The organism is Gilliamella sp. B3817, assembly GCF_026536705.1.
GTDB classification, from domain to species: domain Bacteria; phylum Pseudomonadota; class Gammaproteobacteria; order Enterobacterales; family Orbaceae; genus Gilliamella; species Gilliamella apicola_I.
Genome location: NZ_JAFNNV010000011.1, coordinates 1 through 57,671 on the forward strand (window position 1 = coordinate 1; position 57,671 = coordinate 57,671).

Annotated in this window: 55 protein-coding genes, 1 tRNA gene and 2 other RNA genes (1 of these 58 running past the window's edge); 29 read left to right on the forward strand and 29 right to left on the reverse strand. The window is 34.8% G+C overall.

Annotated elements, in window-relative coordinates; translation table 11 throughout:
- Positions 1 to 1,192 precede the first annotated feature (1,192 nt).
- Positions 1,193 to 1,945, reverse strand: coding sequence for a M48 family metallopeptidase (locus tag J3U36_RS10395; RefSeq protein ID WP_267379968.1), 753 nt, complete (start codon positions 1,943 to 1,945; stop codon positions 1,193 to 1,195).
- Between the two features lie 156 nt (positions 1,946 to 2,101).
- Here J3U36_RS10395 and queA point away from each other — a divergent pair, with 156 nt between their 5' ends.
- Complete coding sequence (gene queA / locus J3U36_RS10400) at positions 2,102 to 3,136, forward strand: tRNA preQ1(34) S-adenosylmethionine ribosyltransferase-isomerase QueA (protein ID WP_267379971.1); 1,035 nt, start codon at positions 2,102 to 2,104, stop codon at positions 3,134 to 3,136.
- Positions 3,137 to 3,210: 74 nt separating this feature from the next.
- Here the strand turns inward: queA and J3U36_RS10405 are convergent, their stop codons facing one another.
- Positions 3,211 to 3,852, reverse strand: coding sequence for a M48 family metalloprotease (locus J3U36_RS10405; RefSeq protein WP_267379974.1), 642 nt, complete (start codon positions 3,850 to 3,852; stop codon positions 3,211 to 3,213).
- Between the two features lie 180 nt (positions 3,853 to 4,032).
- On the opposite strand from J3U36_RS10405, the gene tgt reads away from it, so the two are divergent.
- The 4 genes from tgt (at position 4,033) to J3U36_RS10425 (ending at position 5,648) form a co-directional block, all read left to right on the forward strand.
- Entirely contained in the window at positions 4,033 to 5,169 is a 1,137-nt protein-coding gene (gene tgt / locus J3U36_RS10410; RefSeq protein ID WP_220215899.1) for a tRNA guanosine(34) transglycosylase Tgt, read from the forward strand.
- A 72-nt stretch (positions 5,170 to 5,241) separates the two neighbouring features.
- Positions 5,242 to 5,318: transfer RNA gene (locus tag J3U36_RS10415), tRNA-Pro, on the forward strand.
- A gap of 39 nt (positions 5,319 to 5,357) precedes the next feature.
- A non-coding RNA gene (locus J3U36_RS10420) (RtT sRNA) lies at positions 5,358 to 5,482 on the forward strand.
- A gap of 41 nt (positions 5,483 to 5,523) precedes the next feature.
- Positions 5,524 to 5,648, forward strand: a non-coding RNA gene (locus tag J3U36_RS10425) — RtT sRNA.
- Positions 5,649 to 6,680: 1,032 nt separating this feature from the next.
- Here J3U36_RS10425 and J3U36_RS10430 read toward each other — a convergent pair.
- Both J3U36_RS10430 and J3U36_RS10435 read right to left on the reverse strand, forming a co-directional pair.
- A complete protein-coding gene (locus J3U36_RS10430; protein ID WP_267385904.1) occupies positions 6,681 to 7,007 on the reverse strand; it encodes a hypothetical protein in 327 nt (108 codons plus the stop codon).
- A 14-nt stretch (positions 7,008 to 7,021) separates the two neighbouring features.
- Positions 7,022 to 8,323, reverse strand: coding sequence for a PAAR domain-containing protein (locus J3U36_RS10435; protein ID WP_267380205.1), 1,302 nt, complete (start codon positions 8,321 to 8,323; stop codon positions 7,022 to 7,024).
- Between the two features lie 561 nt (positions 8,324 to 8,884).
- Between J3U36_RS10435 and J3U36_RS10440 the strand changes: the two genes are divergently transcribed.
- The 4 genes from J3U36_RS10440 (at position 8,885) to rimL (ending at position 11,683) form a co-directional block, all read left to right on the forward strand.
- Positions 8,885 to 9,328, forward strand: coding sequence for a PTS sugar transporter subunit IIA (locus J3U36_RS10440; RefSeq protein WP_267380207.1), 444 nt, complete (start codon positions 8,885 to 8,887; stop codon positions 9,326 to 9,328).
- 32 nt (positions 9,329 to 9,360) lie between these two features.
- Positions 9,361 to 9,633, forward strand: a complete 273-nt coding sequence (locus J3U36_RS10445; RefSeq protein WP_267380208.1) for a PTS sugar transporter subunit IIB — start codon at positions 9,361 to 9,363, stop codon at positions 9,631 to 9,633.
- Positions 9,634 to 9,654: 21 nt separating this feature from the next.
- Positions 9,655 to 11,019: a PTS ascorbate transporter subunit IIC gene (locus J3U36_RS10450; protein ID WP_267360875.1), complete on the forward strand. Its 1,365-nt coding sequence runs from the start codon at positions 9,655 to 9,657 to the stop codon at positions 11,017 to 11,019.
- A 112-nt stretch (positions 11,020 to 11,131) separates the two neighbouring features.
- Entirely contained in the window at positions 11,132 to 11,683 is a 552-nt protein-coding gene (gene rimL, locus J3U36_RS10455) for a 50S ribosomal protein L7/L12-serine acetyltransferase (RefSeq protein WP_267380211.1), read from the forward strand.
- Positions 11,684 to 11,719: 36 nt separating this feature from the next.
- Here the strand turns inward: rimL and J3U36_RS10460 are convergent, their stop codons facing one another.
- Together J3U36_RS10460 and adhP are read right to left on the reverse strand one after the other, a co-directional pair.
- Positions 11,720 to 13,213, reverse strand: coding sequence for an APC family permease (locus J3U36_RS10460; protein WP_267380213.1), 1,494 nt, complete (start codon positions 13,211 to 13,213; stop codon positions 11,720 to 11,722).
- Between the two features lie 203 nt (positions 13,214 to 13,416).
- Positions 13,417 to 14,451 carry an alcohol dehydrogenase AdhP gene (gene adhP, locus J3U36_RS10465; protein ID WP_267380215.1) on the reverse strand — a complete coding sequence of 345 codons (1,035 nt, stop codon included), beginning with the start codon at positions 14,449 to 14,451 and terminating at the stop codon, positions 13,417 to 13,419.
- Between the two features lie 496 nt (positions 14,452 to 14,947).
- On the opposite strand from adhP, the gene J3U36_RS10470 reads away from it, so the two are divergent.
- The gene (locus tag J3U36_RS10470) at positions 14,948 to 15,988 is read left to right on the forward strand and encodes a tagatose 1,6-diphosphate aldolase (protein WP_267360879.1); all 1,041 of its coding nucleotides are present in this window, start codon (positions 14,948 to 14,950) and stop codon (positions 15,986 to 15,988) included.
- A gap of 133 nt (positions 15,989 to 16,121) precedes the next feature.
- Here the strand turns inward: J3U36_RS10470 and grxB are convergent, their stop codons facing one another.
- Together grxB and J3U36_RS10480 are read right to left on the reverse strand one after the other, a co-directional pair.
- A complete protein-coding gene (gene grxB / locus J3U36_RS10475) occupies positions 16,122 to 16,772 on the reverse strand; it encodes a glutaredoxin 2 (RefSeq protein WP_267380230.1) in 651 nt (216 codons plus the stop codon).
- Positions 16,773 to 16,774: 2 nt separating this feature from the next.
- Positions 16,775 to 17,395, reverse strand: a complete 621-nt coding sequence (locus tag J3U36_RS10480) for a Pr6Pr family membrane protein (RefSeq protein ID WP_267380231.1) — start codon at positions 17,393 to 17,395, stop codon at positions 16,775 to 16,777.
- Between the two features lie 235 nt (positions 17,396 to 17,630).
- Here J3U36_RS10480 and xerD point away from each other — a divergent pair, with 235 nt between their 5' ends.
- The 4 genes from xerD to mpl all read left to right on the forward strand — a co-directional run bounded on the left by xerD (position 17,631) and on the right by mpl (position 22,573).
- Positions 17,631 to 18,530: a site-specific tyrosine recombinase XerD gene (gene xerD / locus J3U36_RS10485; protein ID WP_324101240.1), complete on the forward strand. Its 900-nt coding sequence runs from the start codon at positions 17,631 to 17,633 to the stop codon at positions 18,528 to 18,530.
- A 24-nt stretch (positions 18,531 to 18,554) separates the two neighbouring features.
- On the forward strand, positions 18,555 to 19,250 hold the full coding sequence (dsbC, locus tag J3U36_RS10490; protein ID WP_267350088.1) for a bifunctional protein-disulfide isomerase/oxidoreductase DsbC: 696 nt from the start codon (positions 18,555 to 18,557) through the stop codon (positions 19,248 to 19,250).
- A gap of 77 nt (positions 19,251 to 19,327) precedes the next feature.
- Positions 19,328 to 21,064, forward strand: a complete 1,737-nt coding sequence (recJ, locus tag J3U36_RS10495) for a single-stranded-DNA-specific exonuclease RecJ (RefSeq protein WP_267380233.1) — start codon at positions 19,328 to 19,330, stop codon at positions 21,062 to 21,064.
- 117 nt (positions 21,065 to 21,181) lie between these two features.
- Entirely contained in the window at positions 21,182 to 22,573 is a 1,392-nt protein-coding gene (mpl, locus tag J3U36_RS10500) for a UDP-N-acetylmuramate:L-alanyl-gamma-D-glutamyl-meso-diaminopimelate ligase (RefSeq protein ID WP_065558390.1), read from the forward strand.
- Positions 22,574 to 22,769: 196 nt separating this feature from the next.
- Here the strand turns inward: mpl and J3U36_RS10505 are convergent, their stop codons facing one another.
- Positions 22,770 to 24,128: an L-serine ammonia-lyase gene (locus J3U36_RS10505; RefSeq protein ID WP_267380234.1), complete on the reverse strand. Its 1,359-nt coding sequence runs from the start codon at positions 24,126 to 24,128 to the stop codon at positions 22,770 to 22,772.
- A gap of 329 nt (positions 24,129 to 24,457) precedes the next feature.
- Here J3U36_RS10505 and proS point away from each other — a divergent pair, with 329 nt between their 5' ends.
- The 3 genes from proS (at position 24,458) to J3U36_RS10520 (ending at position 28,405) form a co-directional block, all read left to right on the forward strand.
- Complete coding sequence (gene proS / locus J3U36_RS10510) at positions 24,458 to 26,179, forward strand: proline--tRNA ligase (protein WP_267380237.1); 1,722 nt, start codon at positions 24,458 to 24,460, stop codon at positions 26,177 to 26,179.
- Between the two features lie 105 nt (positions 26,180 to 26,284).
- The gene (locus J3U36_RS10515) at positions 26,285 to 26,788 is read left to right on the forward strand and encodes a tyrosine-protein phosphatase (protein WP_267380239.1); all 504 of its coding nucleotides are present in this window, start codon (positions 26,285 to 26,287) and stop codon (positions 26,786 to 26,788) included.
- A 165-nt stretch (positions 26,789 to 26,953) separates the two neighbouring features.
- Positions 26,954 to 28,405 (forward strand): M48 family metalloprotease, encoded by a 1,452-nt coding sequence (locus tag J3U36_RS10520; RefSeq protein WP_267380241.1) that lies wholly within the window; start codon positions 26,954 to 26,956, stop codon positions 28,403 to 28,405.
- Between the two features lie 61 nt (positions 28,406 to 28,466).
- On the opposite strand, the gene J3U36_RS10525 is transcribed toward J3U36_RS10520, so the two are convergent.
- Both J3U36_RS10525 and rluC read right to left on the reverse strand, forming a co-directional pair.
- Positions 28,467 to 29,129, reverse strand: a complete 663-nt coding sequence (locus J3U36_RS10525; RefSeq protein ID WP_267350095.1) for a histidine phosphatase family protein — start codon at positions 29,127 to 29,129, stop codon at positions 28,467 to 28,469.
- Positions 29,130 to 29,159: 30 nt separating this feature from the next.
- A complete protein-coding gene (gene rluC / locus J3U36_RS10530; protein WP_065558396.1) occupies positions 29,160 to 30,137 on the reverse strand; it encodes a 23S rRNA pseudouridine(955/2504/2580) synthase RluC in 978 nt (325 codons plus the stop codon).
- A 146-nt stretch (positions 30,138 to 30,283) separates the two neighbouring features.
- On the opposite strand from rluC, the gene dsbB reads away from it, so the two are divergent.
- The 4 genes from dsbB to rapZ all read left to right on the forward strand — a co-directional run bounded on the left by dsbB (position 30,284) and on the right by rapZ (position 33,170).
- On the forward strand, positions 30,284 to 30,814 hold the full coding sequence (gene dsbB, locus J3U36_RS10535) for a disulfide bond formation protein DsbB (protein WP_065558397.1): 531 nt from the start codon (positions 30,284 to 30,286) through the stop codon (positions 30,812 to 30,814).
- A gap of 78 nt (positions 30,815 to 30,892) precedes the next feature.
- Positions 30,893 to 31,549: a bifunctional tRNA pseudouridine(32) synthase/23S rRNA pseudouridine(746) synthase RluA gene (gene rluA / locus J3U36_RS10540; RefSeq protein ID WP_267360896.1), complete on the forward strand. Its 657-nt coding sequence runs from the start codon at positions 30,893 to 30,895 to the stop codon at positions 31,547 to 31,549.
- 76 nt (positions 31,550 to 31,625) lie between these two features.
- Positions 31,626 to 32,222, forward strand: coding sequence for an XTP/dITP diphosphatase (locus J3U36_RS10545; protein WP_267380244.1), 597 nt, complete (start codon positions 31,626 to 31,628; stop codon positions 32,220 to 32,222).
- A gap of 99 nt (positions 32,223 to 32,321) precedes the next feature.
- Positions 32,322 to 33,170 carry an RNase adapter RapZ gene (rapZ, locus tag J3U36_RS10550; protein ID WP_267380246.1) on the forward strand — a complete coding sequence of 283 codons (849 nt, stop codon included), beginning with the start codon at positions 32,322 to 32,324 and terminating at the stop codon, positions 33,168 to 33,170.
- Here rapZ and J3U36_RS10555 read toward each other — a convergent pair whose 3' ends face one another.
- On the reverse strand, positions 33,171 to 33,992 hold the full coding sequence (locus tag J3U36_RS10555) for a divergent polysaccharide deacetylase family protein (RefSeq protein ID WP_267380247.1): 822 nt from the start codon (positions 33,990 to 33,992) through the stop codon (positions 33,171 to 33,173).
- On the reverse strand, positions 33,989 to 35,197 hold the full coding sequence (gene envC / locus J3U36_RS10560) for a murein hydrolase activator EnvC (protein ID WP_267380249.1): 1,209 nt from the start codon (positions 35,195 to 35,197) through the stop codon (positions 33,989 to 33,991). The genes J3U36_RS10555 and envC overlap by 4 nt, the downstream gene beginning before the upstream one ends.
- A 212-nt stretch (positions 35,198 to 35,409) precedes the next feature.
- Here envC and glyQ point away from each other — a divergent pair, with 212 nt between their 5' ends.
- From glyQ to ybaK, 3 genes are all read left to right on the forward strand, one after another.
- A complete protein-coding gene (gene glyQ / locus J3U36_RS10565) occupies positions 35,410 to 36,345 on the forward strand; it encodes a glycine--tRNA ligase subunit alpha (protein ID WP_065558403.1) in 936 nt (311 codons plus the stop codon).
- 8 nt (positions 36,346 to 36,353) lie between these two features.
- Positions 36,354 to 38,426, forward strand: coding sequence for a glycine--tRNA ligase subunit beta (gene glyS, locus J3U36_RS10570; RefSeq protein WP_416379846.1), 2,073 nt, complete (start codon positions 36,354 to 36,356; stop codon positions 38,424 to 38,426).
- A 965-nt stretch (positions 38,427 to 39,391) separates the two neighbouring features.
- Positions 39,392 to 39,877, forward strand: coding sequence for a Cys-tRNA(Pro) deacylase (gene ybaK, locus J3U36_RS10575; RefSeq protein ID WP_267350111.1), 486 nt, complete (start codon positions 39,392 to 39,394; stop codon positions 39,875 to 39,877).
- 172 nt (positions 39,878 to 40,049) lie between these two features.
- Here ybaK and J3U36_RS10580 read toward each other — a convergent pair whose 3' ends face one another.
- The 4 genes from J3U36_RS10580 to J3U36_RS10595 form a co-directional block, all read right to left on the reverse strand.
- Positions 40,050 to 40,322 carry an HU family DNA-binding protein gene (locus J3U36_RS10580; protein WP_065558407.1) on the reverse strand — a complete coding sequence of 91 codons (273 nt, stop codon included), beginning with the start codon at positions 40,320 to 40,322 and terminating at the stop codon, positions 40,050 to 40,052.
- Positions 40,323 to 40,498: 176 nt separating this feature from the next.
- Entirely contained in the window at positions 40,499 to 41,092 is a 594-nt protein-coding gene (locus J3U36_RS10585) for a YjaG family protein (RefSeq protein ID WP_267380253.1), read from the reverse strand.
- Positions 41,085 to 42,158: a uroporphyrinogen decarboxylase gene (hemE, locus tag J3U36_RS10590; protein WP_267380254.1), complete on the reverse strand. Its 1,074-nt coding sequence runs from the start codon at positions 42,156 to 42,158 to the stop codon at positions 41,085 to 41,087. The genes J3U36_RS10585 and hemE overlap by 8 nt, the downstream gene beginning before the upstream one ends.
- Positions 42,159 to 42,247: 89 nt before the next feature.
- On the reverse strand, positions 42,248 to 43,147 hold the full coding sequence (locus J3U36_RS10595) for a LysR family transcriptional regulator ArgP (protein ID WP_065558410.1): 900 nt from the start codon (positions 43,145 to 43,147) through the stop codon (positions 42,248 to 42,250).
- A gap of 208 nt (positions 43,148 to 43,355) precedes the next feature.
- Between J3U36_RS10595 and rpiA the strand changes: the two genes are divergently transcribed.
- Together rpiA and serA are read left to right on the forward strand one after the other, a co-directional pair.
- On the forward strand, positions 43,356 to 44,030 hold the full coding sequence (gene rpiA, locus J3U36_RS10600; protein WP_267380256.1) for a ribose-5-phosphate isomerase RpiA: 675 nt from the start codon (positions 43,356 to 43,358) through the stop codon (positions 44,028 to 44,030).
- A gap of 59 nt (positions 44,031 to 44,089) precedes the next feature.
- On the forward strand, positions 44,090 to 45,331 hold the full coding sequence (gene serA / locus J3U36_RS10605; protein ID WP_267380257.1) for a phosphoglycerate dehydrogenase: 1,242 nt from the start codon (positions 44,090 to 44,092) through the stop codon (positions 45,329 to 45,331).
- Positions 45,332 to 45,468: 137 nt separating this feature from the next.
- Here the strand turns inward: serA and srlR are convergent, their stop codons facing one another.
- From srlR to srlA, 6 genes are all read right to left on the reverse strand, one after another.
- The gene (srlR, locus tag J3U36_RS10610; RefSeq protein ID WP_267350121.1) at positions 45,469 to 46,248 is read right to left on the reverse strand and encodes a glucitol operon DNA-binding transcriptional repressor SrlR; all 780 of its coding nucleotides are present in this window, start codon (positions 46,246 to 46,248) and stop codon (positions 45,469 to 45,471) included.
- Positions 46,249 to 46,350: 102 nt separating this feature from the next.
- Positions 46,351 to 46,716, reverse strand: coding sequence for a transcriptional regulator GutM (locus J3U36_RS10615; protein ID WP_267380258.1), 366 nt, complete (start codon positions 46,714 to 46,716; stop codon positions 46,351 to 46,353).
- Between the two features lie 72 nt (positions 46,717 to 46,788).
- Complete coding sequence (gene srlD, locus J3U36_RS10620; protein ID WP_267380260.1) at positions 46,789 to 47,568, reverse strand: sorbitol-6-phosphate dehydrogenase; 780 nt, start codon at positions 47,566 to 47,568, stop codon at positions 46,789 to 46,791.
- Positions 47,569 to 47,578: 10 nt separating this feature from the next.
- Positions 47,579 to 47,947 (reverse strand): PTS glucitol/sorbitol transporter subunit IIA, encoded by a 369-nt coding sequence (gene srlB, locus J3U36_RS10625; protein WP_267380262.1) that lies wholly within the window; start codon positions 47,945 to 47,947, stop codon positions 47,579 to 47,581.
- Positions 47,948 to 47,971: 24 nt separating this feature from the next.
- A complete protein-coding gene (locus tag J3U36_RS10630) occupies positions 47,972 to 48,979 on the reverse strand; it encodes a PTS glucitol/sorbitol transporter subunit IIB (RefSeq protein WP_324101231.1) in 1,008 nt (335 codons plus the stop codon).
- Between the two features lie 27 nt (positions 48,980 to 49,006).
- Positions 49,007 to 49,555, reverse strand: a complete 549-nt coding sequence (gene srlA, locus J3U36_RS10635) for a glucitol/sorbitol-specific PTS transporter subunit IIC (RefSeq protein WP_267380263.1) — start codon at positions 49,553 to 49,555, stop codon at positions 49,007 to 49,009.
- 274 nt (positions 49,556 to 49,829) lie between these two features.
- Here srlA and J3U36_RS10640 point away from each other — a divergent pair, with 274 nt between their 5' ends.
- From J3U36_RS10640 to mutH, 3 genes are all read left to right on the forward strand, one after another.
- Positions 49,830 to 50,414 (forward strand): Dps family protein, encoded by a 585-nt coding sequence (locus J3U36_RS10640; RefSeq protein ID WP_065558418.1) that lies wholly within the window; start codon positions 49,830 to 49,832, stop codon positions 50,412 to 50,414.
- A gap of 79 nt (positions 50,415 to 50,493) precedes the next feature.
- Positions 50,494 to 51,042 (forward strand): NADPH-dependent FMN reductase, encoded by a 549-nt coding sequence (locus J3U36_RS10645; RefSeq protein WP_267380265.1) that lies wholly within the window; start codon positions 50,494 to 50,496, stop codon positions 51,040 to 51,042.
- 49 nt (positions 51,043 to 51,091) lie between these two features.
- Entirely contained in the window at positions 51,092 to 51,760 is a 669-nt protein-coding gene (gene mutH, locus J3U36_RS10650; protein ID WP_267380267.1) for a DNA mismatch repair endonuclease MutH, read from the forward strand.
- A 29-nt stretch (positions 51,761 to 51,789) separates the two neighbouring features.
- Here mutH and argA read toward each other — a convergent pair whose 3' ends face one another.
- The 6 genes from argA to aroE form a co-directional block, all read right to left on the reverse strand.
- A complete protein-coding gene (argA, locus tag J3U36_RS10655) occupies positions 51,790 to 53,118 on the reverse strand; it encodes an amino-acid N-acetyltransferase (RefSeq protein WP_267380269.1) in 1,329 nt (442 codons plus the stop codon).
- 334 nt (positions 53,119 to 53,452) lie between these two features.
- A complete protein-coding gene (locus J3U36_RS10660; RefSeq protein ID WP_267380270.1) occupies positions 53,453 to 54,733 on the reverse strand; it encodes an MFS transporter in 1,281 nt (426 codons plus the stop codon).
- Positions 54,734 to 54,807: 74 nt separating this feature from the next.
- Complete coding sequence (locus J3U36_RS10665; RefSeq protein ID WP_267380272.1) at positions 54,808 to 56,007, reverse strand: MFS transporter; 1,200 nt, start codon at positions 56,005 to 56,007, stop codon at positions 54,808 to 54,810.
- Positions 56,008 to 56,297: 290 nt separating this feature from the next.
- Positions 56,298 to 56,810 carry a shikimate kinase AroL gene (gene aroL / locus J3U36_RS10670; RefSeq protein WP_267350141.1) on the reverse strand — a complete coding sequence of 171 codons (513 nt, stop codon included), beginning with the start codon at positions 56,808 to 56,810 and terminating at the stop codon, positions 56,298 to 56,300.
- 213 nt (positions 56,811 to 57,023) lie between these two features.
- A complete protein-coding gene (locus J3U36_RS10675) occupies positions 57,024 to 57,377 on the reverse strand; it encodes a DUF1870 family protein (protein ID WP_267350143.1) in 354 nt (117 codons plus the stop codon).
- Positions 57,378 to 57,530: 153 nt separating this feature from the next.
- On the reverse strand, positions 57,531 to 57,671 hold the 3' end of the coding sequence (gene aroE / locus J3U36_RS10680; protein ID WP_267350145.1) for a shikimate dehydrogenase. Its footprint extends 690 nt past the window's final position; only the last 141 of its 831 coding nucleotides appear in the window; its start codon lies off the right edge, out of view — the gene reads right to left on this strand; its stop codon occupies positions 57,531 to 57,533.

Below are 57,671 nucleotides of genomic sequence, written 5' to 3' on the forward strand. Positions count from 1 at the left end.
AACACCATTTGAGCCGAGTAAAAAAGCAGCACTTATCCCCAGACAAGGTAAATGCCGGGTCCAGTTATGTTTTTTCATCTACTTTATTTCCTTTCTTTTTAAGGTCAATTGCTTTATTTTTTTATAATTAAATTTATTTATTAGGTTTTATTGACTAAATTGTTATTCTGCTGACCAATCAAAACAATAATTCATAATCAATTGTTTTTTTAAAAGAAAAACACCTAATTAATGAAACAATAGTTCAACTCATTACTCAATTTTTGGGCTAGCAAAAATGATAAATTTTGAACATAAACTTCTTATCCCTTGATTCAAAACGATTTTTTGAGAAGCGGGCAATTTAACAAAACAAAAATTTTTTTACATATTTTTTTCAAATATTTTCGCAATTATATATTGATCACAAAAAACGATCAATACATAACAACATGATCGCAAAAAACTATCATTACCACATATAACTATTTTTATTAAGATTAATTACGTATAAAAACATGTACTCATTACTTTTAAAATTAAAAAAACAGATGCTAATTAATAACAATATCAATATTTAATTACATAATTTTGCTTATTGATCTTGATTAGACACTATTGGATATTTAACTTTGTAAATTAATCAGCAAAATTTTAAAAAAATCAAAAAAATTTGTTTTCAATTAATGCATTACTGATACAAATCCATTTAATAAATTAAGATAAAGAATTCAATTACAACCAAACTTTCGGATGAGTAAAAATTTTTAAATGTTGCAAATTCATTTCATCTCTATTCGTTTTTAATGATCAGAAAAATTAACAAAACAAGCGTTTTTTTAAAGATAATTTTCAAATATTTTCATAATTATACATTGATCGTAAAAAACGATCAATTTAAACAATTAAAATCAATAAAACCTATTAATTTAAGTATAACTATTTTTAATTTTGCTTAGTGAAGTATGAAAAGAAGCATTAAATTATTTTAACAATCTGATAAATAGATAGTTATTTACAATAATCCTGTAATGACATGACTAAATAGTAAAAATAAGTAGTTTGTAAATGCGAGATGATAGGTAAAGAAATGAAGTATATCTTCTGGATGTCTATTGATTAATATTATTGAATCCGTCTTGAAATTTCAATTTACATAAAAACAAAAAGCACCAACAAATTAGGTGCTTTTGACTCAATTATTGACTCGATATTATTTTTTCAATCTGGCAATCTTTTTACGGATATTAGCCGCACGATCTGATGAAGAAGGATGACTACTTAATAAGTCAGCATTACCACCACCAAGTTTTTCAAAACTCGTTGCAAGCCCTACTGGATTAATGTTTTTCTTAATTAAGAAGTCAAAAGAGTAGTTATCAGCGTCTTTTTCTTGTTTTTGTGAAAATTGAGAGTTAACCACAGCGGTGGCTAAAGTGCCTAATTTAGATTTTGATAACGCAGTTACCGCCGCGTTTCCTGATGAAGCAGCAGCATCACGCGCTATCTCGGTAGCATAAGCAACTTGCATTGCTTTTTTAGTGTGCCCTAAAGCAACATGGCCTAATTCATGCCCTAAAACACCCTGAATTTCATTGTCATTCATGTTATCCATTAAACCACTATAAACACGGACACAACCGTTAGCCATTGCCCACGCATTGATATCTTTATTTAGATATACTTTATATGTAATAGGTGTTCCATTTAAGTTATAGCCGAGTGTTTTGGCAATTTTATTCAATCGTTTAGTATAAGCACTGTTGGCAGACGCAATTTTTGCTTTTGAATCCATTTGAGCACATGCATTAGCGCTGAGTGTTTTTATTTCATCGTCACTAAGTGTTGCTGCTTGAATGCCACGCATACCTAGATCAGTCATATTATCTATACTGTTACAACCGACTAATGACATTGCTGCAACCAAAGGAAGCGCAATGGATAATGTATTTTTGAGATTTTTCATTTTGTTTTCCTTATTTTAAATATAATTACTTTATTCCTAACCTTAGCTAGGCAGCGAAAATTTTAAACTAACTTTAATAATAAGCAATAAATAATTACTTGCTTACTGGTATTATGAGATTTAGACTAATGCCTATTTTTTTCAGACATAGCTATTATGAAACTATCCGACTTTAATTTTTTACTTCCCAAAGAACTTATTGCAAAGCACCCTTCTCAAACAAGAAGTGACTGTCGACTTTTATCTTTAAATGGTCATACAGGAAAGATTGAACACGGAGTTTTCACCGATATTATCAATAAAATTAATCCCGGTGATTTACTTGTTTTTAATAATACTAAAGTTATTCCTGCCCGTTTATTTGGTAAAAAAGTTTCGGGAGGAAAAATTGAAATTTTAGTTGAACGAATTTTGAATGATAATCGTGCCCTTGCCCATATAAAAGCATCAAAATCACCTAAAGAAGGTACCGAACTTTTATTAGGAGATGATGATTCAATTAAGGTGATTATGGTGGCAAGACTTGATACTTTATTTGAACTTCAATTTCCTGATGATGTATTGACTATTTTAAATAAAATTGGTCATATTCCTTTACCTCCTTATATTGATCGCCCTGATGATGAACAAGACCGTGAAGTTTATCAAACTGTTTACAGTAAAGTGCCTGGTGCAGTTGCTGCACCTACTGCGGGGCTCCATTTTGATGAACCTCTATTAAAAAAATTGAAAGATAAAGGCGTTGAAATGGCTTTTGTTACTTTGCATGTTGGTGCAGGTACATTTCAGCCCGTAAGAGTTGAAAATATTGAATCGCATATAATGCATGCCGAGTATGCAGAAGTCCCCGAAACAGTTGTTGAGGCAGTGTTAGCTTGTAAAGCTCGTGGTAATAAAGTTATCGCCGTGGGCACAACATCGGTTAGAGCACTTGAAAGTGCCGCCCAAAAAACAGGCACTATTGCGCCTTTTTTTGCCGACACTCAGATTTTTATTTATCCCGGCTACCAGTTTAATGTGATCGATGCATTAATCACAAATTTTCATTTACCCGAATCAACTTTAATTATGTTAGTTTCAGCCTTTGCTGGTTATGAAAATACAATGAATGCTTATCAACAAGCCGTTAACGAAAAATATCGTTTTTTTAGCTATGGTGATGCGATGTTTATTACTGGCAAACAAATTTAATTGGTGAGTTTTTAAAATTTGCCAATCGAAGTAGTAACCATTTACCCATTGATTGGCAAACGAAGAAAACATTATTACTTAATATTCTTCAGTTTTTGTGAAATATGATTAATTCGTGTTGATATTGCAGGATACGATGTTAAATCAACATCATTATGTACCGGCATTTTCATCAGCATGCTAATCAGTGCGGCAGGGTTTAATTTTTGTTTACGTAACATCTCGATCGCATAATTATCCGCATCAATTTCATTTTGCTGAGCGGTCTCGTTTCTTACCATTACAACTGTTTTATTCGCTTTATCATAAATTTCAATATAAGGGGCATGTTGGAATGAGTGTATCGCATGTTTTAGCGCAATGTGTCCTTGTTCATGAGCAATTACAGCCAATAGCTCATCATCGGTTAACAGTTTAATCAATCCGCTGTTTAAGCGTATACAACCATTTGCTGATGACCAAGCATTAGGCTTTGTATTGAGATAAACTTTATAATTTAATTGAAGATGATTAATCGTGTTAGGCAGATATTGAATAAGACGATGAAGTCGTTGACTCATCACATGATCATGAGCTAGCACAATAGATTGCTTATCTTCATCACGACAAACTTGTTCGTTAAATTTTAGGATATCCTGCTCAGATAACGCGACAATTTGTTTAGAAGAAAGAATAAATTGCGGTTTATTAAGTTGGCTTTGACAACCTGTTATCATGAATAAAATTAAAAATGACAATGATAGAATAATGTATCTCAAAATTTTTAAAATCTCTCCAAATGTTGTCTATTGCAAGTGATCACGATAAACTAGGCGCCGAAATTTAGTAATACGACGACGTATTATATCAATAATTTGCGCCAAACTGTTTATTTGGTCGCACGAGGTTAACAAGACATGAAATTTGAATTAGATAATACTGACGGACTTGCTCGTCGAGGACGTATGAAATTCGATCGCCGTGGCGTCGAATACACCGTTGAAACACCTGCATTTATGCCTGTTGGTACTTATGGTACTGTAAAAGGGATGACACCTGAAGAAGTCGCCGCAACTGGAGCCCAAATCTTATTAGGTAATACCTTTCATCTATGGTTACGCCCCGGACAAGAGATTATGCGTAAACATGGTGATTTACATGATTTTATGCAATGGCATGGCCCTATTTTAACCGATTCTGGTGGGTTTCAAGTTTTTAGTTTAGGTGATATTCGTAAAATTAAAGAAGAAGGCGTTTATTTTCGTAATCCAATTAATGGCGATTCAATCTTTTTATCGCCTGAAATTTCAATGGAAATTCAATACGACCTTGGTTCTGATATTGTGATGATTTTTGATGAATGTGCGCCTTTTCCTGCGGAGTGGGACTATGTCAAAAAATCGATGGAAATGTCATTACGCTGGGCAAAACGAAGCCGTCAACGTTTTGATGAACTTGGTAATAAGAATGCATTATTCGGTATAGTTCAAGGTGGTATACATCAAGAATTACGTGACATATCCATTAAAGGATTAACCGAAATAGGCTTTGACGGATATGCTGTGGGTGGATTAGCCGTTGGTGAACCCAAAGCGGATATGCATCGTATCTTAGAAGGCACTTGCCCTCAATTACCGGCTGATAAACCACGTTATCTAATGGGCGTTGGCAAACCTGAAGATTTAGTTGAAGGCGTACGTCGTGGTATCGACATGTTTGACTGTGTCATGCCAACCCGAAATGCTCGTAATGGACATCTTTTTGTAACTAACGGCGTTATTAAGATTCGTAATGCCAAATATAAAGATGACACAACACCACTTGATCCTGAGTGTGATTGTTATACCTGTAAAAATTACACAAAATCTTATCTTCATCATTTAGATAAATGTGGTGAAATTTTAGGTGCTCGACTCAACACTATTCACAATTTACGCTATTATCAACGTTTAATGGCAGAGATTCGAGAAGCAGTTGCTAACAAACGTTATGAAGAATTTGTTACCGAATTTTATCAACGTATTGGCAAAACACCTGCCCCTTTCACAAAATAAAAAATTATCATCATAATTTTTAGGGGAAACTCTTGACACATCGAGGTTAGCGCAGTATTATGCGCATCCTAACGGCGAGTAGCGCAGCTTGGTAGCGCAACTGGTTTGGGACCAGTGGGTCGGAGGTTCGAATCCTCTCTCGCCGACCAATTTTTAGAAAAAGCCTACTCATTGAGTAGGCTTTTTTGTTATTCGCTTCCGTATAAAGGATGAGAACCGACGGAGGTTCGAGCCGTGCGTAGCGAGACAACGTTGCTTTAGCAACGACCCGAAGGGCGAGCATGAAATGCGAGTCATCCTCTCTCGCCGACCAATTTTATATAAAAAAGCCTGCTCATTGAGTAGGCTTTTTTATTATTCGCTTCAGTTTAGAGGATGAGAACCGACAGAGGTTCGAGCCGAGCGTAGCGAGACAACGTTGCTTTAGCAACGACCCGAAGGGCGAGCATGAAATGCGAGTCATCCTCTCTCGCCGACCAATTTCAAAAAAAAGCCTGCTCAATGAGTAGGCTTTTTGCTATCAGCATTTTAAAAATAAAAATTGCGTCTTATATTCTCTTACTTAACACAAACAACTATAAACTTACTCGTGATTGAATCACTGGAACTAATGGAGATAATTTTAGCTCCCCCAAATCCGTGTTCTTATTTAATTTATGTGATATCGACGTCGCTATATATTATCCAATTTGTTTGTAAGGTAATGCGACAGTTGTTAATGGTGGAAAGCTTACTTCATCAAATTCATTATTATTTCCATTTTTTTTTCTTTTTTAAATACTCTTTCGGGCTTTCTAACCAGGATATTGGAAAAGGATAAATAATTAGAAATATACATGCTGATAATAAAAGAGGACCATAATCTTGATTAGAACGAACAATACGTTCAAGTTCACATGCAATTATAATTTGAACAACTGAAGCAACATAATTAAAAACCAACATGATACGCCTTTGCCATTTCAAACGTTTGTTATAGTGATAATCACTTACTGTATATTTTCTAAAACGATAAGAAATCATAATAGGCAAAATTGAGAAAAAGTAATACGCAATGTAAATCAATATAATCATCTATGTTATTTTTCTAGTCGTTAAGGGTGGAAAGCTCACTTCACTAAATTCATTTTTATTTCCATTTTTTTTTCTTTTTTAAATACTCTTTTGGGCTTTCTACCCAGGATATTGAAAAAAAATTATAAATAATTAGAAATATAAATCCCGATAATAAAAGAGGACCATAATCTTGATTAGAACGAACTATAATTTTAAGTTTACATACAATTATAATTTGAGCAGCTAAAGCAACATAATTAAAAACCAACATGATGCGCCTTTGCCATTTCAAACGTTTGTTATAGTGATAATCACTTACTGTATATTTTCTAAAACGATAAGAAATCATAATAGGCAAAATTGAGAAAAAGTAATACGCAATGTAAATCAATATAATCATCTATGTTATTTTTCTAATTGTTAATGGTGGAAAGCTCACTTCACCAAATTCATTATCATTTCCATTTTTTTTTCTTTTTTAAATACTCTTTCGGGCTTTCTAACCAGAATATTGAGAAAAAGTTATAAATAATTAAAAATATATATGCTGATAATGCAAGAGGACCATAATCTTCATTAGAACGAGCGATACGTTCAAGTTCACATGCAATTATAATTTGAATAACCAGAACAATATAATGGAAAACCAACATGATACGCCTTTGCCATTTCAAACGTTTGTTATAGTGATAATCACTTACTGTATATTTTCTAAAACGATAAGCAATAATAATAGGTATAATTGAAAAAAAGTAATACGCAATGTAAATCAATATAATCATCTGTGTTATTCCTTTTACTCCATAGAACTTTCTTCAATATGGCCATCAAAATATTGCCGATATGTAGTACCATCCAAGCGCGTGCACAATGAATAATTAGATTGATCATCTGCATCAGATTCATTACCTGTAACACGTATTACTATTGCACAACTATCTACAATTTTCTCTATATTATCAATCTTTTCGGGATTTGAAATATATAGATTTGTCTCACTACTTTCTTCGTCTTTAACTAATATATTTTCAGCCTCTCTATAGATTTTATATAATGATATACCATCACTCAATATTTCAGAACTTAACAATAATTTATTCATCTGTCTAAATGCTTGTATCAAATCCTTTCTACCATAATGAAATAATTTGAATTTCGTTGAATTAGCACGATTGTATTGATTAATAGCAAAACTTTTATCAATTTTAGGAACTAATTTAAGTTTACCATGTAAAGATATACCTATATCAACTAAATCATAAGCTAAAGAACCTGTCTCTTTAGACATTCCTAATCCTACCGCCGCATCTTGATACGCAGATTTTAAAAAACCATCCTCGCCGGTAAATCCTTCTTGAGCACTATTAACACCATGCGCGGCAACAAATGCGCCAAGTATACAACCCACACCAGTTGTACACATTGCCCCCCCCATAATCATCAAGCCTGCACCACCTATAACACTTAATCCCCGACCTATCCAGTGAATACTTTGATCCCATAAACTCTTTTCTTCAGATTTTATCGCTTTTGAGCCTTGTTCATAACTCATCGCTCCGCTTTCGACTTGATTTACAATGTGCGTGGCGAAATTATCAATATCATCAATAAAATCTTGTTTTATATTGTCATGGTAAAGGTGTTTTTCACAAACTTCATGCGCACAATCAAGTAAATTTTGAGCGTCAAGACGAATCTTTGTTTTATCTTCATTTGATGCGACTAATGAATTACTTTGTGTGGGAATATCAGTTTGCGCAATTGTTGAAAATGTATTATTGATAGGTTTTGACTTATTTATATAATTGGGGGTTGCCACATCAACAAATATCAGACTTTTGGTCGCAATAATTCGATTAACACCTAAAGGCCGACAACCACAAGCAACAATACACCCATCATAAGCAGCTGGCTTACCATCAATGATTAATTTATCGGTCGCCTCAATAATTTTTCCAGAACCTTTACACTTAGGACATGTTGCATAATCGCCTAAACATGCTATGCCATCATGATGGTTAAAACCTCGAACTGACGACGAAATAACTTTACCACCAGTTGTAGTATTATCACCCATTACAGCAATTTTTTTACTCATTACAACATCTCAACTTAACAAATTCTTAACAATTAATACTATATCATATAAATCAAAAAATAAACTAAAAAAACTTTAATTATGTGTTTTTTATAGCAATAAATTTATTTTAATTTACCAAGCCATAACACAATAACCAATTTACATTACCTGTTTTTACATAATTTTGCACCTTGGTATAAGAAGAAATCTAAATCTCAAAAATTAAAAAAACTTTTTTTAATAGTTTGATTTATATCATATTTAGTAATTACTAACGTTAACTTTAATATTGACTGTTATCTATTCAAAAACTGTGAAATGAATTTAAGTTTGCTATCAATCAAGTGGAAGATTGTTTAAGCTGTTATTTAATCATGATTATCGATATAATATTAATACTCTAAAAAAATACGAGTTATCCATTCACTAAAAATGTTATCTGTATCACAAAACAGAAAATTTTTATTTTAACTTTGATAGCGCTATCACATTTCTATTATTTTTTAATTTCTATTATTGTGCAGTATGTTAATTTTTTGAAAAAATATTAATTTTATATCGGTTTTTAATGGAGGAAAAATGTTAGGTAAATGGTTAACCAACCAAACAGTCAATATTATTGATTCGGTTAAAGACTGGAAAGAAGCGATACAACTTTGTGCAACACCATTATTAAAAAATAATGCTATTTCACAAAATTACGTGGATGCTATTTTTCAGTTACACGAATCAATAGGACCTTACTACGTTTTGGCACCCAGTATTGCTATGCCACATGCCAGACCTGAACAGGGTGTAAATCAATTAGGATTGTCAATGTTATTGGTCAAGCAAGGCGTTAAATTCAATTCAGAAGATAATGACCCTGTTTATTTAGTGACTTTATTAGCGGCCAATGATAGCACCAGTCACATTGAAATGTTAACGCAATTAGCAACACTCTTCGGTGAATCAAACGATATGCAGACCATTTTTAAAGCACAACATCGTGATGAAATCTTGGCTGTGATTGATCAATATTAAATTAAATAGAAATGAGTAAAAGGATAAACAATATGAAAATTATGGCAGTTTGTGGTTCAGGTCTTGGTAGTAGTTTTATGGTTGAAATGAATATCAAAAAAGTCCTAAAAAAATTAAATATTGATGCAGAAGTTACACATGCTGATTTAGCTTCAGCAACACTCGATCAAGCTGATCTGTTTGTCATGACAAAAGATTTAGCCACCAGTTCTGGGATTCCTGCCGATAAATTAGTTGTGTTAAATAATATTATTGATATCAACGATTTAGAACAAAAACTTGTTGAGCATTTTGCCAAGAACTGAGCAAATCGTTAAGGAGTTACTATGATTCAGGAAATAGTAAAATTTATTGTTGATATCCTAAAAGTACCTGCGGTGCTTGTTGGCTTAATCGCAATGGTAGGATTATTAGCTCAACGTAAATCATTTGCCGATACGGTAAAAGGAACCATTAAGACTATTTTAGGCTTTTTGGTATTAGGTGGTGGTGCAACAGTACTTATTAGCGCAATTACACCATTAGGTATCATGTTTGAACAGGCGTTTAAACTTCAAGGAATCGTTCCTAATAATGAAGCTATTGTATCCATGGCATTAAATGAGTATGGCACAGCAACGGCATTAATTATGGCGTTTGGTATGATTGCCAATATTGTTGTTGCTCGATTTACGCGATTAAAATTCATCTTTTTAACTGGTCATCATACTTTTTATATGGCTTGTATGATTAGTATTATTTTAACTGTCTCAGGGTTTCAAGGTTGGCAATTAGTCTTCACCGGCGCACTGGTTTTAGGGTTAATTATGGCGTTTTTCCCTGCTTTAGCTCAACCACAAATGCGAAAAATTACCGGTAACGATGACGTCGCATTCGGTCACTTTGGTACGCTAGGTTATGTTTTAGCTGGTTGGCTTGGAAAGGCAGTTGGCAAAGGGTCTCGTTCTACCGAAGAGATGAACTTACCAAAAAACTTAAGCTTTTTACGTGACAGCTCAATTTCAATCTCGTTAACCATGATGATTATCTATCTAATTTTAGCCGTATTTGCCGGTTCAGATTATGTTGAAAACAATCTTAGTCATGGCGATAATTATTTAGTTTATGCCATTATTGAGGCGATCACTTTTGCAGCAGGTGTCTTTATCATATTGCAAGGTGTACGTCTAATTCTTGCCGAAATTGTCCCCGCATTTACAGGATTTTCAGAAAAATTAGTCCCTAACGCCAAACCTGCTCTAGATTGCCCTGTCGTATTTCCTTATGCACCCAATGCGGTATTGATTGGCTTTTTATTTAGTTTTTTGGGTGGATTAGTTGGATTATTTGTTTTAGGTCAACTTAACGCGGTACTCATTTTACCGGGTGTGGTTCCACATTTCTTCTGTGGTGCAACTGCTGGGGTATTTGGTAATGCAATGGGCGGACGCCGTGGGGCAATGCTTGGCGCATTTGCTAATGGTTTGTTAGTGACATTTTTACCTGTGGTATTATTGCCTGTATTAGGATCACTAGGTTTTGCCAATACCACGTTTTCTGATGTCGATTTTTGCGGTGTAGGTATTTTACTTGGTAATATGGCAAAATGGTTAAATAAAGATGTTATTATGATGATTATTGTTGCTATTTTTGCTTTATTAGTTGTGTATAACTATGTGGCTAAACCAAAAAGCGAGAGTCAGAGCAAATAATAAACATTTATTGTTTTGTATCCATTAAAATCCATCAAAATTGCCAGACTACACAGTCTGGCAATTTCATAAAAAAGGTCATTAAACTGTTATGTTTTTAAGAGAATAAAGAATGAATGATAACCAACAAGATGAAATTCATGTCACTGAACATATCTATCTTAGTCCTGCAACAACTGATTATGCCAAAGCGTTATACCACATTATTGATTCAAATCGTGTCTTCTTTAGTCAATTTATGGCATGGCCAAAATTTGTCAAATGCGAGTCAGATACAGCTAATTTTTTAGCAGATTGTTTTGTCAAACATCAGCGTGATCAAACTAAAACCTATGTAATTTTACATAATAACCTATCAGTCGGGTTACTTTCCTTTAATTATATCGATAAAAATAATAAAACTGCCTATCTCGGTTATTGGTTAGATAGCAAAGCACAAGGAAGAGGAGTGATGACGCAAGCTATCCAAGCACTCACACATTATTATGCTGCGAAGAAACGCATTAAACGCTTTGTCATTAAATGTTCCGTCACTAATTTAAAAAGTAATCAAGTCGCTAAGCGTTGTGGTTTTGATTATGAAGGAACACTCAAACAAGCCGAATATCTTAATGATGCGTTTTATGATCAAAATATCTATAGTTTAATTTCAAATTATATTTAAGCTACTTGTCATAAAAATAAACTGGCAATAGCCAGTTTATTTTATGAATTGATTAAATAACATCAAAACTTTAAAAGCAAGTCCTGAACTCACGATATAACCATATGCAATTAATCCGGCAATGATAATTAATGAAGCATATGCAATAGAGTATTGTGTTTTGTTATGATATTTTTTCATTTCACCAAGCGAAAGCTCTTTGTTTTGATTCTTTTTATGATAATAGTAGTATACTGGTAAGCCAATCAAGGTTAAAAAGATTGAAGCAATCCCATTTACAGTTTGATAAATCAACATACCATAAATAACATAAGCAGCCCCGCTTATAGCCACAATAGGAATAATAGGGTATCCAATAACTTTGTAAGGTCTAGGCACATCAGCATATTTTTTTCTGGCAATAATCACACCAATAAAAGTCAGTAGATAAAATACCCAAATCGCAAACATTGAAATTTCTGATAACCGATCAGCATCCAGCAATATCGAATACAAGAATGAAAAAATAACTAAGACAATAATAGCATTAACTGGGGAACGACTATCCTCATCAATCGTACTTAAAAAACGTGCCCCAATAATCGTACCTCGCTCAGCCATACTAAAAATAGTTCGTGATAACGTCATGATATAACCATTAATGCCACCCAGAATTGAGACCATAATACCAACGGCAACCAAGTTTCCACCGAATTCCCCAAACATGCGTTGTGAAGCAATAGCTGAGGCATCATGTTTTAGTGATACCATTTCCTGTACCGGAAATATTTTAAATAGTGCAATATTTATACAGGCATAGACAATAATTAAGAATAGGATTCCCAGAATGATTGCTTTAGGTAAAACTTTTGAAGGATTTCGGATTTCACCAGCTACAGAGGCGACTTGCGCCCAACCGTCATAAGCAAACAGTGTCGCAAGAATGGCAACAGCGAAAGGTGCATAGGTTTCAATACCTTGTCCACTTGCACCAAGTAAGGCGACTTGTCCATTACCTTTCCAAAGACCAAAGATAGCTAATAAAAGGATAGGAATGAGTTTACAAATCGTTGCAAAGGTTTGTAAATAGCCTGCCTCTTTAACCCCTATTGCATTAATCAAGGCAATAAAACCTAACACACCTGCACTAACCGCCATTCGATAAGCTTCATCAATATTAAATAATAAGCAAAAAACTGAGCTAAAATAGCCAACAAGTGCCCCTACTAATGATGGCGCAAAAAGAACAGTGATCATCCAACCATAAAGGTGAGATACTTTCGCACCATAAATTTTTTCTAAATAAACTAACATGCCACCAGTTTTAGGAAACATTACCCCTAATTCACACAATGTTAGTCCACCACAAATAGAAAAAATACCACCAATTATCCACGCTAGTAATGCATAATTATAATCACCAGCGACTTCTAACACTGCGGGTGGTTTCATAAAAGCTCCTGCTCCTAAAACCATTCCGACAACCAGTGATAATGCAGAAACTAGACCAAGATCTTTCCGCAATTTATTTTCTAAATTGTGATCTGACATAAACGTCCTCTTTGAGTAATAATCTATATTAAGGAAAATTTATTTATAATAGAAGTTTATGAATAAAATTCAAGAAAGAATACTGTTAACTATCTGAAAAGAATTAAATTCATACAAAGAATGGGATTTTCATCCTTTAAATATAAAAAAGTCAGCATTAAGCTGACTTAAGCATATAAGTCGAAACCTTTTAGTTACTTTTTTTAGTTACTTCTTTTCATTTTCATATCAATGACCATACGCCCTTGAATTTTTCCTGCTTTCATTTCATCGATCATATCGTTGATATCTTCTAATGGTCTTTTTTCTACGATCGGGACAACTTTTCCTTCTGCGCTAAATTGAAATGCTTCTGCAAGATCTTCTCGAGTCCCCACAAGCGAACCTAAAACCTGAATACCATCTAATACTGTTTTAGGAATACTTAAATCCATTGTTTCAGACGGTAAACCCAGTGCCACAACACGTCCTAAAGGGCGAACAGATTCAACAGCCTGATTAAAACCTGTCTTAGTTACTGATGTCACCACAGCACCATGCGCACCACCGCCCGTATGTTGTTTGATGTATGCCCCTACATCAACTACTTTTTTAGGATTAACGACTAAATCTGCCCCCAATTTTTTACACAACTCTAATTGACTATCACTATTACTAATTGCCACCACTTTGTTATTAAAGACTTTTTTACCATACTCAACCGCCAAAGTTCCTAAGCCACCAATACCAAATACAGCAAGCCATTGCCCTGGTTTGGTATCCGCAACTTTAATGCCTTTATAAGTGGTAACACCGGCACATGTTACACTGGTTGCTTGAGCAGGATCTAATCCTTCCGGAACTTTAACGGCATAATCAGCCTTAACAATACAAAATTCTGCCATACCTCCGTCAACGGTATAACCCGAATTCAACGAACTACGACAGAATGTTTCATTACCCGATATACAATATTCACAAGTCCCACAACCTGCATGAAACCATGCAATACTCACCCTATCGCCAACTTTTAAACTTTTTACATCGGGCGCAACTTTAGTCACTATGCCGACACCTTCGTGACCAATTACTCTACCCGGCTTTTTACCAAAATCGCCCGAAGCAACATGAAGATCCGTGTGGCAAAGACCGCAATATTCAACTTCAACTAAAGCTTCACCAGCTTCTAATGGACGGATAGGAATATCTTTAATGTCGACTTGGCCATCGCAAGCATTTCTTATAACAGCAGCTTTCATTTCTTTCTCCTGAATAATTAAAATTTAACTCATAATTGTATTTATTTTAGTCTTATTTTTATTAAAAAATATGCTTATCTTCAAAGTTTTAAAAAAATTTATATCCTATTTTATTTATTGATATTGTATAAAAACCTATAAAGCTAATTAATTTCACTATTTAGGATTTGCATTTTTATTTCAATTTATATCGTGCTGATAGATGAAGCATGAGTAGTTTTGTCTTAGAACTACTGTTTAGTACAGTCTATAGAATACAAAAAATGAATGCGTATTAATGTTAAGTTAGCCAACAAACATCAACCACATTGACAAATTTTAACGATTGTTCTAGAAAATAATATCAAACTATCACAATGTATCACTTTCCAGAAAGGCAACTAATGAACTGAAATTTAATCATTTTTAGCTTTAATCAAAACTAGCACTAAATGACTAATAAATCATCGAGTAATAAATCTACAATGAAAAATCTTTTTAAATGGAGAGTTGTAAAATGGCTACAAAACGTATTTCTCGTGGTAAATTTACCCGTATGCAACAATTATCAAACCAAGAAGGTATTATTGCTGCGTTAGCAATCGATCAGCGTGGTTCAATGGTTAAAATGATGGAAGCCGCCGTTGGTAAGGATCGTTATCATGTTGATATGGTGTATGAATTCAAAGAGCTTGTTTCTCAAGAATTAACAAAATATGTCAGTGCAATTTTGTTAGATGAAGAGTATGGCTTTAAAGGTATGGCGAAAAAAAATCAAAATGCGGGTTTAATCATTTCTTATGAAAAAACGGGTTATGATGCTAACACACCCGGTCGTTTACCTGACGTATTACCGGAAGATTCTTTACAACGGTTATTAAAAAAAGGGGCAGATGCAGCCAAGGTTTTAGTCTATTACAACCCTGATGATCCACAAGATATTTTAGATAAAAAGCATGCATTTTTAGAACGTATTGGCGATGAAGCAAGAGCGGCTGATATTCCCCTCTTTGTTGAACCTATCGTGTATGATAACACGGTGACAGATGATAAAAGTCCTGAATTTGCCAAAATCAAACCACAAAAAGTGATCAATACCATTAAAGAGTTCACGAAAAATCACTATTACATCGATGTTTTAAAAGTCGAAGTTCCTGTACTTTTTAAACATGTTGAAGGCTTCAATGATAATAATGTTGTAGTGTATTCACAAAAACAAGCAGCGGATTATTTTAAACAAGCCAGCGATGCCGCCACGCGTCCTTTTATATATTTAAGTGCCGGTGTTCCGACCAAAACATTCCATCAAGAGTTAATTTTTGCGGGTGAAAACGGTGCTAAATATAGTGGTATTTTAGGTGGTCGTGCCACTTGGTTTGAAGGTGTTGCCGTTTATGCCAAAGAAGGGAAAGAAGGACTAAAACGCTGGTTAGATACCACCGGACGGGAAAACGTTGAAGAACTCAATAAGATTTTAAAACAATATGCTACGCCATGGTATGACATTTACGGCGGTAAAGACCAAATTGAAATCATTGATCTTAAATTAGGTAATTAATCGCTCAGTTTCAACATGCTAACTACGATTTATCATATTGTTAGCATGGGTTAATACTTAACGTATTCCTATTTTCTAATTGTTAACTCATTAACCTAGGTTAATGAGTTTTTTTGCTTCAAAATATTGGTAATTATACGGCTTTATCAAAAAACAGATTAACCTTACTCTGTTTTGACATCGATTCCAGATAAGCTTTAATTTTAGGCGGAAAGGTCAAACTCTTTACACAAGTTAAATTACGTAATACAGGAAATAATAAGATATCATCTAACGATAAACGACCATTACAAGCAACTGAGGAAACAATCATTGGTGCTAGTTTATCTAGAATGTTTGATACGGACATGACTAATTGGTCGGTTTGTTCAAGACATTCATCAAACGAACCTATTTTTTTCGTTTTATTGGCAACAAAATCATTAATAGCATGTTGAGTTGCAAATTCTGCTAAACCGAGTTTAATGTAGCGAGGGCACTCTAATTTATAATCATATTGTTGTAATTGCTTAATTAATGATGATATTTCGGATGATTGTGATCCAACTAAAATTGGTTTACCTCCATAATTACTGTCGATGTAATCCACAATATCTAAACTTTCTGGCATATAACTCCCATCATCTTTTTGCAAAATCGGAACCATTTTTTCGCCGATCATGCTTTGCGGTGTTTCCGAATCATCACTAAGTAAAACGTGCTCTTCAACCGGTATATTTTTTAAACCAAAAATCATTCTTGCTCGTGCACAGAAAGGGCAATGTTCATAAATATATAGTTTCATTTTTATCTCCTTAAACGGTCAATACACCATAATAAGAAAGTCAATCCCAAAAATAATAATAGGACTTTACTGACATTATATAATGCTTTTATATAACCTATTTTTTCAATATTGATAAATGGATACGGATATTGATGTGTAAAATAACCTCGTACGAAGATATAAATAGCATACGCTATCATTGACAATATCGAACCAATAACAACTTTGGCGTTGATACGTCTGAATGGTCCCCAAATAAGCCAACTTAAAATACCTAATAAGGGAATAACAACATGTAAACTTTCATTTGTAAAACGCAATAAACTATTTGGCGGTTGATGAATACCGCGTAAAATTGAGTTATAAATTATTGCGGTAATAATCACACCGATTAAGCCATTTAATCGAATAACATTAAAGCTATAACGGTTACAGTTAGGTTTAAAGGTTAAAAACAGGCAACTTATTGCTAGCATGAGATTGGAAAGAACAGTAAAAAAACTATAATAAAATATTATTCGACCTATCGGCGTACTGGGTTGCCATGGACGAAGCTGAGCATGCCAATAAACATATGTTTCAATACTAATGACAAATAATGTATAAACAGCGATGAAAAGGTAAATATTTCGCTTTAACATATAATTACATTGAGGAAATTTTAGAAATGATAAGTATATATCAAACAATGCAAGCCACATATTTTTTTCACTAACATCAATAACATTATATTAGTAAAAAGTTAAAATAATGTCTTTTATCATACAATATGATATTCATGATTCAACATGAGTTACACTGCAATTAATTGCTAATTTAGTATATAATATTTTCTATATTTAAAATGTAGAGATAATCTTGGTGTCAAAAGACCACATTCGTCCTCACAATGACAAACTCGTTGAAGAATTCCTCAACGCCATATGGTTAGAACGAAATTTAGCGGAAAATACTATAGAATCTTATAAACTTGATCTATTGGCACTCAATCAATCGCTACAGTTGAAAAATGTGAATTTTATTACTGCTCAGACCACTCATTTGCAAGATTTTTTAATGCAACGGGTTGCCGATGGTTATCAAGCAAGTAGCACCGCACGACTGATGAGTGCAACAAAACGTTTTTTTCAATTCTTATATCAAGAGAATTATCGCACCGATGATCCTTCAGCTGTCCTGTCTTCGCCTAAATTACCAAAAAAATTGCCCAAAGATTTAACTGAATCACAAGTTGAGGCTTTGCTTGAATCCCCTAATACTCAAGACTCATTAGAGCTTCGAGACAAAGCCATGTTAGAAGTGCTTTATGCAACCGGTTTAAGGGTAACAGAATTAGTGAGTTTAGAAATAAGTGATATTAGTTTACGACAAGGTGTGATTCGGGTAATAGGTAAGGGGAATAAAGAACGTTTAGTCCCACTGGGCGAAGAGGCCATTTATTGGTTAGAATACTATTTTAAATATGGACGCGATGATTTACTTAAATCGGGGCCAGTCGATGTGCTTTTCCCAAGTAGACTTGGAAAAAAAATGACACGACAGACATTCTGGCATCGAATAAAATATTATGCCATACTAGCTGATATAAATATTGAAGCACTTTCTCCTCATGTGCTTCGGCATGCATTTGCTACCCACTTACTTAATCATGGGGCAGACTTGCGGGTTGTTCAAATGTTATTGGGGCATAGCAGCCTTTCAACTACGCAAATCTATACCCATGTAGCAACAGAAAGGTTAAAGCAATTACACAGCAAACATCATCCTCGAGCATAGGGTTTAAAAAATAAGGATAAGTAAATGAAAAAATTAGTTTTAGGTTTGGCGTTAATTTCAACCTCAGTTTTGGCAGGTAATAGTGACATTACCGATACCATGAGTAAGCTAGGTTATGAGAATAAAGATTTAAAAATTACCAACACGCCCGTAAAAGGTTTGAAAAGTGTAGTCACACCCGATGGAACCTTTTATGTCACGGACGATGGTAAATATTTAACTCAAGGCCCTATCTATAATGTTGAAGGTGACGAGCCGAAAAACATCGCTAATAGCACTAATTTGGCATTAATGAAAACTATCGAAAAAGATGCTATCATTTACAAAGCCAAAGATGAAAAATATGTGATTTCAGTATTCACTGACTATACTTGTCATTATTGTAAATTGTTGCACGAGAATATAGATCAATATTTAAATAATGGCATTTCAGTCCATTATTTCGCCTACCCTCGTGCAGGTGCTGATAGTGAAGTTGGTAAAAACATGCAATCTATCTGGAGCGTTGCTGATCGCAAAGCTGCTTTTGATAAAGCTTACAAAGGCGATCCTATTACACCAGCTACCAGCGACGTTCCTTATGTTACTCAGCAATTTAACGTTGGTCGACAACTAGGTATAAGCGGTACCCCGTCAATCGTTTTATCCGATGGGCAACTTATTCCAGGTTACGTACCAGCCGATAAATTAATTGAAATCTTAAAAAACACAGCTAAATAATTTTTAATTAAATACTAGCTAAAATTCAAATTTATAATTAATAAGTATGTTAGCGCAAATGCGCTAACATTGAAAATATGAATAAAACTAAATTAGTACGTCGTAAATTACCCGAGTTACATCCTGAATTTTCGAATGACATTCCAACATTATTGCAACGAATCTATGCTCTACGTGGCGTGACATCAAGCAAAGAGATTGATTATGCTGCTCGAAATCTAAGTAATTATGATCAGTTAAATGGTATAGATAAAGCCGTTGAAATTATCTATTCAGCCATGAAAAACAATCAAAGAATCATGATTGTCGGCGATTTTGATACCGATGGGGCGACCAGTACCGCATTGGCTGTCCGAGCATTAAAACAGATGGGATGTCAGTTTGTCGACTATATTATTCCTGACCGATTTGAAGATGGTTATGGTTTAAGTGTTGAAGTGGTTAAAAAAGCGATATCATCGAAAGCTGACCTGATTATTACTGTCGATAATGGCATTTCAGCTATTGAAGCGGTCGAATTTGCTAAACAAGCTAATTTGCCAGTCATTATTACCGATCATCATTTATGCCCAAACCCGTTACCTTCGGCGGATGCCATTATTAACCCTAATTTACCTGATTGTACCTTTCCCTCCAAAAATTTAGCTGGAGTGGGCGTGACATTTTATTTAATGTTAGCGTTAAGAGCAAAATTACGGCAAGAAAAATGGTTCAATGATAATCAGTTAGCTGAATTTAACATTGCTAATTTATTAGATTTAGTTGCACTGGGAACTATTGCCGATGTCGTGAAACTGGATCATAACAACCGTATCTTAGTTCATCAAGGCGTTAGCCGAATCCGCTTTGGTTACTGTTGTGAAGGTATTAAGGCATTATTGCAAGTTGCCAAAAAAGATTGCTGTTCATGTAATGCGACTGATCTTGCTTTTTACATTGCACCAAGATTAAATGCCGCTGGGAGAATGGACAATATGTCGCTTGGTGTCGAATTATTACTCTGTGACCACCCTGACACCGCCCTTAACTTAGCAACTGATCTTAATAATTTAAATAATGATCGCAAATTAATTGAACAGACGATGCATCAAGAAGCACTGTCTTTCATTGAAAAAATGGAGAATGAAAAAACCTCGATTCCTCACTTTCTAGTGGTTTATCACCCCGAGTGGCATCAAGGTATCATTGGGATTTTATCTTCCCGTTTGAAAGAAAAATATCATCGTCCGGTTATTTCGTTTGCTTCTACTCAAGATGGTTTTTTAAAGGGATCTGGACGGTCAATTAAAGGAATTCATTTACGCGATTTACTTGATGAATTGCAGCACTTACACCCTGAGCTTATGGTAAGTTTTGGGGGACATGCGATGGCGGTTGGTTTAACAATACATGAAAATGATTTATCACGTTTTACCGCATGTGTTGAAGCATTATTACTTAAACGATTAGATGACAAATTATTAGAAACGGTTATTGAAACAGACGGGGAAATCGATGGACAAGATTTCAATTATTCAATTGCCAAACAATTAAAAGATTCCGGGCCTTGGGGAGAAGGATTCCCTGAACCTATTTTTGATGGTGAATTCATCATTCATCAACAGCGATTATTGGCAGACAAGCATCTTAAATTGGTTTTAGAACCTAAAAATGGCGGACCAATCATTGATGGTATTGCATTTAATGTTGATCGTCTAGAATGGCCTGATTTATCAATAAAACAAGCTAAACTTGTTTATCATTTAGACGTAGATGAGTTTCGTGGTAATCAAGCCGCCAAATTATTGATTAGACATTTGTGGCCTATCGCATAGTTGATCAAAATCGATTATAATTCGCAGAATATTTAAAAGTTATATTACATTAACCTTTGATATAATTCAGATAAAGACTAGTTTATTAACATAATTTGTAGAGATTGAGGACTAAAAATGCATATTCATATTCTTGGGATCTGTGGCACATTTATGGCAGGAATTGCATTAATAGCCCGTTCTCTTGGCCATAAAGTTACTGGCTCAGATAAAAACGTTTATCCACCTATGAGCACGCTTTTACAAAAAGAGCATATTGACATTATTGAAGGTTATGATCCATCACAACTGACTCCTAACCCGGATTTAGTCATTATTGGTAATGCCTTATCCAGAGGTAATCCTTGTGTCGAGCATATACTAAATAGTAATATTCCTTATATCTCTGCGCCACAGTGGTTACATGACAATGTATTAAAAGATCGTTGGGTTATCGCTGTTGCAGGAACGCATGGTAAAACAACCACAGCAGGCATGGTCAATTGGATATTGGAAAAACAGGGATATAAACAAGGTTTTGTGATTGGTGGTGTACCGGGTAATTTTGATGTTTCCGCTCGATTAGGCGAAGGTAAATTTTTTGTTATTGAAGCTGATGAATATGATTGTTCGTTTTTTGATAAACGCTCCAAGTTTATGCATTACTGCCCTAAAACGCTTATTATGAACAATCTTGAGTTTGATCATGCTGATATCTTTGATGATCTTAATTCAATCCAAAAACAATTTCATCATTTGGTACGTTTAGTCCCTAGCAAAGGGCTGATTATTTCGCCTCAAGATGATGTGAATTTACGACAAGTCTTAGCCAAAGGTTGCTGGAGTGAACAAACGTTTACTGAGTCTGAATCTGGTTGGCTAGCCCAAAGAATTAACCATGATGCAAGTCACTTTGCTGTTTATTACAATAGTCAAAAAGTCGGCGAAGTAGAGTATTCTTTGGTTGGTGAACACAATATGCATAATGCACTCATGTCAATTGCTGCTGCCCATAATGTCGGTATTCAACCGGCTGATGCTTGTTTAGCTCTCAGCTCATTTGTTAATGCTAAACGACGTTTAGAACTTTATGGTAAAGTCAATAATATTGAAATATATGACGATTTCGCACATCATCCAACGGCTATTTTGGCAACATTAGAAGCGCTACGTAGTAAAATTGGTGCTAATCGTCGTATTCTGGCAGTGTTAGAGCCTCGCTCAAATACCATGAAATTAGGCATATCGAAAGATGAATTAGCGCCGTCATTAGGTCGTGCCGATGAAATCTTCATTTTTCAACCAGAACAGTTACCATGGTTAGTCGTTGATGTTGTTGATGCTTGTATTCAACCGGCTTATTGGTCTGGTGATATTGATTTGTTAGTTGAAATGATTGTTAAATCAGCAAAACCAACCGATGCAATATTAATTATGAGCAATGGAGGATTTAATGGTATTCATAAAAAGCTTTTGGATAAGTTAACAAAACAGCAAAGCAAAGAGCAGGAAGACCAAGATTTAATCTAATTGATTTTTATGCTTGTCGGTATGGCTAGATACCTAGCCTACCATACAAGTATAAATAGCACACCTTTCACAATCTTTTCAAGATATTACAATTTGTTTATCAACAATCAAAATCGGATCGCCCCAATCAGCATTGACTGGCAAAATTGATTTTAAGAAATAGATTTCAAATCGATTACTAATTATAAATGCACTACTAACTACAATGCACCGTTATGGCTAATCCACCCCGTGATGTTTCACGATATTTGGCATTCATATCTTTACCTGTCTCGTACATCGTTTCTATTACTTTATCAAGAGATACAATGGCAGCAGTTGTTCGTCTTAGCGCCATACGTGTCGCATTAATCGCTTTTACTGCAGCAATAGCATTACGTTCAATACAAGGGACTTGTACTTGACCATCTACGGGATCACAGGTTAAACCAAGATTATGCTCCATACCAATTTCAGCCGCCATACACACCTGTTCAGGACTGCCACCCAGTAATTCCGCAAGTCCAGCTGCAGCCATTGAACAAGCTACTCCCACCTCACCTTGACAACCTACTTCAGCCCCCGAAATAGAAGCATTATTTTGGTATAAAAGCCCTATGGCGCCACAAGTTAAAAAATACCGAACATAGGTATCAGGAGTTACTGGATCAATAAACTTATCATAATAAGCAAGCACTGCTGGAATAATACCGCAAGCCCCATTGGTTGGCGCTGTCACCACCCGCCCCCCTGCTGCGTTTTCTTCACTGACCGCTAAGGCAAACATATTTATCCAATCGATAATAATCATCGGATCATTATCATTTTTACTGGTTGATAATTGTCGGTAAAGTGCATTCGCTCGACGAGGTACTTTTAATGCACCCGGTAATAAACCTTCAGTGTGGATACCTCGCTTAATACAATCTAACATGGTCTGCCCAACCAACGTAAAATAGTTGATAATTTCCTGTTGCGAATGGAGTTGTAACTCATTTTTAAGCAGAATGCTTGATATCGATAATGAGTTTTCATCACAGTGCTGCAAAAGTTGTGCTGCCGATGAAAAAGGATAAGGAAAGTCAACCGTATTTTGATCTTGTTGACCAAACTGTGTATCTTCTACAATTTTACCACCACCGACCGAATAATAAGTGGTTTGAGCAAGTATTTGCTCACCTTGATAAGCCGTTAAAGTCATACCATTTTCATGCTTAGGCAAAAAAGTAGAGTGAAATAGAATATTTTCACTTGAAAACGCTATTTCATAACGACCATTATAGATAGATAACCGTTTATTTTGATTCAAATTTTGAATAAAAATAGGAATATCATCGATATTAACGGTATCGGGTTTTTCACCCGCTAGCCCTAAAATAATAGCGATATCAGTATGATGACCTTTACCTGTCAAAGATAATGAACCATAGACATCGGCAATAATCTTAGTCACAACAGGCATTTGACCATTATCAATTAACTGATCGATAAATGCTTTGCCTGCTCGCATTGGACCAACAGTATGCGAGCTTGAAGGGCCAATACCAATTTTAAATATCTCAAAAACTGAAGCCATTTGTTTCCTTTATACGGTTAACGTCGATTAAAGTAAGAATAACTATTTGATCAAAGATGATGGCTATATTATGGCGTTAACCATGGCATAATCAAGTATAGAATCAAGCTTTCAATTTAAATCGTAAAAAATTTTGCCCAGCGAAGATATGCGCCTTAGTCATGTTGTTAATTTTCATTTTATCTCTCTTTATTTGCTTAAATTTATAAATAATTTTTGTCGATTACAACAATTACGCATAAAATTACTTTAGTGTTACGCGACGGACTGCTAAACTAGCTCACATTTTAGTATATTCATTAGTACATTATTTTTTTCAGGATAAATTTATGCGAACCAGTAAATATCTTCTTTCTACATTAAAAGAGACTCCAGCAGACGCTGAAGTGATAAGCCATCAATTAATGTTACGTGCCGGCATGATCCGTAAAGTTGCCGCAGGATTATATACATGGCTGCCCACTGGTTATCGTGTACTTAAAAAAGTTGAAAATATTGTTCGGGAAGAGATGAACAGAGCAGGGGCAATTGAAGTGTTAATGCCAGTTGTGCAACCTGCTGATATTTGGCAAGAAAGCGGCCGTTGGGAACAATATGGTCCGGAATTATTACGTATTAAAGACCGAGGAGATCGTGATTTTGTATTAGGTCCAACCCATGAAGAAGTGATCACTGACTTACTACGCAACGAAGTGAGTTCATATAAACAGTTACCGCTTAATGTTTATCAAATTCAAACCAAATTTCGTGACGAAGTCCGCCCTCGATTTGGCGTAATGCGTTCTCGTGAATTTATTATGAAAGATGCTTATTCATTTCATACTTCACAAGAATCCTTGCAAGAAACCTATGATGATATGTATAAAGCCTACAGTGCCATATTTACACGTGCAGGTTTAAATTTTAGAGCGGTACGAGCTGATACGGGTTCTATTGGTGGCAACTGGTCGCATGAGTTCCAAGTATTAGCCGACAGTGGTGAAGATGATATTGTCTTTTCTACCGAATCTGATTACGCGGCGAATATTGAGATGGCACAAGCATTAGCGCCAACACAAAGTCGCCTTGCACCAACCAAGGCGATGGAACTGGTTGATACACCTAATGCAAAAACGATTGATGAATTAGTTGCACAATTTTATTTACCTATTGAAAAAACAGTTAAAACACTTATGGTTAAGGCGACTAAAGAGAGTGGGCACCAACTTGTGGCTTTATTAGTCCGTGGTGATCATACGTTGAACGAAATCAAAGCGGAAAAAATTGATATTGTGGCATCGCCTTTAGAATTTGCAACTGAAGATGAAATTCGTGCGATAGTGAATGCAGGACCAGGTTCATTAGGACCGGTAAACCTTGATATGCCAATCATCATTGACCGTGATGTGGCAGTGATGAGCGACTTTAGCGCAGGCGCCAATATCGATCATAAACATTATTTCAATATCAACTGGGACAGAGATATCACTTTACCGCGTATCGAAGATATTCGTAATGTGGTTGAAGGCGATATTAGCCCTGACGGTAAAGGAACATTACAAATTAAACGTGGTATTGAAGTAGGACATATTTTCCAATTAGGCACCAAATATTCTCAAGCGATGAAAGCCACTGTTCAAGGGGAAGATGGTCAAAATCATGTCATGATTATGGGGTGTTATGGTATTGGTGTAAGTCGTATTGTCGCAGCAGCGATTGAACAGTGCCACGACGACCGCGGTATTATTTGGCCTGACGCAATTGCGCCTTTTAGCGTTGCCATAATACCAATGAATATGCATAAATCAGAAAAAGTACAAGCCACTGCTGAAAAGCTTTATGCAGATCTACAATCAGCAGGTATTGAAGTACTCTTTGATGATCGTAAAGAGCGACCGGGCGTGATGTTTGCTGATGCCGAACTCATTGGTATTCCACATACTTTTGTCATCGGTGAACGCAATCTTGAAAATGGCGAAGTTGAATATAAACACCGAGCTGGTGGTGAAAAATCGCTAGTAAAAATCGATGAATTGATGACATTTATTAAAAAACGTCTTCAAACAGTTTAAATAAACATGTTCGAATAATTAGTTATGCAAAATACAACACAACAGTTAAAAATGAGTCATAACCGTATTACAACGATTATGATATGTTCACTACTGCTGTGTTGTATGAGTTTAAATCTCATTGGCTGTCAATCTAAGCTTAATTCTGATTATCAATTACCGGATAATTTTCATCAAGTGTCTAACGATATCTATCGCTCAGAACAACCTTCAATAACTGAATTTAAATATCTTGATAAACTTGGCTTTAAAACCATTATAAATTTACGGCTATTTCACAGTGATCGTGAGTTAGTCGAAAATACACAGATGTCAGAAGTTTGGATTCGAATGCGGGCAGGTGATATTACTGATGAGAAAATGATCCAAGTAATGAAAGCAATTCATACCTCCCCTAAACCGATATTAATCCATTGTTGGCAAGGTAGTGATCGTACCGGCGTCACTATTGCTATGTACCGTTTGGTTTTTGAAAATTGGACTAAATCTCAAGCTATTAATGAGTTAATGCAAGCTGAATTTGGTCATCACTACAATGTTTATCCCAATATCAAAAAATATCTTGAAACAGTTGATATTGAAAAAATTCGCTCTGCCGTTTTTCAATAAAAAGATAGAAATTTTGATAACCCTAAACAACGTCATTGATTAAAGATGCTATCTGTTAGGCTTATTAACTTTATGTAAAGTTTAATCACAAATTCAAAGTGATATTGTGTTTTTTTTCAGCTAAAATAACTATTAATAATTATATTATCCCTATGGAATAAAATAATGCTAAAAAAAACAATTGCATTTTTAATCTCGGCTTCATTGCTATTGCAAAATACCTCATTGGTATATGCAGATAACATTAACTTGCCCGATATTGGTACAGCGGCTGCATCAACATTAAGTATCGGTCAAGAAATGGAAATGGGGGATTATTACATGCGAATGTTACGCGCTCAAGCCCCTATTCTAAATGATCCTGTTTTGAATCAATATATTAATGATTTGGGTCAAAAATTAGTTTCAAAATCAGAATCGGTACAAACCCCTTTTCACTTTTATATCATGCGTAGCGATGTCCTTAATGCTTTCGCTTTTTTTGGTGGTAATGTTGTTGTCCATTCTAAGTTAATACTTGATACGGATAACGAAAGTCAACTAGCGTCGGTCATGGCTCACGAAATAGGTCACGTCACCCAAAGACATTTAGCCCGTGCAATCGAAGCCCAAAATCGTAACAGTCCTTATTTTTGGGGAGCTACGTTAGGTTCTATATTACTTACATTAGCAAATCCTGAAGCTGGAATGGCTGCGATGACAAGTACTATGGCGGGGTCTGCACAAAGTATGATTAGTTTTACTCAGAGCAATGAGCAAGAAGCGGATCGTGTTGGTCTTAGGACTTTAGTCAAAGCCGGATTTGATCCTTATGCATCATCTGAATTTTTGCAAAAACTTGCTGACCAAACGCGCTTTAGTAGTAAACCGCCTGAAATATTACTTACTCACCCATTGCCTAATAATCGTTTAACTGACGTTCGCAACCGAACTTTGCAATACAGTAAAAAAAATATTACTTCTTCTCTTGATTACTATTTAGCTAAAGCTCGATTAGCGATTATTACGGCTAAAAATAAAAATGCCGCTTTGTTATTAATTCAAGATTATAAAAAATTAAATAATCAACCAAGCAAAATTGCCATCATATACTGTGGCGCATTGGCGGATTATCAGGCAGGTAAATATCAACAAGCCAAACAGCAACTTCAACCATTATTAGATAGTCAGCCTGATAATCTATGGTTTATTGATTTAATGACTGATATAGATTTAGAACTTAATAATAATAGTGTTGCCATTACACGATTACAGCAAGCTTTAAAAAAATTTCCTAACAGCACAGCGATACAATTAAATTTAGCGGCGGCTTATAATAATAATAAAAATTACCAACAGGCGGTTAGCCTTCTTCATCGCTATACCCATGATCATAATGACGATATGAATGGCTGGGATGAATTGATTAAAGCTTATGGTGGGCTGCACTCAACAGCACAACAAATGACTGCAAGAGCTGAGCTTATTGCTTTACAAGGTAGATTTGATGAATCTATTCAATTGCTGCAAAACGCTAAAAATAGAGCTAAAGGCGATCAAATCACACTATCTAAAATAGACGCCAGAATAAATCAATTAAAGCAACTACAAAAACGCTTTGCAAAATACAAAAGGTAAAATTTATAATTTTCTGGCTAATGGCATCCACATTAGCCAGAAAAATATTCATTCAGCAAATTTATTTATTAGCTAAATGATCAACGTTATTATAAAACTTAACCGAAAATTGCCCTTTAGGCTGATTTTCATCTTGTTTATAGTTAACCACACTGATACTTGTATTTAACATACGTGGAAAATACGCCTCATCACGGTGTAAACGCCAGTCTCCTCCATTTAAAACACAAAGTAGTATCCGTAATACTGTGCCATGAGAAACAACTAAAATATTACCGGTATCTTGCTTAGTATTTTCGATAATGGTCTTTAATGCTCGCTCCATACGTGCCAAAACTTGTTGATAATTTTCACCTTGATTGACTGTTGCATCAAAGTTAGCAGGATCAGTGAGATAAGTATTAAATTCCGGAAATGCTTTTTTTAATGTCGGCACATGTTTACCTTCCCAAATACCAAAATCCATTTCGCATAAATCTGAAAGTTCAGCTGTTGGAATAACATTTACATTTTCATTGATAATATAGTCTCGAGTTTCCATTGCACGCTGTTGAGTACTTGAATAAGCCTGTATGAACGGAATATCTTTAAGGTACTTTCCTGTCACCTTTGCACCTAAAATTCCTTCTTCTGTCAAAGGGGAATTCTGTGAGCCTTGCATTTGATCTTTAATATTCCATTCCGTCTGACCGTGTCTAATTAAATATAAATTGATATCTTTCATTGGTGCTAACTACCTTATTTATTTTTTAAATTATGCTTGTTTAAATTTATCTTTTCTAAGCTGAGTTAAACAAGCTTGCAATGTGGCATCCATTGGGGCTTGTAATAGCATTTCTTGCTGGGTTTTAGGATGAATAAATTTTACACTCGCCGCATGTAAAAAAAGACGGTTGAGTGTAGTATGTGATAATAATGCATCAAATTGGCGATCCCCATAACGATCATCAAAAGCAATCGGATGATTAGCATATTGCGTATGAATTCGAATTTGATGAGTACGGCCTGTTACAGGACTGGCTTTTATCAACGTGGCAAACTCAAATCGTTCTTCTACTTTAAAACGTGTTTCTGAAGGTTTTCCTTCTTTATCAACTTTCACCACTCGTTCACCACTTTTGAGCACATTTTTTAGCAATGGTGCTTGAATCACTTTACATTCAGAAGACCAATTGCCTTTCACTAACGCTAAATAATTTTTTTGCATCTGCTTTAAACGAAGCTGTTCATGCAACGCTTTTAATGCAGAGCGTTTTTTTGCAATCAACAGTACCCCTGATGTTTCACGATCGATACGATGCACCAACTCTAAAAATTTTGCTTCAGGCCTTAACGCGCGTAATCCTTCAATCACACCAAAACTTAAACCACTGCCACCATGCACCGCAATGCCCGAAGGTTTGTTGATAGCTAAAATCATCTCATCTTCATAAATAATTGCCTTTTCTAATTCGGCCACTTTATTTAATTTTGTTGAGATTTCGGGCGTGGCTTTTTCAGCAACTCGAATAGGAGGAATACGAACTTCATCGCCAATATTCAATTTGTATTCTGGCTTAATACGTTTTTTATTCACTCGCACTTCACCTTTGCGTAATATACGATAGATCATACTCTTTGGTACACCTTTCAAATAGGTGAGTAAAAAGTTATCAATACGTTGAGTCGCATTTTCTTCAGATATAGTCACAAAAGTAACATTTAATTTTTTTTGTGGAGCGTTTGTGTGCATAAGAGATGATTAGTCCGCTATCAATGAGTAAAAGTCGTTTACATTATTCTTAAATAATCTACACTAATCTTAATTATAATTAGGTAGTTTTTTTCAGTATAATAAAAGCAAAACAATTATAACGGAATCTGGGAGAATAAAATAGTATGTTATCGCTGCTTAATCAGTACTCACGTAGAAGGTTTGCTTGGTTTTTACTTTTTCTTTCAACCGTTGTTTTTGAATTAATTGCTCTACATTTTCAATACAATTTAGGTCTTGCACCCTGTACATTGTGCATTTATCAACGTTGTGCAATATTTGGTATCATGATAGCAAGCTTTATTGGATTTCTGGCTCCTCGCAAAACATCTTTTCGTTTAGCCGGTATTTTTATTTGGCTTATTAGTGCATTTCAAGGTTTTCGATTAGCAAAATTCCATGCACAACTACAGTTCGAGCCAAGCTTTGGTGATACGTGTTCAATTAAAACTGAATTTCCATCCTGGTTACCTTTAGATACTTGGTTACCTGAAGTATTTAGTGCTTATGGTTCTTGCTCTGAAAAAATCTGGTCATTTTTAACGATTGAAATGTCACAATGGATGATCATCATTTTTGCTTGCTATTTTATTGTGGGTCTGATCATATTGTTTATGCAGCTCTTTTCACCGAAAGAATCAACATGGCATAAGTAAACAATTTATAGAACTGGCACTTTTTGTTGATTTTGCTAGAATATATGGCAATTTTTAGTTATTAATTGTCATATTTAAATGCTTTTGGAATATCATCCCCCTACTGATCCTTGGCTGTCAATTTTATATCAAGACGATCATATCGTTGTTGTTAACAAACAACCGGGAATCTTATCGGTTTCTGGTAATAAACCACAATTTATTGACAGTATCATTCATCGTTTGCAACAAAAATATAGTTATGTGGAATCGGTACACCGTTTAGATATGGCAACCAGTGGCATTATGGTTGTCGCATTATCTAAACTTGCCGATCGAGAAATTAAAAAACAATTTCGAGAACGTATTCCTAAAAAAACCTATATCGCGGTTGTGCATGGACATGTTGAGCAAGACACAGGATCTGTTGAATTACCACTGATTTGTGATTGGCCAAATCGTCCTAGACAAATGGTAGATAAGGAAAATGGCAAATATGCATTAACAGAGTATCAAGTTATTGCAAGAAATCCCGATAATACAACTCGCATTAAATTATTTCCATTTACAGGACGCTCTCATCAACTGCGTGTGCATATGCAAGCTATTGGTCATCCAATTTTAGGCGATAAATTTTATGCCCATCCAGAAGCTTTCTCGATGTCAAAAAGATTACTATTGCATGCACAATTATTAACAATTAATCATCCTAAATCAGGTGAAAACATGACTTTTACTTGTGATCCTGAATTTTAAATAAGTAAATATAAAAAACACTCATTATGTTTAAGCAATCAGCTCAAATATTAAGCCAATAGGTTAAGGAACCTTTATGCAAAAAATTGTTTTAGCAACCAATAATCAGGGTAAAGTCAATGAATTACAAAATTTACTGGCTGATGCGGGTTTTGATATCATCGCACAAAGTCAGTTTAATCTCCCTGATGCCGATGAAACAGGTTTAACATTTGTCGAAAATGCCATTATAAAAGCCAGATATGCTGCAAAATTAACTGGGTTACCCGCCATAGCCGATGATTCAGGGTTAGTTGTGGAAGCACTTAATGGTGAACCGGGTATCTATTCTGCACGTTATGCAGGCGAGCACGGTAATGATGAAAGTAATAATCAAAAATTATTACAAGCATTACAACCTATTCCTCAAGAAAAGCGTTCCGCATATTTTTATTGTGCTCTAGTTTTTATGCGTCATGAAAACGATCCTACTCCCATCATCTGTTTAGGCAAATGGAATGGCTTAATCTTAAATGAATTAAAAGGTAAAGGCGGTTTTGGTTATGATCCTTTATTTTATGTGCCAGAACTAAATTGTACTGCCGCTGAGCTGACTAAAGAACACAAAAGCCAAATTTCCCATAGAGGGCAAGCTCTTAAACAATTGATTAAAGAAATAAAAACTAAATATTAAAAATATTTAGTTTGTTGTAATATTGTTTATATTCCAAATTGCAAGTTTACGAATAAACGTTATATACTTACATGCATCAATTATATCGGAGTTGAAATTGTGATCCTACTGATAGTAAGTGGCCGTTCAGGTTCAGGAAAATCGATTGCATTACGTGCGTTAGAAGACATGGGTTTTTATTGTGTTGATAATATTCCTGTTGCTTTATTACCACAATTAGCTGATTCACTCAAAAATAATAAAACCCCTGTTGCTGTGAGTATTGATATCCGTAATTTACCAATCAATTTTGATTTTGATAAAGATATATTTCAACGTTTACCTCAATCTGTTTCGCCTGAGATAATTTTTTTTGATTGTAGCCGTAATACGCTTATCCGTCGTTATAGTGAAACAAGACGAATTCACCCATTGGCTAATCAGCAATTTTCCCTTGAAGAAGCCATCGATCAAGAAGAAAAGTATTTAGAACCCTTAAAATCTCATGCTAGTTTAATGATTAATACTGATAATCTTTCCGTGCATGAATTATCAGATATTTTACGATCTCGTATTTTAGGCAAAAAAGAGCGTGAACTCACTATGATTTTTGAATCATTTGGTTTTAAGCATGGTTTACCGGTGGATGCAGATTTTGTCTTTGATGTTCGTTTTTTACCGAATCCACACTGGGATGTATCGTTAAGACCACTAACAGGATTAGATGATCCGGTCAAAAACTATCTATTAAAACATGATGAAGTGACCAATTTTATTTATCAAACTGCAGATTATTTAAAAAATTGGTTACCAATGTTAGAGAAAAACAATCGAAGTTATTTAACTATTGCAATTGGTTGCACTGGTGGTCAACACCGTTCCGTGTTCATTGCTGACCAGTTAGCTGATATTTTTCGAGCTCAAAATAAACAAGTCCAAGTCCGTCACCGTACTTTAGAGAAGAAGTAATTATTGCTGAATTATTGATAAATAATAGATTTCATAACCTATTTTTTCAAATATTTTGTATATATCTTTGAAGGTTAATGTTGGTTTTTCGGGTAAGGATTCTGGATGAATTAATTCACTAAGTTTAACAAGTTGTATATCTGAAGGTAATTCGGACAGCTTTTTTGTTAAGACGTTCACCGTTTGTGGATAAGGATGACCAATAACAATTGCTTGCCCCTTTTTTCGGGCTAATTCAATAGCAATATCAAATTGGTAAGCAATGGCATTTTCATTCTGTTTATCATCAAGAAAAACATCTCGTACAAGAACAGGTATATTATAGTTTTGAGCCGCATTAATTACCTGCGTTTTACCTATTGTTTTGCTGTCTAAATAGAAGAATGAATAATGGCTAAGTGCTTTCATAACATGCTCCATACCTTTAAGGTCAGATGTCATTAAACTTCCCATATGATTATTCACGCCAATTGCATAAGGTACGCGCTCAACAGCATTGGCAATAATTTGATTAACTTCTTCTTCCCCCATATAAGGAAATAGTGTCTCTTTTTCTAATGGTTGTTTAGATAATGGTGCCATGGGTAAGTGAATAATCACCTCATTACCTTGTTTGTTTGCTAAGGTAGACATCTGTTTGGCATGGGGTGAATAAGGCAAGACTGCAATCGTAATATTAGGTGATAGTGAAATAATTTTTTGTTCATTTTGCTGACGATAACCGAAGTCATCAATAACAATAGCCAGTTGTGAAGCAAGTCCATTATTAATAGGGAATAATAACAGACTCATAAAAACTAAACTTACACAGCGTACAATCATTTTAACCATCCACTCGGATCTAGCGCTTTACCATCACGCCGAATTTCAAAATAAAGTCCGGGATTATTTTGACCACCACTCGAGCCAACAATTGCAATTGATTGACCGGTTTTAATTTTATCCCCAACTCCCACTAAAACACGCTGATTATATCCATATAAGCTCATGTCGCCTTTTCCGTGCTCCAAAACCACCATAAATCCATAGCCTTGTAGCCAACTGGCTAATAACACTCTTCCATCAGCAATTGCTTTGACTGTCACACCATTTTTCGCATTAATGACCATACCTTTCCAGTATAATTCGCCCTGTAATGCCTCACCAAATCGATGTGCCACACTCCCACTTACCGGCCAGTTAAATTGATGAGCCGGTTTGCCAATACCACTCACTCTTGCCATGAGTGATTGTTCATCTGAGCTCAATGTATAGTTATTATTTTTTTGTTTTTCTTCAATATTTTTAGCTTGCCTTGCTTCTTCTTCTGCAATACGTTGACTTTCTTTTTCTGCTTGAGCGATTTTTGCTTGCAACTTCGCTTCGTTTTCACGTAGTTGCGCTAATTTTTGTTGATTCTGTTGCATAGATGATTCAAGCGATACTATCGTTTTTTTACGATTTTGACGATTTTTTTCAAGCCTCAATTGTTCTTGCTTTTGTCTATTTTGTAATACTTTATGAGAGGACTCTTTTTTTTGCAAAGCTGCTTTTTTTTCACTTAATTGTAATTGGGTCTCTTTAAGCTCATTAATTAATTGCTCTCGAGCTTGGTTAATGTATCCGTAATACTGAATAATTCGTTCGTTACGTTCCCCCTTTTCCCCCGAAAATACCAGTTCTAATCCGCTATTTTTCCCAATTTTAAATGCACCAATCAATTGTTTAGCTAACACTGCTCGTTGCTGTGTTTGCTTATTAACCAGCTCATCTATCTGGTCAATCATTATATGAATTTCTTGATTAAGTTTTTTTAACGATAAATCATTTTTTTCAATTGAGGTCAACAAAATTGCTATTTCGGTTTCTTGCTGTTTAAGGTCTTTGACTAATTGAGTGCGTTGTTTATTTTGTTCTGCTATTCGATTTTCTTGTTCTTCAATTGAACGACGCAAAGACTCTAGCCTCTGAGTATCATCAGCGTGCAAAAAACTAACATTGATTAATGTTATAAAAATAATCACAACAATTTTTTGATAAATAGACATGGTGTTTTATTTTAGATTTATTACCAAGCAATAATGATAATGTCACTATACCGACAAATAGGTAAAGATGCAAAATGTAAACCACATTAAGATAGTTAAGTAATATATTATGATATGAAGCGATTAGACATTTCACAAGCACTCATAAAAAGTATAAAATACAGCACTGTTTTAAATATCGAAAAAATCAATTCAACCATAAAGACAACATCATGCAAAAGTTTAATGTCAAAACCTTTCAAGGTTTAATACTTACGTTACAAGATTACTGGGCTAATCAAGGTTGTACAGTGATTCAACCCTTAGATATGGAAGTGGGTGCAGGTACATCACATCCAATGACCTGTTTACGTGCGCTTGGACCTGAGCCAATTAATGCTGCTTATGTTCAGCCTTCTCGTCGCCCTACTGATGGTCGTTATGGTGAAAATCCAAATAGGCTACAACATTATTATCAATTCCAAGTTATTTTAAAACCTTCACCCGATAATATCCAAGAACTTTATTTAGGTTCGTTGAAGGAGCTTGGTCTAGATCCAACAATCAATGATATTCGCTTTGTTGAAGACAATTGGGAAAACCCAACCTTAGGTGCCTGGGGGCTTGGCTGGGAAGTGTGGTTAAATGGTATGGAAGTAACCCAATTTACTTATTTTCAACAAGTCGGTGGACTTGAATGTAAGCCAGTAACAGGTGAAATAACGTATGGTTTGGAACGACTAGCCATGTATATTCAAGGCGTCGATAGTGTTTACGATTTGATTTGGAGTGATGGAGCATTCGGTAAAACGACTTATGGCGATGTTTTCCATCAAAACGAAGTTGAACAATCAACTTATAATTTTGAATATGCGAATACTGACTTCTTATTTTACTGTTTTGAACAACACGAAAAAGAAGCAAAATTTTTGCTTGAGTTAGAAAAGCCACTTCCTTTACCAGCTTATGAACGTATTTTAAAGGCCGCTCACTGTTTTAATTTACTTGATGCCCGTAAAGCCATTTCGGTTACAGAGCGACAACGCTATATATTACGTATTCGAACATTAACTAAAATGGTTGCTGAAGCCTATTATGCATCACGTGAAGCGCTCGGTTTCCCTATGTGCCAAAATTCACCTTCAAGCGAAAGTGCATCATCTAAGTAGGAATATATATTATGCAAAAAACATTTTTAGTGGAAATTGGTACAGAAGAGTTACCACCAAAATCGCTCCGAACTTTGGCTGAAAGTTTTGCGGCTAATTTTATCGAACAACTGGATAATGCAAATTTAGAACATGGTGAAGTCCTTTGGTATGCATCACCAAGACGTTTAGCATTAAAAGTATTAAATCTGAATGATACTCAACCTGATAGCCAAATCGTTAAACGAGGCCCAGCAGTAAGTGCAGCATTCGATCAAGCAGGAAATCCAACGAAAGCCGCAGAAGGTTGGGCTCGTGGTTGTGGTATTACGGTTGATCAAGCAGAACGAATACAAACAGATAAAGGGGAATGGCTTTCTTTTACACAAAATCAAAAAGGACAGCCTGTTGTCAATTTGTTATGTGATATGGTTAAAAATGCTTTAAACAAATTACCAATACCAAAACCAATGCGCTGGGCAGCCCGTCAAGTTGAATTTATTCGCCCAAGCCATACTGTGACGATGTTATATGGTGATGAACTGGTACCCGGTACTATTTTAGACATTGATTCCGCACGGGTGATCCGTGGACACCGTTTTATGGGTGAACAGGAGTTTACTATCGATAATGCCGATCAATATCCTGAAATTTTAGAACAACGCGGTAAAGTTATTGCTGATTATGATAAACGTAAATTAATTATCCAACAACAAGCAGAAGCCGCAGCGGCAAAACTTAATGGTAAAGCGGATTTAACAGACAGTTTATTAGAAGAAGTCTCTTCATTGGTTGAGTGGCCTGTTGTTTTAACAGCAAAATTTGAAGAACGTTTTTTAGACGTCCCTGCCGAATCACTTGTTTATACTATGAAAGGCGATCAAAAATACTTCCCTGTTTATGATAAACAAGGAAAATTGCTACCGAATTTTATTTTTGTTGCTAATATTGAGTCAAAAGATCCACAAGTGGTCATTGCTGGTAATGAAAAAGTGGTTCGTCCACGTTTAGCCGATGCTGAGTTTTTCTATAAAACAGATTTAAAACAGCGTTTAGAAGATCGCTTACCTCGCCTTGAAACGGTATTATTTCAACAACAGTTGGGTACTGTAAAAGATAAAGCATTACGTATTGAATCATTGTCAGGTTTCATTGCTGAGCAAATTGGTGCAGATGTAGCACAAGCAAAACGTGCAGGCAAATTGACTAAATGCGATTTAGTCACGAACACTGTTTTCGAGTTTCCTGAAACGCAAGGGATTATGGGACGTTATTTAGCCCTTAAAGATGGTGAAAGTGTTGAAGTCGCCACCGCCATAGAAGAACAGTATAAACCTCGTTTTGCCGGTGATGAGTTACCAAGTACAGCTGTTTCTTGTGCTGTTTCAATCGCTGAAAAAATGGATACTTTAGCCGGTATTTTTGGTATTGGGCAACACCCTAAAGGCGATAAAGATCCCTTTGCACTGCGACGTGCGGCTATTGGTGTGCTAAGAATCATTGTAGAAAAAAACTTACCGTTAGATCTTATTGCGTTATCTGAATTTGCCGTTTCATTATATGGTGATAAATTAAATAACCAAAATGTTGTAACTGATATTGTTAGTTTTATGCAGGGTCGTTTTCGTGCTTGGTATCAAGAACTTGGTTTCACCATTGATACTATTCAAGCCGTATTGGCTCTTAATCCTACCAAACCAGCCGATTTTGATGCGCGTGTAAAAGCCGTAACACATTTTAGAACACTGCCAGAAGCATCATCATTAGCTGAAGCAAATAAACGAGTATCGAATATATTATCTAAAGCAGAACTAGCAATTCCTGATAGTGTTAATGCTTCATTGCTTGAAGCCGGTGCAGAAGGAGAGTTAGCAAAACATGTTGCGGTGTTAATGGATAAATTAGCCCCATATTTTAATCAAGGACGGTATCAAGATGCCCTCGTTGAGTTATCTACGCTTAAAGCACCCGTTGATGAATTTTTTGCTTCAGTTATGGTCATGGTTAATGATGAAAAAATAAAACTTAATCGTTTATCATTATTGAAAAAACTACAAAGTTTATTTTTAAAAGTTGCAGATATCTCATTATTACAATCATAATAAATATATATCAACACTTGTGGTAGCCTATTTTGGTTACCACTTAATGACTTAGAGCTAAAAAATGCAAACCGAATTATCCTTTTCTCGATTGTTAAATGAAACAATTAATTTTATTAGAAATCGTTTTCAGCCAATCATTATCATCTGTTTTTTAATCAGTGCCACTACCACACCAATTTTAAATAATTTATTTGATAAACAACTTTTTCAGCAATTATCTAACCAATCTCTCTATGCCGTGTTATTGCAATTATTAAAACCAGCAATGATTTATATGGTGATAAATTTTATGACACAGGCGATTATACTTGCTGTGATATATAATTATTCAATCAGCAATAAATTTAATTTCAATTTAATATTGTCCCGTTTGTTACCAAACATATTAAATTTAATCGGTTTAAATTTAGTTTGTGCATGTTTAATCGTTACTGGGTTAATATTTATGTTATTAATATGCTCAGTTTTGAATCTGATTTTACCCATCCAAATCATGAATCTTTTAATTTTAACGGTCACGATTGTTGCTATGATTGTTATATCGATAGTTTATTTCCAATTCAATAGTTTAATTATTGAACCTTCAACAAAAGATTTTTTCCAAAAATTTATAGAATGTTTTACACACACGTTAATGTATTGGCGATTAACCTTACCAATGTTTTTAATCTACTTTTTAGCTATATTTTTATTGTCACATTGGGCAATTTCAATTACATCGCTGATGATAAATATTATCTATTCAACAATAATAATATTTGCAAATATCTTTATGATATGTTTTCTTTATCGTCTCAATATGCTATTAAAAAACCAGCATAAAACCCATTAAAAAACAAAGCAAAATATCAATTAATTATTTAAAATTATCCACTATTCTTTTTAATCACTCTATTAAAAAATTTATAGAGTGATTAAAATTAAATGATACCCTATCATTTTGAATTACAGGGGATATTGATATGACACCAGCGATTAACCAACTAAAAAAATTAAAAATTCAATTTAAAATTCATCAATATGAACACGACCCTAATACAACTAATTACGGTCAAGAAGCTGTCAATAAACTTGATCCAACATTAAATGTGATTGCCGATCAAATTTTTAAAACGCTTGTTGTAAGTTTAAACAACAATGACAAAACATTAGCTGTTTGCGTATTACCTGTTAATAAACATTTAGATCTTAAAAAAGTAGCAAAAGCATTTAACTGTAAAAAGATTGATTTAACTCATCCTAATATAGCTGAAAAAACGACAGGCTATTTGGTTGGAGGAATCAGTCCATTAGGTCAGAAAAAACGTCTACCCACATTAATTGATATTAGCGCAAATTATTTAAACACTATGTTGGTATCAGGCGGAAAAAGAGGATTAGAAATTGAAATGGCACCTAGTGATTTACTTACAGTATTAAATGCTAAATTTATAGAAATTACATCTTAGCTTAATTAAATAATATTAACTAACAAACACAGATTAAATGTAAGATATTTTAAACGCATTGTAATGCATTGATACGTTTTAATCATTTTTTTAAATAGAAAGGTCATGAAACGATGTTCCATGACCTAGCGTTATTAATTGTCAAAAAAACATTTTCGACAATTTAAAAAAACTATTTGATTGCTTCTTTAAGACTTTTACCTGATACGAAAGCAGGTACTTTGCTTGCAGCAATTTTGATTTCTTTACCGGTTTTAGGATTACGACCCGTGCGTGCTTTACGAGCATTAACTTTAAATGTACCGAAACCAACTAATTGTACTGGTTCGCCAGCTTTTAATGATTCAGTAATAGCTGCTAATGTAGCTTCTAACGCAGTTTTAGCTGCAACTTTAGTAATATCAGCTTTACTAGCAATTGCATCGACAAGTTCTGTTTTATTCATGGAAATATCCTTACATATTTATTTTATTGTTAAAGTTAACATAATAAAGAAAGTTAATTACATAACTTTCCAACTGTAAACAACATTTAGGTTACATTACTATTAAATGTAGTCTATATTGCTCTAATATAAAAGAAAAATTTATTAAAAAATAAAAAAATCATGGCTGGAACGCTTTAATTGCTTAAAAAAACACCAATATTGCTCATTTGTGACGTCCGAATTTCTGCTTTTAGACCTTTTATTAAATCTTCCATTTCATTTTTTTCATCGCGTAATAATCGGAAAATTTTCCATTGCAAATCAAATTCATCAATTACACTAGGTAATTGCTGTTGTTCATCCTCTGAAAGTAAAATATTTTCTTTTGTCATCTCAAATTCAGCAATAGTTGTCGCTGAGATACTACTTACTTTAGCGGTGTGTTCAGCAATATCACCACTTAAATACGAGTGTAACAACTCGCTAAGTGCCTGACATGCATCAATAGCAGGATAGACCATATAAGGGCTTTCATTAGTAAAAACAGGAATGATAGCTTCTAATTTTTCTAGCTGTAAATCAAAGTTTATTTTTACATCATAGACTAATAAGGATTCCCATATTAAATCAAGTATTTTTTTGTAATTTTTACTATCTTCTTGATTATCAACTTGTTTGCAGTAGTAAACAAAGTTAGGGTACATTCGTTCACACAAACAAACCATAAATAAACGTTGTTGCCATTCAGGCAATTTTTCCATTCTTAATTGAATTGGGTTTTTAATCATGATGAAACCTTTTTGATTGACGATGAACCGCGTCAATTAAATATTGTACATGTTCTAGCGGAATATCTTGATGAATACCATGTCCTAAATTAAAAACATGCCCATTATGATAGCCAAATTCCGATAACACAGCATCTACATTCGCTTCGATTATTTGCTTATCAGCATATAATACTGAAGGATCAAGATTACCTTGTACCGCTATTTGTCCTTTTTGTGGCACGTTACTTAGATCAACTGTCCAATCAACACCTATCGCATCACATCCCGAGTTTATAATATTTTCTAGCCATAATCCGCCACCTTTAGTAAATAAGGTTACAGGTACATAAGAAGTGATATTTTGACTCTTTTTACCTTGTTTTAATTGCGATAAGATTAATTTCATATAATCTAATGAAAACGTTTGATAGCTTTGATGACTTAGCACCCCGCCCCAAGTATCAAATATCATTATCGACTGCGCTCCGGCTTCAATTTGGGCATTTAAATATATAGCGACACTGTTAGCCAGTTTTTCAAGTAATAGGTGCAGTGCTTTAGGATCACTATACAGCATTTTTTTTATTTTAGTAAAAGCTTTACTGCTACCACCTTCAATCATATAAGTAGCAAGTGTCCACGGACTACCCGAAAATCCAATTAATGGTACTGTTCCGTCGAGTTCTTTTTTGGTTAGCCGAATAGCATCCATCACATATCTCAATGATTGCTCTGGATCAGGAATGGGGAGTTGCTGAATATCAGATAGACACTGAATTGATTGCTTAAATTTAGGACCTTCTCCCGTCTCAAAATACAAACCAAGACCCATTGCATCAGGAATAGTTAATATATCAGAAAAAATAATGGCGGCATCAAGATCAAATCTTTTCAGTGGCTGTAAAGTCACTTCACAAGCTAAATCGGGAGTTTGACACATCGTCATAAAATCCCCTGCTTTAGCTCTTAAATCACGATATTCAGGTAAATAACGCCCAGCTTGGCGCATCATCCACACAGGCGTATAATCAACAGGTAAACACTGTAAAGCTCGTAAATAACGATCATTTTTTAGTTGATACATAGCATCGACTCTTTTAGTTGTTATGACAATTGATCCAAACGTTTAAAGTTAACATGTTATTTTAGCATTTTATATGCTTATATAATCGATTATTTATGAGGTTGAGAAAGCACATTTTGTGCATAACGGATCAATGTTTCAGAAATATTTTGCATCACACTACTTTCAGGGGCAAATCGATGCCAATAAAGCATTCGTCTTTGATAAAGACCTTCTGTCAAATTGACAAGTTCTCCCGTTTTCAACTCTTGTTCAACTTGAAGTTTTGGTAACATACAACAAGCCGAACCTTGTTTGGCTAGCTGAACAAATGCTTCAGAAGAACTGGTTATATGACAGACGACACTTCCTGGCGTAAGATTAAAATTCTCTTGTAAAAAAGCTTGATGCATATCATCTAAATGATCAAAAGCTACCGCTGGTGCTTTTAACAAGGAAGAACGGGTAACCCCATTAGGAAAATATTTTTTAGCAAAATCTGGCGACGCAACAAAAATATAGTCTAAGGCGCCTAACATATCTGACAAGCAACCCGGTAATGGATTGGCTTGAATACTGATTGCGGCCACAACCGTACCAAGTCGCAATAATTCTAATGTATGCTCTTCATCTTTAACTTGGATATCAAAACGTAAAATATTTTTATCTAACACGGGTTTTAACGCAGGTAAAAGCCAGGTTGCGAGTGAATCCGCGTTGATTGCAATCGATAACGACAATGGTGTCGGATTTTGATCGTTATCGCCTAACCATTGTTGTTCGAGTAATTCTACTTGATGCAATAAACCTAAAAGATGTTCCCCTTGCTTGGTCGCTTTGGGCGGAATGGTTCTGACTAAAAGCTGCTGACCAAAAAAACTTTCAAGTTGCTTGATGCGTTGTGAAACCGCCGGTTGTGTAATACACAATTTATCGGCTGCTCTTTCAAAACCTCGCTCTTTTATTACTGCATCTAATGCTTGTAATGCTCTATAATCTGGACGCTTCATAATCTCTTTACGAATAATGGGATCTTTGCTTGAATACTCAAACCTTTTAGAACCGGCTAATTTTTTAAATAGATCTAAAACTTAATATATTTTATTAAAATACTAATGATTTTTGCTTTCCAAACGGTTACTATGCCATATCTTCAGTAATTTTGCTTTCAAAATTTTATTTTTTTGAATAAAAATTATTTAAAACTACGGTGATATTATGACGCAAGATGAATTAAAAAAAGCGGTCGGCTGGTCTGCTTTAAAGTTTGTAAAACCCAACTCATTAGTTGGAGTTGGAACAGGGTCAACAGCCGCACATTTTATTGATGCTTTAGCAACGATTAAAGGTCAAATTAAAGGAACGGTTTCAAGTTCAGAAGCTTCCACCCAAAAACTACTCAGCTATGGTATCCCCGTACTTGATTGTAATGAAGTCGATAGTTTGGATGTTTATGTTGATGGCGCAGATGAAATTAATTATCAGATGCAGATGATAAAAGGTGGAGGAGCTGCACTCACGCGCGAAAAAATTGTTTCAGCATTGGCTAAACAGTTTATTTGTATTGTTGATGAATCAAAAGTTGTCAATGTATTAGGTAAATTTCCTTTACCCATTGAAGTCATTCCAATGGCTAGATCATACGTTGCACGTGAGTTATTTAAACTGGGTGGAAAACCCGTTTATCGTCAGGGCGTGGTGACTGATAATGGCAATGTTATTTTAGACATTCATGATTTAGTCATCACAAACCCAATTGAATTAGAAAATTGTATTAATAATATTCCAGGTGTCGTCACAGTTGGTTTGTTTGCTAACCGAGGTGCAAACATTGCATTAGTCGGTTCAAGTTCAGGTGTCAAAGAGTTAACATTAAACCGTTGTTCAAATTAAATTGAGTGTTATTATTAAAGTTTTACGCATTGATGTAGTATATGGAAAGAGAGGAAAAGATGGTTGTTCAGGCTTTAACTAAAGATGAAAATAAGTTTTTATTACTTGAAGGTGTTCACCCTAGTGCCATTGAGGTACTCAAATCCGCAGGTTTTACAAATATAGAATATCTTAAAAGCGCCTTATCCCCTACCGAACTTAAAACAGCCTTAAAAGATGTCCGCTTCATAGGAATTCGCTCAAGAACTCATTTAACCGAAGATATTATTAATTCAGCACCTAAATTAGCCGGTATTGGTTGTTTTTGTATAGGCACGAATCAAGTTGATCTCGATGCTGCAACTGTTAAAGGTATTCCTGTTTTTAACGCTCCATTTTCGAATACCCGATCTGTTGCTGAGCTTGTTTTAGCCGAAGCCATATTATTACTTCGACGAGTACCAGAAGCCAATGCTCAAGCTCATCAAGGTAAATGGAATAAAATAGCGACGGGATCTCATGAAGCTAGAGGTAAAAATCTAGGTATTATTGGCTATGGTCACATAGGTAGCCAATTAAGTATATTGGCTGAATCATTGGGAATGAATGTCTATTTTTATGATATTGAAACAAAATTACCTTTAGGCAATGCAAAACAGGTAGCAAGCATGAATGAATTACTCGCAATGAGTGACATTGTCAGTATGCATGTCCCTGAAAACCCAACCACAATCAGAATGATCAGCAAAAATGAGATCAATCAAATGAAATCAGGTGCGATATTAATTAATGCATCACGCGGTAAAGTTATCGATCTTGATGCATTAACTGATGCTTTAAAAGCCAATAAAATTAGTGGTGCCGCCATTGATGTATTTCCGACCGAACCAGCAAGTAATAATGATCCATTTGAATCGCCATTATGTGAATTCGATAATGTCATTATCACTCCGCATATTGGTGGTTCTACCAGCGAAGCTCAAGAAAACATTGGTATCGAAGTGGCGACTAAATTGGCTAAATATTCCGACACAGGTGCGACCCTGTCAGCTGTTAATTTCCCTGAAGCTTCTTTACCTATTCCGGCTAAAGGATCGAGTCGATTTATCAATATCCACCATAATCAACCCGGTGTATTAACCGCAATCAATACTTTGTTTGCAGAACAAGGTTTAAATATTTCGGCTCAATACCTACAAACGGATCCTAAAATTGGCTATGTAGTTATTGATATCGATAGGGTTGAACAAAGTAAAGCTGAAGAGTTATTAATTAAACTCAAAAATGTCGCAGGGACTATCAGAGCAAGATTACTATTTTAACTAAAGAAAATTATCAATTAAAGGGTTATTGATCATGGGTTTTGGTTTCTAACGTATCTCAATATATATTGAGATTACGTAAGAAGCCAAATACTCCAGAAATTTAATTCCACATTCAATCAAACTTTAGTATTAATCTATTTATCAACTACTTTAACTTTAATAACATTGATACCCCGTTGTATCAAAGCATCATAATATTTATCATCTAAATGATCATCAGTGATGATAGTATCCACTGCATCTAAATCACAAACAACATTTGGGCTTCGTCGTCCAAACTTTGAAGAATCCGCTAATAAAATCAGTTTGGCAGCAGCTTTACTCATTGCCACACTACCGTGATAACTTTCATTAAAAGTGGTTACCCCACCAACCAAATCCACGCCATCAGCACCCATAAACAGTTTATCAAATGAATAGGATTCAAATGCTGCAATAGCGGAAGCATTATTACTATGAAACGAAGCGGATTTACGACGAAATGTGCCACCTGTTAATATAATATTTTGGTCATTATCATTAGCAACGAGCTCATTCACCATATGTAAACTGTTGGTCATGATAGTTAAATTATTGAATTGAGCTAGCATAGGAATCATTTGTGCAACGGTACTTCCTGCATCAAAAATAACAGAATCCCCGTCATGAATAAGTGTTGCCGCTTCCTGTGCTATTGCTTTTTTTTGTGCCGTATTAATATAAGTTTTGTGATCAATCGCACGGTCACCAATTTCGCGATTTAACATCGCACCACCATAAGTCCGTAGTACAAGCCCACTTTCATAGAGTTGAGTAAGATCTTTTCGAATAGTGGTACCCGTCGTTTGAAAATGGGTAGCTAGCTCATCAACACTCACTTGCCCATTTTTTTGCAGATATTCTAAGATTGCAGTTTGTCGTTGCCTTACTTTCATGATTGGAGTCCATTATTACTGTTTAATAACAGAATTAATTTATTGTATAAAATATTATACTTCATCATGAAAGAAAATACTTTTCAAAATAAAAGATAGGGATTATTTATTTGCTTTTAATGCAAGAATCAAGGCGCTTTGTGACGCAAAATCATTGGGGAAAATGGTTTCAGGCATAATATCGGTAATATTTAGTCCCAATAATTGTGGTATTGGTTTTGGCAATGCAAAAACGGTCACTCCTTTCATCCATACTGAATCAATCACTTTTTTATCGTGATCTAATGATAGCGCGATTAAAACTTTCGGTTTAAAACGTTGAGTTTGGCTACGACCAACACCTAAGTAAGTGCCTTTCTTCATCGATAAAAATGCTCGATTAAAACGACGAATTTGAAACCAGCCAAGTATTATCTGTATACTCCAAGCAATTAGAGCCAATAAGGCTAACGTTGATGTCGTATCCATTATTCTCTCCTTTTAACCAGACCAGAAAAGAGATGTGCGAAAGGCATCGCTATACCTTCGCACCAAATTGAGTTAAAACATAACTTGTCCACCCGTAATATTAATTGATTGTCCTGTACAATATGATGCTTTATCGCTTGCATAAAATAACAATACGTTAAGCACATCTTGATAATCACAACCTCGTTTGAGTGGCACTTTATCAATATAAACTTGTTCAACTTGGTTTTCTGGTATACCAAGTTTTTTAGCATATTGTGGAATCAAGGATTGAAACATTGGCGATTTTAATAAGTTACCCAGCATCAATGAATTAACCGTAATTCCGTAGTCAGCAAGATCGAGTGCTAAAGATTGCGTTAATCCAACGCCACCAAATTTTGCGGCGCTATACCCTGAATTGTGTTTGCTACCGACTTTGCCCGATTTAGAGTTAATTTGTATAATTCGACCAGCAGTTTTATATTTAATCATTAAATTAGCAAATTCACGTGCACATAAAAAATAACCAGTAAGATTAACATTGACGGATAATTGAAAGTCTTTCAATACAAAATGAGTAATGGGCGCAGCTTTAGCAACACCGGCACTGTAAACCATTAAATCAATTCGTTTAAATGTGTTATCAACTTCTTGAGCTAGCTGTCGCACGCTCTCCTCATTTGTTGCATCGACCCCAAAACCTTTTGCTGTTCCTACCCCATGTTTTTTATTTATTACTTCAGCAACTTTATTTGCATTATCAATATTTAAATCTGCAACGGCAATTTTATACCCAGCATCAGCAATACCTTCAGATAAAAAAGCCCCTAAGGTTTGTCCACCACCTATAATGACTGCTACTTGTTTCATTTTCTGTTCCTTAAATAGTTAAAATTATAATTTCATCATCGATATTAAGTTGATTAGGTATTTCACCAGTAACATGCACTGACCCCGGTAATTCAGCTTCACGATTCCCATCAAATCTTAATGTGACATGACCTAACTCTTTAAAATTGGTTGTGGCGACTTCCCCAACCGAAGTTATACGATAAGTGTGCTTGCCTAATTGAATGCATTGCCCTATTTCAAGATTCTGCCTTAACTCGTTATGACTATGTATAAAGCAATAATCGGCTAAATCAGACGGTGCACCTTCTTTAAACAGGATTAGCATGCCATCTGCCAACGCTTCTTTGGCAAAGTCACCAATTTGTTTAACTTTTGAATGGTAGATAACTTTTGACATCATTGACCTTCTCTATTCGTTTGCTTATTGATAAATAAATAACGATACTGCCCACGCAATTAAAACCGTTGGCGCGCCAGTTAAGAAACGACTGACTAAAACAGCGGGAACCCCAACACGCACGGTATCTTGTTTCGCTTCGGCAAGAGACAAACCGACAGGAATGAAATCACAAGCAGCTTGAGCATTAATGGCAAACAAAGCAGGTAAAGCTAAGTGTGGCGGAATATTACCAAGACCAATTTGAACACCAACTAACGTCCCGATGACTTGTGCAATAACCGCACCGGGTCCTAAAAATGGCGAAAGTAATGGAAAAGAACAAATAAGCGCTAAAATAACCAGACCAAATGGATTATCAGCTAATGGAACTAAGCCATGAGCTATTAAATCACCTAATCCTGAGGCAATAATAATACCAATTAAGGCCGATACAAATGCCATAAACGGTAAAATAGTTTTAAGTACAGTTTCAATCGTATCTCGACCAGCTTGAAAGAATACGGCAACACCTGATCCCATACCGATACCGATTTTTGCTAATAAACCATCGCTTTGTTCGGTAATTTTTTTACTACTGTCATACTCTTTAAAATTATTTGTGTGCACTTTTTGATGTGAATTGTTTGTAACAGATGCTTTCTGGATGTCACTATCTATCTCTTTTTCAATCACACTAATATTATTGGATTTTACGGCTGAGACATAAATATCTTCCAAAATATATTGGGCAAGCGGCCCTGATTTACCTGTCGCATGAATATTAATCGTAGGCACTCTATTTTTAGGATAGATACCACATCTTAATGTGCCACCACAATCAATGACAGCAACCCCAATTTCATCCTTAGGCGGTTCCCCTTCTTTAAAACCATCTATAGCTTGCCAACCCGTTAATTTTTCTAAAGTATCAACAATTGCTGGTCGGGTACCTGCTGCAATGTAGACAATTTTTTTACCCACTATAATTGGCAGCTCTAAAGGTCCACCCCAACCGGCTTCACCTTTTTCAATTCGAATAAATTTCATCATGTTCATTTCCTTGTTTATTCCTTTTAGTTATAGATGTACCTTTCGATCTAATTTAATGCCCATTTTTCTTTCAAAAATAGCAGTACAAAAATCAGTAATCCAACCTCTAAAAAAGTTGGTGAATAAGCCAACTAAAAAATAACTTACAGCCAATGGTCCTAAAGGAAGGTTTAAGGTTGTTAACCCGGCCGCGATACCTAAATAAACAAAAAGTTCACCGGGATTAACATGAGGAAATAACCCATTCATTGAATGGCAGCTGTAAGAAGATGCCGCATAATAACTAGGTTTATAAAACTCGGGCATAAAACGCCCTAGGCTAAGCGTCATCGGATTACAAAAAACAAATGTGCCTATTAAAGGTAACAATAAATATCGTGAAATAGGATTGCCTGCACAAGCTTGCGCTAAGCGCTCAATACGGTCTTGCCCAATGAATTTGATTACGGCATTCATAACCACTAACAGTGAAATTAACAGTGGTAATATTCCCGTAACCATACCGACAAACACTTTTCCACCTTCTTGAAATAAGCCGATAAACCATTCGGCTCCATATGAAATTGTATCAATCATAATTTCTCCTCATTAATTAAACTTCAAACAAAGAGTATCAATTTCAAAAACACAAAACTTTTAACTATGTCACAATTTGAAATAAATTCTTTTATTGTGAAAGAATTTATTTCAAATGATGCTTTATTTAGAATAAAAATAAGAATCATAGACTGCTGAAATAGCAGTAATAGTTAAAAATAGCTCATTTTGATTGGACTTTAGTTAAGACTTGGCGTAATTTGGTATAGGAAAGTTAAGCAATTTTTACAATTCACCTATAGGAGAATATTAGATGGCTAAAAGTACTACTTCCAAAAAAACGACTACAAAAAAACCGTTATCTGCCAAAAGTACAGCTACTGCAAAAAGACTACAACAATCTGCAATTTTATTTCCAACTGATTTAGGTCAAAAAGCGTCTAAAGATATCTCTGGAGCAATGAATTCTGTATTAGCAGATGTCTTTGCTTTGTATTTAAAAACTAAAAACTTCCATTGGCATGTCAGTGGTCCACATTTTCGTGATTACCATTTAATGTTAGACGATCATGGAGATCAACTATTTGCAATGACTGATCCGATTGCTGAACGTGTACGTAAATTGGGTGGAACAACGTTACGTTCAATTAGTCACATCTCTAAATTACAAAGTATTTCTGACAATAATGCAGATTTTGTTGAGCCGTCTGATATGCTTGCTGAACTTTGTCAAGATAATATTAGATTAACAGAACGAATGCGTGTTGCTCATGATATTTGTGATAAATATAATGATTCAGCAACAGCAAGCTTAATTGAAGAATGGATTGACCAATCAGAAAGACGAGCTTGGTTCCTATTTGAAACAGGACGTAAATTGGATTCATCAGGACATTAAAACACCGTAATGATCTGTAATTATTTTAAATAAGAGACACTAATGGTGTCTCTTTATTTTCAATTTAAGGGGACCCAAAATGAGTAAAAAAATTGCAGTACTCGTTGGTAGTTTACGTAAAGGTTCATATAATTTAAAAGTAGCCAAAATCCTTAAAGAAATTGCCCCTTCTTCACTTTCCTTATATTTAATCGAAATTGGCGATCTTCCCTTTTATAATGAAGATATTGATACCGATACCCCACCAGCATCTTACACTTTATTTCGCAACGAAATAGCGGATTGCCAAGGCGTGATTTTTGTCACACCTGAATATAACCGAGGTTTGCCTGCTGTGATCAAAAATGCAATTGATGTCGGCTCACGTCCTTATGGTAAAAATGTCTGGGCAAAAAAACCAGCCGCAGTGATTTCGGTATCACAAGGTGCAATTGGCGGTTTTGGTGCTAATCATCAACTACGTCAGTCACTAGTTTTTCTAGATATGCCAACCTTACAACAGCCTGAAGCTTATATTGGTGGTATCAGTGCCGCTTTCGATGGGAATGGCAATATTTCAGAAAAAACCCGAGAATTTCTTTCATCAATTATTCAAGCTTACGCAGTATGGGTTGAAAAATTAAGCTAATCCTTTATCATTTTAGGTAGGCATAATTATTAGATGATAGCGTTTATAAATGGCAATATTTTTTCCAAGCAACGAACAAGAGTTATTAGATCGAGCAAAACTTGTTGCTGGATATACATTTGGTGAAATTGCTCAATATTTAGGCATGCCAATTCCTGACAATTTGACTAAACAAAAAGGATGGGTTGGCAATCTTATTGAAACGTTTTTGGGAGCCAATGCCGGTAGTAAAGCTGAACGAGATTTTAGTAATTTGGGCATCGAACTAAAAACAATTCCAATTGATATGCATGGTAAACCATTAGAAACGACCTTTGTCAGTGTAGCACCATTAATGGCAAATCATGGTGTGATTTGGGAAACAAGCCATGTGAAATATAAATTATCTAAAGTACTTTGGATCCCAATCGAAGGGGAAAGATCTATCCCACTTGCCAATCGTAAAGTTGGCAGTCCTATTTTATGGATACCCTCAAAAGAACAAGAACAGCAACTCAAACAAGATTGGCAAGAACTGATGGATATGATTGCATTAGGTCATGTTGAAAAAATTACAGCACATTATGGCACATATTTACAAATAAGACCTAAAGCAGCAAACGGTAAAGCTTTAACCGAAGCGGTAGGAGAAAATGGTCAAACTATTTTAACACGTCCACGTGGCTTCTATCTTAAAAAGTCTTTCACCAAGCAAATTTTACACAACGCTACTTACTAATACTATCATCCTGATTTTAAGAAAAGAATTTATATAATATCAAGCATTAAAATTTTGGAGTTACGTTGATAATTATAAAGTTGCTTTTTTTTAATCGGTAAATCATCAACTTCAGCTGGGTTAAATCCCTTTTCTCTAAACCAATGAATACTACGCGTTGTTAACACAAAGATTTTATTAAGTCCTAAATTTTGTGCTCTACTTGCAACCGTGCTAATCAACAAATCACCTCTGGATGAATTGCGATAATCAGGATGAATGGCAACACACGCCATTTCACCCATTTTTTCTTCCTGATAAGGATAAAGCGCTGCACAACCGATAGTCATATTGTCACGCTCAATAATCGTGAATTTATCAATTTCCATTTCCAACTGCTCTCGTGAACGCTTAACTAAAATACCTTGTTCTTCTAACGGACGAATCAATTCTAAAATACCACCAATATCGTTAATGGTCGCTAAGCGAATTTGTTCAGAATGCTCTTTAGCAACTTGGGTACCAATACCATCACGTGAAAATAGTTCTTGTAAAATAGCACCATCAATTAGATAGCTAACTAAATGACTACGCCTAACGCCATTTCGACAGGCTTTTGAAGCGGCTTTCAAAAAGCGAGCTTCACTGGATAGATATTTACCTAATTGCTGTTTACGATTGACATAGTTGTCAGCATCGATTGGGAAAAGGTCAGTAATAACTTTACCTTGTTCATCAAGTACACCCTGCTCAGCACAAAAGCTGATTAACTTTTCAGCTTTGACTCGAATCGCCACTTCGGCAGCAACATCTTCTGAAGCTAAATTAAAGCTTTCTCCAGTCACCGATACACCAACCGGCCCTAATAGCACAATTGAACCACGATTGAGTTGCTCATCAATTGCCTCATTGTTAATACGACGAATTTTACCCGTATGGCAATAATCAATTCCCTCATCTATTCCTAAGGGTTGAGCAATAACAAAATTACCGCTGACAACATTAATATGAGCACCTTGTAATGGGGTATTATTTAAACTCATTGATAAACTGGCAGTAATATTCAGTTGTAACATGCCTGTTACTTGCTTAATAATATCCAAAGTAACGGCATCTGTAATTCGGGTGTTTTTGTGGTATTTCGGCTCAATATTGTGATTTTTAAGTGATTCATCAATTTGATTGCGTGCTCCATTGACAATAACCAATTTGATTCCAAGACTATACAGTAATCCAATATCACTAATAATACTTGAATAGTTATTACTTTTTAGCACAGCACCTGTTAATAGGATAACAAAAGTTTTTCCATGATGAGCATTGATATAAGGTACAGAATGTCTTAATCCTTCAACTAACTCGGTTGTTCGCTCTTTCATTTTCGCAATCACCCAAATTGAATATTTATTCATATTTTTTGTATTTTTATTTATTTGCGAACAATAAGCAAGCAATATTTGATAAAATTTTGACAAGATAAAATCACAAGTTAAGTACCAAAAGAAAAACCTGTATTCAACAGTGTGTTGTTTATCAAAATTTTATTAAAAGTGGTAACAACAAACAAAATCAACGTATAAAAAAAGCACACCATTATTGTATGCTTTTTAAACTAAGAATAATTTTAAGTAATGCACTAAAAAACGAGTATTATTTATTCATCGTTTTTTGTCATAATTAATATCAACATCCCTTAAATTTTTATTAAATCGTTTATTTATTAATATTAAAGATCATGCGATAGCGCATTAATACGACAACCGCTAGTAATGTACCTAAACCTGCAATGATTGCATCACTTAACATGATATATCTTAAACCAAAATTTGTAGATATCCAGCCAATTAAAAAGGGAATGACTGTCGTTGCAACGCTCGATGAAGTGAAGAAAATGCCCAATACTTTACCCTTTCCTGATGGAAAAAATTCAGCCATGGTCGTTAATGCAAGTTGTAATACACCGCCTGCAGCTGTGAAACCAAGCACAAATCCTCCGACAATACACATTGTTGGTGTTGGATTGAGATACAATCCGATAAGCATTAACATAGATAACAGCGGATAGACAACCACAATATATACAGGTTTAATTAAACTTTTGACTAATATTGAAGTTAAAAAGACACTAGCAAGGGTACCTAGACCATACGAAGAGAATGCCTTAACCGCTCCTGCTGCATCCATGCCAGCGACAGTTTGAGAGAAATCCTTTAAACATGAAGAAACCAAATAAAATGTTGCGGTAGAGGTAAAACCAATCACAATAAAACAGATACCTTCAATCCAAAAATTTGATTTATGTTTTAAAGTTGGCGCTTCTTCAGTAATCGTTTGTAAATCTTTTTCTTCTTGTTCTGGTGTGATTTTATGATTTGGGAATGGCATTTTCAGTACAACTAATGCATTTAATGCGAGAATAATACAACATAAGATAAATGACCAACCGTAATATCCTTCACTCGCCATAATAATACCCATAATGATAGGTAGTACCGATTGACCTGCGGCAATCGCTGCTTTAGTTAATATCGATGCAGAGCCAGGCGATTTTGGAAAAGCTTCCATTAATGCTGGATAAGTACCGGCATCAAGTGTTGAATTAGCTATACCGCCTAACACTGCAAACATAAAGGCAATTTCAAAACTTGGGCTAACCAAAATACCAACTAAAAAACCAATATAAAATAATCCGCCTAACGCAATGAAAGGTTTTCGCCCATACTTATCGGATAACGTTCCCATAACAAATAGGACTAACAAGCGCCCCACGCCTAAGCCCATCATGACATCATAAACACTCTTTTTTGCCTTACCTATTAAGTCAGTTTGTTCAGGAGTAAGTGCATCTTGCGCAATATGAAATAAGTAAGCAATGTCAGGATTAAACTGAGCAGCTAAATAATCAATATTCAAACCAAGTATTATTGCCCCCATTCCATGCACAAAGTAGTTTATATATAAACAGATCGAAGTGCCTAAATATCTATTTTTCATTTATTATTTCCTGTATAAATTAATTTTCAAAACACTAAATTAAATTTTACTCATCATGTAAATAACATTGAGTTTTAAATTTTTTTCATATCTATCACTTTGTTAAAACGGAAATAGACAATCAGCGCTAATACCACACTAGTCAGCGCAATAACAAAATCGGTTAAAATGGCATAACGTACATCAATTTTCGCTAATTTAGGCACTATCAATGGAATAACAGTAAAAGAGAATCCGCTAAAAGTATACATACAACCAACGGCAATACCTTTATGGGTTGGAAATAATTGTTGCATGACAACTAACGTTAGTTGAAGTACGCCACCTGCAGCAGTAAACCCCATTCCAATAGCAACAAAAAAACACATCTCCGAAGATATATTGAAATAGAAAAGAATGAGCACAAGAGCGGATAGAGCAGGAAGAATAATGATGCAATCTATTGGCTTTAAAAAATATTTGACTATAAATGCAGTAACAAACACAGAAATAATTGATGCTCCGCTATAATAGCTAATCAACTGGTTAGCTTCAAATTCATCCATATTCACACCTTGAACCGCTATGGTTGGCAACCATTGTGAAATGACCAAAAATGTTGCTGTGGTGGTAAACCCCATGATAATTAATAGCACACCTTCAATAGCAAATTTTGGGGTATCTTTAAAATAATTATCACTTCCTTCACACCCCGTAATAGCAATTTTTTTAGAAGGAAATTGGGTTGGTGCAAGCAATATTCCATTGATTATCAAAAATGCAGCAAAAGAAAGAAATGCCCAACCATACCAGATATGATATTCACCAAAAAAAGTAACGATAAAAGGTAATATTAATGTTCCAATTGAAATGAACGCTTTAATCAATACACTAGCAGAACCTGCTGATCGAGGAAAACACTCAGTTAATGTAGGCATAGAGCCAGTATCTAAACATGAGTTTCCAGCCCCAATAGCAATAGCGAGACAAAAGGCGATATGAATGTCAGTGCAAAACGTCATACCTACAAAAAAGATTACATAACATGCCATTCCTAAATAGATAAAAAGTTTACGACCAAATATATCTGACAAGATTCCACCAGCTAGCATCAAAGATATTTTTCCTATCCCAATACCAGAAGCAACATAGCCAAGTTCAACAATATCGGTATTGAGTTGTTTTGAAAGATCATTTGAAAATTGCATGATTACGATTAAAGCAATACTTTGTATAATGTAATTTGCGTAAATAGAGCTGACAATCCCATAAGAATTGACCTTTCGATTATCCATTGGTAGTACTCCATAGCTAAAAATTAAAAATATAAAACTATAATTGCTTTCAATATACAATCATCAATCTGAATCTAAAAGAGATAAGTATAATTTTATTGCTAAACTTTAATGTTGGTCACATTTATTTATAGATTCTAATAAATTCATAAATAGAAAAATATAGTATTGATTAATATACGAACCAAAAAATAAATTTATTCTATAGTATTTTAAGAATTTATTCTTTTTTTTTATAAAAAATGCCACATTGAATGTGGCACTTTGGAAGAAAGGAAGAAAATAGTATATTAATTCTGCAAAATTTGAAGAATTTCACTAAGAATTTGACTTTCATCTTGATCAACATTGATTACATGATGTGCTGCATCATGATATAAAGGTAATCTATCTGCTAATACTTTTTCCATTTCATCAACGATGGATAAGCCTGTTAAGGATGGTCTTTGGGCAACATTAGGATCTTTCATTAAGCGTGCGGCTAATGTTGCCGCAGGAGCAGATAAAAAGATCACTGTTCCATTTTGTTTCATGAAGTCACGATTATGTTCAGCTAATACCATCCCACCTCCAGTTGCGATAACACGTGACGATTTGGTCGTATCAATCAGGACTTGACTCTCTCTTGCTCTGAATCCTTCCCAACCTTCTTTTTCGACGATTTCTGCAACGGTTTTTTGGGTAGTTTCCAGTAAATGGCAATCTGTATCAACGAAAGAAAATGACAGCTTATTTGCAAGCATTTTTCCTATAGTTGTTTTACCTGCTGCTCTTGCACCAACTAAAAAAATTGTCTTATTCATATTGGATCCTTTCATATTTACAGATTGAAAAATATATCACTATGCTAGTGATTCACTTCAGCTTTTGCAACAATTTTTTTACATATTGTTTATCAAAACAAACGGCATTGATTTTTATAAATTTAATTTAATTTTTTATCAATTTTTTGTAAATAAAAATTTACACCCTTTATTCTGTTCACTTTATAAATTTATATTATCATCTATAATCTACTAACAAAGTTTTTCTAAACCACGAAAATAGAGTTCCGTTGCAATTGATTGATGTAAGCGCCACTGTATGACATCAAGATCTGGGTTTACCTTTTTAAATTCTTCAAATGTCATGAAATAACGAATAGTATTACTTCCTACTCTATCATTAATACTATTGATGATAATATTTACTTTATCAGTACGAAGTTTTTTTAGCGCTTTCATTGCATTAGCCACAAATTCCGGTACAGGCTCTATGCCTTTTTCCCAATCGTGCCAAGTTTTCGCATCAGTTTTACCAATATATTCGCTTGCTTCTGGCACTTTTAGCATAAGAAAACGGCGATAAGCTTGCAATTCTAGGTTAGTCATAATTACTCCTTCTAATAACAGACTAAATTTATACAATAGAATAAAAACCAATTAAAATCGAAAATTAGAATTTTTCAGCAAATTGTATAAATCGTTTATCAAACACATTTAATGATGCAAAATGGTTCAATGTATTGAATTTTTACTAAATACTTATTTTTCAGCTAAAGCATCTATAACAGCTTGTTTTGCCCGGTCAGATAAATCTTTTCCTGTCCAAATTTTGAATTGGGCATTCGCTTGACCGATAAACATTTCTCGTCCCGAAATTGATTCCCATCCCGCTTTTTCAGC

Excerpts from the sequence above, each read along its gene's own strand:
- J3U36_RS10395 (WP_267379968.1), bottom strand. The coding sequence starts at position 1,945 with ATGAAAAATCTCAAAAATACATTATCCATTGCGCTTCCTTTGGTTGCA.
- queA (WP_267379971.1), top strand. The coding sequence starts at position 2,102 with ATGAAACTATCCGACTTTAATTTTTTACTTCCCAAAGAACTTATTGCA.
- J3U36_RS10405 (WP_267379974.1), bottom strand. The coding sequence starts at position 3,852 with ATGATAACAGGTTGTCAAAGCCAACTTAATAAACCGCAATTTATTCTT.
- tgt (WP_220215899.1), top strand. The coding sequence starts at position 4,033 with ATGAAATTTGAATTAGATAATACTGACGGACTTGCTCGTCGAGGACGT.
- J3U36_RS10430 (WP_267385904.1), bottom strand. The coding sequence starts at position 7,007 with ATGATTATATTGATTTACATTGCGTATTACTTTTTTTCAATTATACCT.
- J3U36_RS10435 (WP_267380205.1), bottom strand. The coding sequence starts at position 8,323 with ATGAGTAAAAAAATTGCTGTAATGGGTGATAATACTACAACTGGTGGT.
- J3U36_RS10440 (WP_267380207.1), top strand. The coding sequence starts at position 8,885 with ATGTTAGGTAAATGGTTAACCAACCAAACAGTCAATATTATTGATTCG.
- J3U36_RS10445 (WP_267380208.1), top strand. The coding sequence starts at position 9,361 with ATGAAAATTATGGCAGTTTGTGGTTCAGGTCTTGGTAGTAGTTTTATG.
- J3U36_RS10450 (WP_267360875.1), top strand. The coding sequence starts at position 9,655 with ATGATTCAGGAAATAGTAAAATTTATTGTTGATATCCTAAAAGTACCT.
- rimL (WP_267380211.1), top strand. The coding sequence starts at position 11,132 with ATGAATGATAACCAACAAGATGAAATTCATGTCACTGAACATATCTAT.
- J3U36_RS10460 (WP_267380213.1), bottom strand. The coding sequence starts at position 13,213 with ATGTCAGATCACAATTTAGAAAATAAATTGCGGAAAGATCTTGGTCTA.
- adhP (WP_267380215.1), bottom strand. The coding sequence starts at position 14,451 with ATGAAAGCTGCTGTTATAAGAAATGCTTGCGATGGCCAAGTCGACATT.
- J3U36_RS10470 (WP_267360879.1), top strand. The coding sequence starts at position 14,948 with ATGGCTACAAAACGTATTTCTCGTGGTAAATTTACCCGTATGCAACAA.
- grxB (WP_267380230.1), bottom strand. The coding sequence starts at position 16,772 with ATGAAACTATATATTTATGAACATTGCCCTTTCTGTGCACGAGCAAGA.
- J3U36_RS10480 (WP_267380231.1), bottom strand. The coding sequence starts at position 17,395 with ATGTTAAAGCGAAATATTTACCTTTTCATCGCTGTTTATACATTATTT.
- dsbC (WP_267350088.1), top strand. The coding sequence starts at position 18,555 with ATGAAAAAATTAGTTTTAGGTTTGGCGTTAATTTCAACCTCAGTTTTG.
- recJ (WP_267380233.1), top strand. The coding sequence starts at position 19,328 with ATGAATAAAACTAAATTAGTACGTCGTAAATTACCCGAGTTACATCCT.
- mpl (WP_065558390.1), top strand. The coding sequence starts at position 21,182 with ATGCATATTCATATTCTTGGGATCTGTGGCACATTTATGGCAGGAATT.
- J3U36_RS10505 (WP_267380234.1), bottom strand. The coding sequence starts at position 24,128 with ATGGCTTCAGTTTTTGAGATATTTAAAATTGGTATTGGCCCTTCAAGC.
- proS (WP_267380237.1), top strand. The coding sequence starts at position 24,458 with ATGCGAACCAGTAAATATCTTCTTTCTACATTAAAAGAGACTCCAGCA.
- J3U36_RS10515 (WP_267380239.1), top strand. The coding sequence starts at position 26,285 with ATGAGTTTAAATCTCATTGGCTGTCAATCTAAGCTTAATTCTGATTAT.
- J3U36_RS10520 (WP_267380241.1), top strand. The coding sequence starts at position 26,954 with ATGCTAAAAAAAACAATTGCATTTTTAATCTCGGCTTCATTGCTATTG.
- J3U36_RS10525 (WP_267350095.1), bottom strand. The coding sequence starts at position 29,129 with ATGAAAGATATCAATTTATATTTAATTAGACACGGTCAGACGGAATGG.
- rluC (WP_065558396.1), bottom strand. The coding sequence starts at position 30,137 with ATGCACACAAACGCTCCACAAAAAAAATTAAATGTTACTTTTGTGACT.
- dsbB (WP_065558397.1), top strand. The coding sequence starts at position 30,284 with ATGTTATCGCTGCTTAATCAGTACTCACGTAGAAGGTTTGCTTGGTTT.
- rluA (WP_267360896.1), top strand. The coding sequence starts at position 30,893 with ATGCTTTTGGAATATCATCCCCCTACTGATCCTTGGCTGTCAATTTTA.
- J3U36_RS10545 (WP_267380244.1), top strand. The coding sequence starts at position 31,626 with ATGCAAAAAATTGTTTTAGCAACCAATAATCAGGGTAAAGTCAATGAA.
- J3U36_RS10555 (WP_267380247.1), bottom strand. The coding sequence starts at position 33,992 with ATGATTGTACGCTGTGTAAGTTTAGTTTTTATGAGTCTGTTATTATTC.
- envC (WP_267380249.1), bottom strand. The coding sequence starts at position 35,197 with ATGTCTATTTATCAAAAAATTGTTGTGATTATTTTTATAACATTAATC.
- glyQ (WP_065558403.1), top strand. The coding sequence starts at position 35,410 with ATGCAAAAGTTTAATGTCAAAACCTTTCAAGGTTTAATACTTACGTTA.
- ybaK (WP_267350111.1), top strand. The coding sequence starts at position 39,392 with ATGACACCAGCGATTAACCAACTAAAAAAATTAAAAATTCAATTTAAA.
- J3U36_RS10580 (WP_065558407.1), bottom strand. The coding sequence starts at position 40,322 with ATGAATAAAACAGAACTTGTCGATGCAATTGCTAGTAAAGCTGATATT.
- J3U36_RS10585 (WP_267380253.1), bottom strand. The coding sequence starts at position 41,092 with ATGATTAAAAACCCAATTCAATTAAGAATGGAAAAATTGCCTGAATGG.
- hemE (WP_267380254.1), bottom strand. The coding sequence starts at position 42,158 with ATGTATCAACTAAAAAATGATCGTTATTTACGAGCTTTACAGTGTTTA.
- J3U36_RS10595 (WP_065558410.1), bottom strand. The coding sequence starts at position 43,147 with ATGAAGCGTCCAGATTATAGAGCATTACAAGCATTAGATGCAGTAATA.
- rpiA (WP_267380256.1), top strand. The coding sequence starts at position 43,356 with ATGACGCAAGATGAATTAAAAAAAGCGGTCGGCTGGTCTGCTTTAAAG.
- serA (WP_267380257.1), top strand. The coding sequence starts at position 44,090 with ATGGTTGTTCAGGCTTTAACTAAAGATGAAAATAAGTTTTTATTACTT.
- srlR (WP_267350121.1), bottom strand. The coding sequence starts at position 46,248 with ATGAAAGTAAGGCAACGACAAACTGCAATCTTAGAATATCTGCAAAAA.
- J3U36_RS10615 (WP_267380258.1), bottom strand. The coding sequence starts at position 46,716 with ATGGATACGACATCAACGTTAGCCTTATTGGCTCTAATTGCTTGGAGT.
- srlD (WP_267380260.1), bottom strand. The coding sequence starts at position 47,568 with ATGAAACAAGTAGCAGTCATTATAGGTGGTGGACAAACCTTAGGGGCT.
- srlB (WP_267380262.1), bottom strand. The coding sequence starts at position 47,947 with ATGTCAAAAGTTATCTACCATTCAAAAGTTAAACAAATTGGTGACTTT.
- J3U36_RS10630 (WP_324101231.1), bottom strand. The coding sequence starts at position 48,979 with ATGATGAAATTTATTCGAATTGAAAAAGGTGAAGCCGGTTGGGGTGGA.
- srlA (WP_267380263.1), bottom strand. The coding sequence starts at position 49,555 with ATGATTGATACAATTTCATATGGAGCCGAATGGTTTATCGGCTTATTT.
- J3U36_RS10640 (WP_065558418.1), top strand. The coding sequence starts at position 49,830 with ATGGCTAAAAGTACTACTTCCAAAAAAACGACTACAAAAAAACCGTTA.
- J3U36_RS10645 (WP_267380265.1), top strand. The coding sequence starts at position 50,494 with ATGAGTAAAAAAATTGCAGTACTCGTTGGTAGTTTACGTAAAGGTTCA.
- mutH (WP_267380267.1), top strand. The coding sequence starts at position 51,092 with ATGGCAATATTTTTTCCAAGCAACGAACAAGAGTTATTAGATCGAGCA.
- argA (WP_267380269.1), bottom strand. The coding sequence starts at position 53,118 with ATGAAAGAGCGAACAACCGAGTTAGTTGAAGGATTAAGACATTCTGTA.
- J3U36_RS10660 (WP_267380270.1), bottom strand. The coding sequence starts at position 54,733 with ATGAAAAATAGATATTTAGGCACTTCGATCTGTTTATATATAAACTAC.
- J3U36_RS10665 (WP_267380272.1), bottom strand. The coding sequence starts at position 56,007 with ATGGATAATCGAAAGGTCAATTCTTATGGGATTGTCAGCTCTATTTAC.
- aroL (WP_267350141.1), bottom strand. The coding sequence starts at position 56,810 with ATGAATAAGACAATTTTTTTAGTTGGTGCAAGAGCAGCAGGTAAAACA.
- J3U36_RS10675 (WP_267350143.1), bottom strand. The coding sequence starts at position 57,377 with ATGACTAACCTAGAATTGCAAGCTTATCGCCGTTTTCTTATGCTAAAA.